We start from the raw sequence: 56,287 nt of genomic DNA on the forward strand, positions 1-56,287 counted from the left end.
CGGCGACGCTGCCCTCACCTCCTCACCGTCGAACACGATCGTGCCGCCGGTGGGTTGCAGCAATCCGGACAAAGCGCGCAGGATCGTGCTCTTGCCGGCGCCGTTCGACCCGATGAGAGCGACGACATCGCCCTGCGGAATAGCGAGATCGACGTTCCAGACCACCTGCACGTCGCCGTAGCCAACCGCGAGATGACGGACCTCGAGCAAGGTCGCGCTCATGGTGTGATCTCCTTCTGCAGCCTGGCAAAGCGCTTACCGAGATAGGCCTCGATCACCCCTTCGTCCTGCATGACCTCGGCCGTCGGGCCATCGGCCACCAACCGGCCCTGATGCAGCACCAGCAGCCGGCTGCAGGACCGTGACACCACCTTCATCAGATGCTCGATCAGCAGAACGGTAATGCCCTTGGCGGCGATATCGGCGATCAGGCGCAAGGCATTGTCGATTTCCGCCGCATTTAGGCCGGCATTGACCTCGTCGAGCAGCAGCAGCTTCGGTTTCGATGCAAGACTCTTCGCCAGTTCCAGCCGCTTGCGGCCGGCAAGCGTCAATGCTGACGCCAGCGTATCGGCCTCACGCGTCAGCCCACAGAAAGCCAGATGCAGGTCGGCATCGCGGCTGGCCTCCTCGCGCGTCGGAACACCCCCGGCAAACAGCGCGGCAGCAGCGACGTTCTCGCGCACAGTCATACGCGGAAACGGCTGCACGATCTGGAAAGTGCGCGCGATGCCCGCGCGGGCCACAAGGTCCGGTCGCAATCCACCTATCTGCCGTCCGGCGAAATCGATTGTCCCCGATGTCGGCTTCAGAACGCCTGTAACGACGTTGACGAAGGTCGTCTTGCCCGCGCCGTTCGGACCGATGAGGCCGATGATCTCGCCTTCCTTCAGTGCCACCGATACATCGTCAAGCGCCAGCAAGCCTCCGAAGCGGCGCGAGAGATGGTCCATCGTGAGAAGTGTGCTCATCGCGGCTTTCTCCGCATGATCGCGGCAATGGATGACAGCATCCCACGGCCGCGCAGCGCTCCAAGGCCGCTTGGTAGGAACAGGACCAGCGCCACCACCAACAGGCCGAGGAAGCCTGCGTGGAATTCGAGACTGTTGCGCCAGATCAGTTCCTCCAGTCCGAGGAAGACGAAGGCCCCGATCACCGGTCCGGCGATGGTACCGACACCACCGAGCAGGGCCATGATGATCGGCTTGACCGAGAGTGAGACATCATAGACGTCGGATGGATCGATATAGCTGACCCATGACGCATAGATCGCGCCGGCGATGCCGATGAACAGGCTGGACAAAGTAAAACCGATGACCTTGGCGCGCCGGGTATCGATGCCGATGACCTGCGCGGCGTCCTCGTTCTGGTCGATACAGCGAAGTGCGACACCCAGCCGTGCCCGATCAATCCAGATCGATGCAACAACCGCTGCCACCGCGACGACGCTCATCGCCACGAGAAACAACTGCGCCTGGCTGTTCGAACTACCGCCGAGCAACGGCACGTTCAGGCCCATGCCGCCACCGGTCAGCGACGTCCAGGAATTGGTTACCTCGCGAAGCACGTCAGCAACGACGAGGCTGCCGATCGCGAAATAGTGCCCGCGCAGATGCAGGATCGCGAACCCGAGCGCGGTCGCGAAGACGGCCGTGAACACACCGGCACCGATCCAGGCGGCAACTGCCGGCACACCCGCCGACGATGCAAGGCCGCCCGCATAGGCGCCAAGCCCGAAGAAGGCTGCTGTCGCGAATGACGGATAGCCGGAGAAACCACCGACGATGTTCCAGGCGACGGCCAGCGTCACATACATCGCGACCGTAGTGGCGAGGCGCAGCACATAGTTGTCGCCAAATGCCAACAACCCAATGAACAGCACCAGCCCGGCGGCGACCAAGAATATCCTCCAGCGCATCAGTTGAACCCCTTGCGGCCCAGCAGCCCGGTGGGCCTGACCACCAGCAACACCAGCAAAAGGAGGAAGGAGATCGTCAGCGCATTCTCAGGCCCGATGAACAGCGCGCCAAAACTCTCGATCACGCCCAGCGCAAAGCCGCCCGCAACGACGCCGGGGATGCTGCCAAGACCGCCGAGCACGCAGATCACGAACGCCTTGCCGAGATATCCGCCGGAGGACACCGGCGAGATCGGAAAGATGGCAGCGAGCAGCGCGCCGGCCGATCCCGCCATGAAGGTTCCGAGCGCGAACGCGATTGCATAGGTACGCTTGACGTCGATGCCCATCAGCGACGCGGCATCACGATCCATGCGCACCGCCACGATGGCGCGGCCGAGCTGGGTGAAACGCAGCAGCAGTCCCAAGGCGACGACGAGCACCAGCCCGACCGCTGTGGCATAGACGCGGTCGATGGGGAGGATGATGTCGCCGAACTCGAAAACACCAAGCGGCGGATTGAGATTGATCTTGCGGTAATCGGCCTTGAACCCGGCCAGCATGGCATTGTCGAGAAACAGGTTGAGTCCGAAGGTCAGCACCAGCGTCATCAGCACCGGTCGTCCCATCACCGGATTGATCGCGATGCGCTGGATGACATAGCCGAGCACGAAAATGATCGCTCCCGCCAGCGGCGCGAACAGGAACGGGCTGATGCCGAACGATTGATGGGCGAAGAAAGCCAGATATCCGCCGAGCACGATCAGCGACCCATGCAGGATGTTGATGATGTTGAGTACGCCCCAGACCAGCGAAAAGCCGGCGGCGATGCAGGCATAGAGCCCACCTAAAGCCAGTCCGTTGACCAGCACCTGTATCCAGAGCATGTCGATGCCTCAATGCAGAGGCCGTGGCAGAACGCACTGCCACGGCCTCGCAAGCGTCAGAAGATCAATTTCCCGGGGTCGCCCGGAAATCGCTGGTGGCGATGTCGGCGGGATAGACCACCTGCACCTTGCCCTGCTGGATCTGATAGACTGGCGGGATGTAGGAGTTGGCGATACCCGTCGGGCCGAACGAGATCAGTGCAAAGAAGGTCTTGAAGCCGCCCTTCGCGAGTTGCTCGCGGACAGCATTGCGATCCTTCGAGCCGGCGCGTTCGACGGCCAGCTGCAGAATGACACCGACCGCCGCGCCTGACGCCTGGGTGAAATCTGGCTCGGCACCATATTTGGTCTTGAATTGCGCAACGAAATTCTGCGTCGAGCCGAACACGTCTTCGCTCTTGTAATTCAGTATCGGATGAAACCAGCTCGCGGTCGTGACATTCTCCGACAGCGGGCCCACAGCATCGATCCACTCCTTGTAGGCCGGGCCATTGATCAGCGTGTAAGCCTGCCCGCCGACCTTCAGTTCTCCGGCCTGCTTGCGGGCCAGAATGAGGTCGTTGATGTAGCCGGTCACCACCACCCAATCGGGCTTGGCGGCACGTAACTGCGTCAACGCAGAAGAATGATCCAGCGTGCCGATCGGATATTTCTCGAAGAACACGACCTCGAAGCCGCGCTTCTTGGCGCTTTTCTCGAATTCATTGGCCAACGACAACGGATAGAGATCGTTGCGCGCCAGAATCGCGATACGCTTCACGTTCGGCAGCTTCGCCTTGATGAGATCCGCGATCGGTTCGCTCAGCGTGCTGTTGTCGGTATAGAGGCCGAACAGGTTCTTGTACCCCTGATCAAACACCTCGGCCGACGACGCACTCGATGCCAGCAGAGGTACGCCCGCTTTCTCGGCCACCGCGCTCACGGCCTTTGCCGCACCGGAGCCGAACGGTGAAAACAGGAAATCGACCTTGTCGTCGGTAATCAGCTTCTCGGCGAGCTGGACCGCCTTGGGCGTCGTCGACTGATAATCGTAATAGACCAGTTCGATCTTCAGCTTCTTCTCGCCCGCCTTGATGCCGCCGGCCGCGTTGACCTTCTCCTGCCAGAGCTCATAGCCCTGCTTCAGTTTTGCGCCTTCCGGAGCCAACGCACCCGTCAGCGGAAGCGGCGCGCCAATGCGCAGGGAATCTTGCGCGCTTGCGATGCCCGCCTGCAACACAATGGCCGCCGCGGCGGCCAGCAGCGAATGTCCCAACTTCATGATCATCTCCTTATGAGTTCCGCGGCATGTCTCCGAGCGCAAATGAGATGTCAATGTGCTGCGCGGAATAAGAAATTCCTACTTTCAACAACGACCGCGCCGCTTTCGATGATCTCACGCGAGATGGAATCTCAATGGATTTCGACTACAGTTGAGTAATCATAGCATGCACGCAATGCGCTCTCACCATTTTCGAATGCCGCCGATCAGGCATCGCGGCACGCCGGTATCCGGGCTTCACCGGCATCAACCGCGCGGCAACAGGCCGAGCCGGCGACCGCTCCAGAGCGTGACCGCCATGCCGGTGAACAGCGACGCGCCGAACACCCAGCCCGACAACGCACCGGCGGTGATGCCGGAGAACAGGGTGCCGACGGTGCAGCCGAGGCCGGTCATCGCGCCACATCCCAGCAAAACGCCACCCGTAAGACCGCGCAGGACGTGGTCGATCCGCGGACGTTGCGGCTTGAACTGCCCGGCCACCAGTGCCGCGGCCAGCGATGCGGCGACCAGTCCCAGCACGAACGCGCCGTTCGGCGACAGCAGCGCGTCGCGGACGACGGCAATACAGCCGCGCAGACTATCGAGGCCTTGCAGGCGCGTGGGTACAAGTTCCAATGCGCCTGCAAGCTGCCGTGCGCGGCTGCCGAGTTCGGCCGTGACCCCGAGTGGCGCGACGCGCAGATACGACATGGTCGCGAGCACACCGATGATGGCGCCGCCAATCCATGCCGGCCAGCGATCAACAAAGATCGCGGTCACCCGGTCGCGTGCGCGCGCATGCTCGGCCGGTTTCTGCGGAGTCGATCGCGTCACGGCATAGGCGATCAGGCCGAGCACTAGGCCCGCGACCAGAAGATGCCCGGCATAGCCAAGCGTCCGCGGCAGCCACACCACCGGCGCATCTGCAACGGCGGCAAGATAGACGGTGTTCCAGCTGACAAAGCCCAGCACGAAGCCGATAATTGTGCCGATGAGTGCGAATGGCGCTGTGGGCGATCCCTCGCTGAGCCGATAGAGATGCGCGCTGACGCAGGAACCGGAAATCGCCATACCCGCGCCGAACGCGATTCCGGCAGCCACGAGCGCGAAGCTGACAGGCCCGATGAACGCATCCGGCGGCAGCCGCCCGGTGCCGGCATCCGGCAACCATGCACCGAACACCAGCGTCGTGCCGATCAGGCCGACGGCGAGCGCCACGATGAGACCCAGCACGCCCTGCGGTGCGCGATCATCGAGCCATTCGCGAAACATGCAGAAGAAGCAGAACCTCGCGCGTTGCAGCACGATGCCGAACGCCGCGCCGAACAGCAGCGAGATGGCGAGTGCCGGACTGCCCTGCCCGTGCAGCACATAGGCGGAGACGCCGATTGCCAGCACGATAGCAAGAGCGACTGTGACGGAGACCTTGCGGTCTGCAAACGCAGCAGGCGCCGGGTCGATACCCGGCGCCTGTTCGTCACGACGTGAAGACCCTGTGAGGGTTTCCACGGATGTGCCGTCGGTCACTTGCCGCTCCAGACCGTACCCGCAAGGTTGACTACGGGGACGCCGACCGAATTGCCATATTCGGTCCACGAGCCGTCATAGTTCTTGACGTCATAGCCAAGGATCTTCGAGAGCAGGAACCAGGTGTGGCTCGATCGCTCGCCGATCCGGCAATAGACGATGATCGGCTTCGATCCGTCGATGCCAGCGGAGGCATACAGCTTTTTCAGCTCATCGGCGGATTTGAAGGTGCCGTCTTCGCTGACCGCGCGGCCCCATGGCACGTTAAGCGCGCCGGGGACGTGGCCGGCCCGCACCGTCAATTCCTGCGAACCGGGCGGCGCAAAGATCTTGCCGGAATACTCATCGGCAGAGCGGATATCGACAATTGCAGCATTCTTGCTGTCGGATGCCGCGCGAATATCGGCCAGGCGCGCACGCAGCTTCTGGTTCGGCTCGGAGACCGTCAGCTTGCCCGGCTGTACCGATGCATTGCGCGTATCCAGCGGACGCTTGTCGGCTTCCCACTTCTTGCGGCCGCCATCGAGCAGCTTGACGTTCTTGACGCCATAGACATCGAACACCCAGGCACCCCAGGCCGCGAACCAGTTGTTGTTGTCACCGTAGAGAACGACGGTGGTGTCCTGATCGACGCCCAGCTTGCGCGTCAGTTCCTGGAACTTCTCCTTTGAGGCGATGTCACGGGTCACCGTATCGACGAGGTCCGTGTGCCACACCACATTCTGGGCGCCGGGGATATGGCCGCGCTCATAGATGCCCGGCTCGACGCTAACTTCGACGACGCGAACCTTCGGATCGTTCAGATTCTTCTCGAGCCATTCACCGTTGACCAGCGGGCTGCTGCCTTGCGCGAATGACGCTGTCGCCAGTGCGACGGCGCCAAGGCCCACGGCCAGCGTGGTTGCGATAATCGATTTCAGTTTCACAATCATTCTCCATCAATGGGCAGAGCACAGGGCTGAATATCAGTTGCCGAACGTCGCCCCCGGCCGACAAATTTCCCGAATGCATCTCCTCACTGCACCAGCAGCGCGTCAATTGACCGTCTGACGCAGCCAAAAATGGCCTTCTCGCAAATGTCGGAATCGCCGAATGGATCGAATGTGCGAGCTCATTCACCCGGAATGTCCTTCCAGTCGTGGCAACCTGTCGCAGGTCGCTGCAAGCGGTGACAGCGCGGACGGTTCTTCGCTACGCTCGCAATCACGCGTACGGCGATGGAACGGTCAGAACTACTTATCGTCGGGGGTCTTATCGACGCCATGCCACACGCGCTGGTGATCGGCATGGGTCTGCAGATAGGCACCGTCCTTGTAGTGCGTATCGTAGAATCCAAGGTCGATATGGTGCGCCTGGGTATAGGCCGCGACGCCGACACTCGGCTGGGTACCGGGGAATTTTCCGTAGGTATCGTAGATGTCCTGCGCCAGCGTTCCGAGATAGCGTACGAAGGCGGGACTATAGGCATCGGTCCGGGACTTGACGCCGCCATTGTCGAGATAGGGACCCGGGCGCTGCGGATTGTGGTTGCCGCGCGGGCCGAATTTACGCTCGGCAAAGCGCTGTGCTGCCACATGCATGTCCGGCACATAAGGCGGGATCAGCGGCTCAAAGAAACCATCGAGGCCGATCGGGTTGGGCTGCACCCAGCCGTCGCGGCGATCGAAACGGAAGCCGTAACCATCGATACCCTTGGGCGCGAAAGCGCCGAGGATCGCTTGCGTGTTGATGCCTGAAAACAACCAGCCGCCGAGTCCCATTGCCTGCATCACGAGGTGGACGTTGTACGCGGCAATGGACAATTCGGCCGTCGTGCTGGTTCTGGAATTGCCCTCGATCACAGACAACGGCACCGAACGGTCGCGCCGCAATATGCCCGCGTCGATCAGGTCGGCGGGGTTACCGAGCACCCGGCCGGATTTCGGATCGGTCACAACCGCACCCTCGCCGGTTCGAATCCAGAGTTGGTTGAACGTGGATTCCACCTGATCGCTGATCGGAATGATCAGCGTGCTGCCGGGCTTGTTGGCAACCCATCGGTTATGTGAGGCGACATACGGATATTCCGGCGGAAACTCGATGCGACGATCGCTGAGCTTGATGATATGCGGCCGCAGCCATTCGGCTAGGCGTGCCAGATCATCGACGCCGGCATATTCTTGGATGGCGGACGCATCGAGGTCGCGAAACCGGGTGATATAGGCGCCGCTGTCGTCGTTGATGAGGATCTCGGAGCCGTGCGTGGCCGCGCCGCTGGGAAAGGTGCGTCCGATCGGCCTCACAGTGTAATTACAGCCTGTATCGGGCTCACCCACCTCGGTATGGGGAATACCCAGATTCCAGCCGCTGATGCCGACGCCTACGGCGATCAGCACGGCGCGCTCGATTTCGCTCAACGGCTGCGGCGGCAGCTTCGATGTATAGGCAAGAGGCCCGTCCGGAATCGACATGCCGACGCCGAAACGGCGGGAGCGTCGTCCGAACAGCGCATCGAGCAGCGGAAAATTCGCCAGACCATTCAAGGCGGCGGAACGGTCTGGCGATGTCATGTGAAACTCAGATCAGGCAGCGATGGCGGATTTCGAGAATGCCGCACGCGTGATGGCGCTGAGCTTCTCGTTGGCTTCGAAATAGGTGATGGAGATGTTGGTTCCACCACCAGCAGCCAGTCGCTCGCGCAGATTGCCCTCGCCCCACGCCTTGGCGCTGTCGAGGTCGTCGAACAGATAGATGCCGCCACGCAGCTTTTCGGTCGTGTTCGAAATCCAGACCTTCCACTGCAGGCCAGCCACGTTTTTGGCAATGTTCTCGGCCGACTCGATGCGCGCGGCGTCGGATTGCTGATCCTGCTGAGCGCTGGGCGTGTAGTTCACCTGAAGAATGATGGCCATGTCGATGATCTCCATGTTGAGAGGCAACGGAGGAATGAGATCACAACCGGCGTAGACAATGCACTCATATTGCTCGCATGCTCGGCAATATTGTTCGATGGATCGCGTATCACTTGAAGTTTTCGCCTCTTCGCCATTTGTGAGATAGAGCGGATTTAGGTGCGAAAAACTCATCCACGAACTTCGCCCGAGCGGCGCACTTATTCTCCGCCGGCCGCTTTGATCTCCGTCAGCGGGTTGCGCGCTACACTTCGTCTCTCACACGCATCAACAAACCAATATCCGTCTCGTTATTTCGGGATAGCGCTCGCCTAGACTTCGAGCGCCATCAACGAGGAGCGAGCAATATGATCAAGCCATTACTACGGATCGCACGAGCAGCGGGTCTTCTGGCTGCCCTGACCGGCGCGGCATCCGCGGATCAGCCACTCAAGATCGCGACGAGCGCCGGACCGGTCGGCCAGTTGGTCTCCTTCGCCGCATCGCTGGCCAAGGATAAGGGCCTTGACGTCAAGGTGGTGGAACTGACCGACTGGATTGTCATCAACGAGTCCGTCCAGAGCGGCGATACCGACGCGAACCTGTTTCAGCACAGCACCTATCTTGCGATTCAGAACAAGCAGCGCGGCTTCACGCTGGCTCAGGTCGATAAGGTCGGCGTCATCGCCCCGGTCGGCCTGTTCTCGAAAAAAGTGAAGAGCCTGAGCGAGATCAAGTCCGGCGACAGCGTTGCCATTCCCAATGAGCCGTTGAACGGCGCGCGTGGCCTGATCCTGCTCGAGCGCGCCGGCCTGCTCAAACTCGCGCCGGGCAAGGGCTTTGCGGTCAGCAAGTTCGATATCGTTGAGAATCCAAAAAATCTGAAAATCGTCGAACTGGACCCGGCACAGACCTACCGGTCATTGGACGATGTCACGCTCGGGCTGGTCAACATCACCTATCTGATCCCTGCTGGCGGCGATCCGAAGTCCGCGCTCATCATCGACAAGACCATCGATGACGGGCTGGTGCTGCGCTTCACGGCGCGAACGGACAAGAAGGACGATCCACGGTTGGCCGCCTTCATCAAAGTCTTCAGGTCGCCGGAGGTCAAGCGCTATATCGAGGAGAAATTGCCAGCCTTTGTTCCGGCCGGTTTCGACAGCTAGTGTTGATCCCGCGAGGCGCAACGTTTAAGTCCGCGCCTCGCTTGCCTCCCAACCAGGAATCCCATGACCACCCGCCGACCGCTTCGCTTCAATGCCTTCAACATGACCGCGCCGAGCCATAACTGGGCCGGGCTCTGGTCTCATCCGCGCGATGCATCCATCGATTACAACAATCTGGATTACTGGATCGACTACGCGCGGATCGCCGAACGCGGGTTGTTCGACGGCATCTTTCTGGCTGACGTGTTCGGTGTCTATGACGTGTTCGGTGATAGTCCAGACACAGCCGTGTCGCACGGCGTGCAATTGCCGAATGCGGACCCCACGCTTCTGGTCTCGGCCATGGCGCTGGTCACCAAGCACCTCGGCTTCGGCATCACGTCCAATATGTCGCTGGAGCATCCCTACCAATTCGCGCGGCGATTTTCGACGCTAGACCACCTGACCCGCGGCCGGATCGGCTGGAATATCGTCACCGGCTATCTCGACAGCGGGGCGCGCGGCATGGGCTTTGCGGCCGGTCGTGCCCATGACGACCGTTATGATGTCGCCGAAGACTTCCTCACGGCGGCCTACAAATTATGGGAGGGCAGCTGGGAGCAGGACGCCGTGCGTCGCGATCGTGCCACCGGCACGTTCACCGATCCAACGAAGGTTCACACCATCCGCCACGACGGTCCGCATTACCGCGTCGATGGCATTCACCTCTCCGAGCCCTCCCCGCAACGCACGCCATTGCTGTATCAGGCTGGCGCCTCGAAGCGCGGGCGCGCCTTCGCCGCCAAGCATGCTGAAGCTATCTTCCTGAACGGCCAGACCAAGCCGATCCTCGCCAAGGCCGTGCGCGACATCCGGACGGCCACAAAAGACTTTGGCCGCGATCCCTACGACATCCGGCTGTTCGCCGGTCTGACCGTGATCGTTGCGCCAACCCGCGCGGAGGCGAACGATCTTCATGCGGAATACAGCCGCTATGTCGACCAGCAAGGGCAGCTCGCGCTGCTCTCGGGCTGGACCGGCATCGATTTCTCGACCTACAGCCCGGATCAGGCGCTGCAATATGTCAAGAGCAACGCGATCCAATCGATGGTCGAGAACCTCACGCTGCGCAGCGAAACGCCGCTGCGCGTCGGCGATCTCGCCAGCCTGAGCGCGATCGGTGCGCGAGCCCCCTTCGTCGTTGGCTCGCCGCAGGACGTCGCGGACGAGCTCGCCGACTGGGCCGAGCAGACCGATATCGATGGCTTCAATCTCGTCCGTCTGGTGGCTCCGGAATCGCTCGAGGCATTCGTCGATCTCGTGATGCCGGAGTTGCAGTCACGCGGGCTGTACAAGACCGAATACGGCGCGGGGACGTTACGCGAGAAGCTGTTTCCGGGTCGAGGCGCCCTGCTTCACGGCACGCACCCCGGCGCGCAGTTTCGCCGCTGAGGGCCAGCAGGCCTGTCGCACCTGAACAAATTGTCGCGAAGCCGCCACGCTGGCGTGGCGGCTCCAGACCTCCATCACCACGACGGCAGATAAGCGCCCTTGAATCGCGTCAGGATGAACTGTTTCACCGGTTCTGAGTGATAGGCATCGACCAGCTTCGCCACCCATGGCTTGCCTTTGTCCTCTTCCCGCACGGCGATAATATTGACCCACGGACTTTCCAGCGGCTCCTTGATCAGGCTGTCGCGCACGGGATCGAGGCCAGCCTGGACGGCATAGTTGTTGTTGATCGCCGCCACATCGACATCTGCCAGCGACCGCGACAGCTGCGCAGCATCGAGCTCGACAAATTTCAGCTTTTTGGGATTCTCCGCGATATCGACGATCCCCGCGGTGACGCTGGTGGGGTCTCGCAACTTGATCACGCCATTCGCTGCCAAAATCTGCAGCGAACGCGCGCCATTGGTCGGGTCGTTGGGAATCGCAACCGTCGCACCATTTGGGACATCGGCAACGCTCTTGTACTTCTTCGCGTAGAAGCCCATCGGAGAAACCGTGGTGTAGGCAACCTTCACGAGCTTCCAGCCGGTCTTGGAGATCTGGTTCTTCAGATAAGGCTCGTGCTGAAACGAATTGGCCTCAAGATCCTTGTTGGCCAGGGCCTGGTTCGGAAACACATAATCCGTGAATTCAACGACCTTGATGTCGAGCCCGCGCTCCGCGGCCACCTTCTTGACGGCGTCGAGCACTTCCGCATGTGGGCCAGCCGTGACACCCACGCGAATGGTCGTTGGCTCTTGTGCATTTGCGACAGGTAGACCTGCTGCAATAGTGGCGAACAGGAATGCGGCCACCCCGCCGGTGCGAGCGACCATGGCCAGCCGCAATACGTGAGCCGATTTCATTGACGAGTCCCTTATGTAAGTGTGCGAGATGACGATGACGGCGGCGGGCAACTTTCGCTGCGCCGCCACGCCAATGATTATGAATTTCTCCCGAGCTGACGGAATTCTTTTGTTAGCCCGGTTTGGAAGAGACTTTGCTGCGATCAAGGGAAGAGGCAGCACAAACACGGTGGCAGGCAACCGCCCAGCGCCAGGATCGCACTAACAGCACCGACGGTGGCGCGCCCGCGCATTCAAGCGAAATGACACGCCGCTACGTGGCTGTCTGCCACGGTGCGAAGGACTGGACTTTCCACAGCACATAACTCTTCTGCGCGCGGACACCTGGTATGGAAGTGGCATCCTTCTGGCGGATTATAGGCACTCGGCAGATCGCCCTGCACCATATGCCGCCGCCGACCGAGACCGCCGGTATCGATGCGCGGGATCGAGTCAAACAGCGCTCGCGTGTAGGGATGCGCGGGGCTTGACCACAATTTCTCCCGGGTCGATGTCTCCACGATACGCCCGAGATACATCACCGCGACGCGATCACTGACATATTCAACCACGGACAGGTCGTGGCTGATGAAGAGATACGCCACGCCGAGTTTGGACTGCAGATCGACCAGCAGGTTCAGGATCTGAGCCTGCACGGACACATCGAGCGCAGACACCGGTTCATCCAGGATGATTAGTCGTGGATCAAGCGCCAGCGCGCGGGCAATGCCGATCCGTTGCCGCTGTCCACCCGAGAACTGATGCGGATAACGGTCGGCGGAATCCGCGGAAAGTCCCACTTTTGAAAGCAGATCGGCGATCCGGTCACGGCGCTGCCGCCGATCGCCGATGCCATGAATCCTGAGCGGTTCACCGATCAGCATTCCGACAGTACAATGCGGATCGAGCGAGGCCAGCGGATCCTGGAATACGACCTGGATATCGCGTCTATAGGGCCGCATGCCGCTCCGTGTCAGGCGCGTCAGATCGACGCCGCCCAGCCGAACGCTGCCGCTTTGCGGCTCGACCAGCCGCGCAATCGCCCGGCCGAGCGTGGATTTCCCACAGCCGGATTCACCGACGAGACCAAGCGTTTCACCGGGCTTGATCGACAACGAGACGCCGTCAACCGCCTGCACGGTTCCGCGCGAAGAAGCAAAGCGCACGACGAGATCGTTCACCGTGAGCAGTGGCTCAATATGCGTCGCAACGAGCGGCTGCGTGTTCTGATGCACGGGCTTCCTCAATTCTCAGACAGGCTACGGCGCCATCTGCGCCAACGGGTATCAGCGGCGGCCGCGCGATCCGGCAGGCGTCGACCACAAACGAGCATCGCGCGGCAAAGCCGCATCCATGCGGCATCTCGGCCAGCGAAGGCACCATGCCCGGGATTTCGCTCAGTCGGGTACGAAGGCCGTTGACGTGATGGCGCCCCGGCCGCGCTGCGATCAATCCGCGCGTATAGGGATGCAGCGGCGACTTCAGAAGATCACGGGTAGTGCGCTCCTCGACCTTGCGGCCCGCATACATCACCAGCACGCGATCGGAATATTCCGAGACAACACCGAGATCGTGCGTGATCAACAGAATGGCGGCGCCGGACTCGCGTTTGATCTGATCCAGCAACTCCAGGATCTGCGATTGAATGGTGACGTCGAGCGCCGTGGTCGGCTCGTCGGCCACCAGCAGCGCCGGATTGCAGGCGAGAGCGATGGCGATCATGACCCGCTGTCGCATGCCGCCGGAGAGATGATGCGGATAATCGTTCACGCGGCGACGTGGATCGGAAATCCGTACCCGATCAAGCAATGAGACTGTGCGACCCCAGGCCTTCTGGTGCGAAATGTCCTCATGTGCCGTGATGGCCTCGATGATCTGCTCGCCGATGGTCAGCACCGGATTGAGCGCCGTCATCGGTTCCTGGAAGATCATCGCGATCCGGTTGCCACGCAGCCGGCGCAGCGCCTCGCCTTCAAGGCCAAGAATGTCGCGCCCCTGCAGCTTCACAGAGCGGCCCTCGATGCGGCCGGGCGCCGCCACGAGGCCGAGCAAGGCAAGAGCGGTGAGCGACTTTCCGCAGCCGGATTCGCCCACGATGGCCAGCGTCTCTCCCGCAGAGATGTCGAAGCTGAGACTGTCCACGGCGGTCAGCGCGCCGCCCTTGCGGTCGAACCTGACATTCAGCCCATCGACCGACAGCACTGGCTCGCCCATCACCGACGCTCCTGTTTCGGGTCGACGGCGTCATTGAGGCCATCCCCCAGCAGATTGAGCGCGAGCACCGCAACGACGATCGCCACCCCCGGCAGTGTTGCGATGTACCAATCCGACCGCAGCACTTCGCGCCCGGCGCCGACCATGCCACCCCAACTCACCACGTTCGGATCGCCGAGACCGAGAAACGCCAGACTGGATTCGGTCAGGATGGCCGTCGCGACCATGACCGATGCCGAGACGATGATCGGCGCCAGCGTGTTGGGCAGCAGATGGCGGAAGATAATGCGCATGTCGGACGCACCGAGCGCGATCTCCGCCTGCACCATGTCGCCGTGACGCAGTTTAAGGAATTCGGCGCGCACCAGCCGTGCCAGGCTCGGCCACGCTGTGACGCCGATCGCTCCGACGATGGTCGCGATGGAGGGCTGCAGGATGGCGACGATGGTCAGCGCGAACAGAAACGGCGGAATCGTCTGGAAGAACTCCGTCAGCCGCATCAGCGACGCATCGATCTTGCCGCCGTAATATCCTGCGAAGGCGCCGACACCGACCCCAATCACCAGTGACATGGCGGTCGCCACCGCGCCGATCAGAAGCGAGATGCGCGCACCGTGAAATATCCCCGACGCCAGATCGCGCCCCAGCATATCGGTGCCGAGCGGAAAGCTGGGATCCTGGCCGGGACGCAGGAATGGCTGACCGGCAAAATCCAGGGGATCGCCAGGGAAAATCTGATGGGCAAGCAGTGCCATGGCCACGACGAACCCAAGCAACAATACGCCCACAACCGCCGACGGCTGTCTTGCCGTCCGGAAGAACGCGTTATCCTGCGCGATGCGCGCCGGCGGGATATGCGCAACGATATCGACGAGGGCCATGGTCAGCTGAGCTCGATGCGCGGGTCGAGCACAGTGTACAGGAAGTCGATCGCCGCATGGCCAAGACCACCACGACCGAACTGCACAGCAGTATGCCGAGAAGCAGGTTGAGGTCGCGCTGAAACAGCGCTTCGAAAGCGAGCCGACCCAGCCCGGGCCACGAAAACACGGTTTCAACCAGCACAGCGCCGCCGAGCACGGCCCCGACCTGCACGCCGAGCATGGTGAGAACAGGCAGCAACGCGTTTCGTACAACATGACGATAGGCGATCCGCCCCGGACGAAGGCCCTTGGCGACGGCAGTCCTGACAAAGTCCTGCCGCTGCACGTCAATCATCGCCGCGCGCATCAACCGCGTATAAACGGCCAGAAAGAACAGCCCAAGCGTGGTTGCAGGAAGTACCAGATGTGCCGCGACATCTTTCAGATAGGCCAGGCCGATATAGCCACGCTCGATGCTGGTCATGCCGCCGACCGGTAGCCAGTCAAGCCACACCGAGAAGACCACGATCAGCATGATCCCGGTCCAGAACACGGGCGTCGCATAGAACAACAGCGCAATGGTGGAGATCACGGTATCGGTCGCCCTGCCCGCGCGGCGCGCGGCGGCGATCCCCAGCGCCGAACCGACCAGCAATGCGAACGTGATCGACGTACCCATCAGCAACAGCGTTGCCGGGAGCCGCTGGGCGATCAGTTCGAGCACAGGCAAGCCCTGACGGAACGAGAAGCCGAGATTGAGCGACAGAAGGTTGCGCAAATATAGGGCGAATTGCACCGGCAGCGGTTGATCGAGCCCGAACTGCTTGCGCAGCGCGGCCAGATATTCCGGCGTTGCCGAGCCAGCCTCACCTGCCAGCACTTGTGCTGCATCACCCGGCGCTAGCCGCAGCAGGAAGAAATTGGTGATGGCAATGCCCAGCACCACGATCACGAGTTGCAGGGCTCGCCGCCCGAGAAATCTGGCCGATACAGGGATCATGCGCGAGCGTTCAATTCTGCGCCGGCGCCTGATCGAACCATGCATTCTTCAGCGAGCCATAGGACTGGTCCGCCTGCAGGACGACGTCCTTCAGGGCGGAAGAGTGCAATGTGAAGAAGCGCAGTTCGAGCAGTGGCAAAGTCGGCAGATCGCGTTGAACAATCTGCTGGAAACGATTGAAATCTTCAGTACGCTTTTTCGGATTGCCTTCGACCGCAGCGGCCTGGATCAGACCATCGACCTCGGCATTGCGGTAGCCCGACCCGTTCGTCCACGGCGTCTTGCTGCCAAGCCAGCCCGACCAGTATTCACGAACGACGCCAATTTGCGGATCGGGGAAAGCGCCGTTGTAGGAGCTCGAAATGTCGAAGTCGCGGTCGGCATAGACGCGTTTAATGAAAGCTGCGGTGTCCTGGGCGCGGATGTTGATCTCGATACCCACACGCTTCAGCGCCTGCTTCAGATATTCGCCGGTTCGCTTATAGTCGTCACCGTAAGGCAGGAAGTCATGATTAAGCGTGAACCGCACCCCATCAGGCCCGCGCTTGAAGCCGGCTTCGTCGAGCAAGGCTTCGGCCTTTTTCAGGTCGAACGGATATTTAGGCACGCTGGCATCGTGGAATGCCGTCAGTGCCGTCGGAATCGGGCTGACAGCAGGCTTGCCGTAGCCATACCAGACGACCTTGCCCAGCGCTTCCTTGTCCAGAGCAAATGCGATGGCCTGACGGACGCGGACATCCTTGAGATACTGGTTCTCGACATTGAAATCGAGATACAGCACGGGCGACAGCCAGTCATAGCCGCGTGTATCGACCTTTAGCGACGGCAGCTTGGCAAGGCGCTCGACCTCGCGGAACGACACCGGATTGAATGTCGCATATTGCACCTCACCCTTCTCGATCGCCGCTGCGCGCGCCGCCGCGTCGGGAATGATCCTGAAGATGACTTTGTCGAGATAGGGTTTTGCGGGCTCCCAGTAATCCGGATTGCGTTCCAGCAGAATGTATTCGCCCTTCTTCCACTCCTTGAAGACGAATGCCCCCGTGCCGACCGGCTTGTTGTTGTACGCATTGTTCAGGATGTCGGTACCTTCATAAAGATGCTTCGGCAGAATCGGCGCACCGACGGCGTTGAGCACGCTCAGAATTGGCAGCGACGGCTTCGACAAATGAAGGATGATCGTATTATCGTCAGGCGTATCGACCGTAGCGACGTTCTCGAATATCGCCTTGTTGCGCGGATGGATGGTCTTCCAGACATTCTCCAGGCTCCATTTCACGTCCGCGGACGAGAACGGTTTGCCATCATGCCACTTGACGCCCTTGCGCAGGTTGAAACTGATGGTGAGGCCATCCTCCGCAACTTTCCACTCCGTCGCGAGCGATGGCTGCGGCTTCAGCGCCGGGTCGTAATAGACCAGGCCATCGAAGATATTTCCCGCAACGATCTGCGTCGGCGTTGCCGTATTGAATGCTGGCGTCAGGGTGACCGGCTCCGGCTGCACGATGGCCGTCAGCGCTCCACCGCGCTTCGGACCGCCGGCTGCGCATGCCGGCGTCGCCGGCATGACCGCCACGGCAGCCAGCAGGACCGATAGTCGTGCGACCAATGATGTTTGGAAAGAGATTGCCCGAAAAAATTTCATGATGATTGCCCCAGCTCAATTCTGCTTCGGAACGTCAAACCAGAAATCGCGGAAGCTGCCATAAACCTGATCGCCGCGAATGGCCGAGGTCTTGAGATTCGCCGCCTGAACGGTGAAGAACTTTAGCTCGACCAGCGGCAGCGTCGGCAGGTCGGTCAGAACGATCTTCTGAAAGTCCTTGAACAGCGCGATGCGTTTCTCGGCGCTGGCCTCGCCCTGGACCTTCGAGATGATGTCATCGACCTCGGCATTCTTGTAGCCGGAGCCATTAGTCCAAGGGATGTTCTTGCCGACGGATGCCGACCAGTAAGCGCGGGTCACGCCGATCTGCGGATCGGAAAACGCTGCAAACCATGCGATCGAAAGATCGAAGTCACGGTCGCCATAGACCCGCTTGGTAAATGCCGCGGTATCCTGCGTCCTGATCGTGACGTCGACGCCGACACGCTTCAACGCCTGTTTGATGTATTCCGCGGTCCGCTTGAAATCGTCGCCATAGGGTATGTAGTCGATGAACAGGGAGAAGCGGGTGCCGTCCGCGTTGCGCTTGAATCCGGCCTCATCCAATAGCGCATCCGCCGATTTGACGTCGAACGCATCCTTGTCGGCGCTCGCGTCGTGAAACGCCGCAAGCGTTGAAGGAACGGGGCTGGTCGCGGGCTTGGCAAAGCCGTACCAGACCACGTTGGAAATCGCCTTGCGATCGGTTGCACGTGCCAACGCATGTCGAACGCGTGCATCCTTCAGCGGTCCACGTTCGACATTGAAATCGAGAAACAGGAACGGCGACAGCCATTCATAGCCGCTGGTTTCAATCTTGAGGCCGGGCAGCTTGCCGAGCCGTTCGGCGTCCTTGAGCGGCACCGGGCTGAGCGAGCCATACTGGATTTCGCCCTTCTCGAAGCCAGCCGATCGGGCCGCCGCATCCGGAACGACCTTGTAGATCACTTTGTCGAGATACGGCTTTCCCTTGGCCCAGTAATTCGGATTCCGTTCCAGCACGATGTACTCACCGCGCTTCCATTCCTTGAACACGAACGGCCCCGTGCCGACCGGCTTGTTGTTGTTCGGATTGTTGAGAATATCGGTGCCATCGTAAAGATGCTTCGGCAGCACTTGGGCGCCGTTGCTGTTCAGTGAACTGAGGATCGCGGGGGAAGGTTCGCTCAGCCTCAAGACGACGGTGTTGTCGTCGGGGGTATCGACCTGCTTCACCTTGGCGAAGGTCGCCTGATTGCGCGGATGGATCGTCTTCCAGACATTTTCCAAGGTCCACTTCACATCCGCCGACGTGAACGGCTTGCCGTCATGCCAGAGCACGCCCTTGCGCAGGCGAAGGGTGAGCGACAATCCATTCGCCGCAGTCTCCCAGCTCTCCGCCAGCGCCGGCTGAGGGTTTAGGCTGGTGTCGTAGTCGACAAGTCCATCAAAAATATTGCCGCTGACCGTTCCGGTCGGCGCGGCGGTGTTGATGGCGGCCGTGAGGATGACCGGCTCGGGTTGAATGATCGCCGTTAGCGTTCCGCCGGGCTGCGGCGTTTGAGCAAAGCTCACTGCTGGCATCGCCGCACCAACTGCGAAAAACAGACCGACTACTGCGCGACATGATCTATCGGCGATCAAGCGAGGGAGAGCCATCCAACGACGATCATTCTGTGGCGTAGCGGCAACCATTCTTCCCCCTGCTTGATATCGATCTGCAATGTATTGCCTGACGAACGGCGTTTTCTTTGACATCGCGATATATCGACGCCACCGCGATCAATCGTCAATTTCGAATTGCACACGATACCAAGGACAATCGCGCCGCCAACACGGCCGATAGCAGAAGCTTTCTCTTTCACAAGCAGGAACGCCTTTTGGCAGGTCAACATGCGCCGCGATCCACGGCCGCCGACGATGTACCAGCCGTCGCCGAAATCTTCGGCTTCGCACCTTGGGAATACCATTGCCCCGCGTTTGAGATTGCTCAGCGCAGGCTTTTCTTCATCGAACTTGCGTCGAGGAGAATGATTGAACTCTCGATCGTCAATCTTTGGACTTCAAAAATCTTGTTCTCTGACCGAGAGTCGATGCTTGTCGTTACACAAAGGAGCGACTGAAGGCGCGGAGAAAAACGACGGCCTGAAAATATTGGGAGCAGCTGCTTGAGCATCGACAATGACAATATTCGAACCCAGCGGCGGCGCGGCCCGACTTCGGCCATCACGTTCAGTATGCGACAAATAGGCTATCGCGAATGGACGGCTGTGGAGAAACACAAGCTAAAGGGATTGGCCGAGCGAGGCTTGTCCGTTCAGAAGATTGCCAGATCGCTCAAGCGGTCCGTTTGCATTACCCAAGCGATGGCATCGAAATTGGGTATCCGCTTCGGGGATGAATTGGAACTGCGATCAAGTTAGGCATATGCGTTCCAGGATTCATCCATATGATTACCATTTCTCCGACAGCCTCAAAGAGGCCATGCGCATCAATGTTGGCCACGATGAAATTGCGCCCGCGATGTGATTGGACGTCAGTCCGGCAACGCAGGTTGCGCAAACAACCATCCCGGGCGTGCAATTCGTGGAAGGCGCGCAGGGCGATCTCGCACCGTGTTGCCAAAGACCCAGTTACATGAATCGGCATTGCCACTGAAGCGCAGCGCTTTTACTTACTTTCCGAAGCGAAACGACAGAGAACAGAACAATGGCTGTCTATCTGGATCATACCGGCCGCCCCCTTCAGCAGAAGCTGACGAAATCGGACGGTATTCGTTTTCATTATATCCGCGGTGGCAAGGGACCTACCGTCGTTTTGATCGCCGGCTTTCCGCAAAGCGTCTACGCATGGCGGCGCGTCATTCCTCTGCTCACCGATGCCTATGACGTGATCGCGCTCGACCTTCCGGGCCAGGGCGATAGCGACAAGCCGCTGGATGGCTACGACACAGCGACAGCGGCGAAACGAATCAACAGCTTCCTCAAGACCATAGGTGTTGGACGCCATTATTTCGTCGGGCACGATATCGGATCCTGGATCGGATATCCTTATGCGCACGAATTTGCGAGCGAACTGGACGGCGTCGTGTATCTCGACGCCAATATTCCCGGCGTCACGTTGAAGCCTTCCATCGATGTCGCTGATCCGGACTACTGGAAGAGCTGGCACTTTCTCTTTAACATGGTCGACGATCTGCCCGAGGCGCTCTTGCGGGACCGCGAGCGTATTCTCATCGAATGGTTCTTCAACAAGAAGACCGCAAACGCGATCGCAACCTTCTCGAAGGATGACATCGACGAATATGTTCGCGTCTATAGCTCGTTGGGTGGCCTGCGCGGAATGCTGGGTTATTATCGCGCCGTCATCCGCGACATGGATTACAATCGCGGCTTGTTTCAAAAGAAAATAGCTGTGCCTGTGCTGGCGCTGGGAGGCGATGCCGGTAGTGCACCGGGAATTTTCGAAGCTATGCGACCCTTGGCTGAAAATATTCGAGGCGGCGTCATCCGGGATAGTGGTCACTATATCCCCGAGGAACAGCCCGCAGCTCTTGTCGCCGAGCTGAGGGCATTTTTCGAAATTACATCCGCTTCATGAGCGTGAGGCTCCAGCCAAGCTGCGCAGATCCCGAACGGTGACATGCCCGGCCAGCTCCGGTATTCGCTCTGATTTCGAGCGTGCTGTTCCTCGGCGACCGTGTAGCCCCCAAATTGATAGTCGGTGGACCGCTTGCGATCTCTGGTGTCGCCATTACACAAACAAGACCGCGCGCTCAATCAATCTAAACCCGTGTTGGTGTTGGCGGCATCGTGCTCGGACACCAAGGAGTTCAGATCTGCGCGCGAAGACGTTCGATATGTTCAGTCGAAGGCCGTCAAAGCTTTTTCTGCCAGGCGGCGTCACGATCCTTCGTCCAGGCCGAGGTGACGCCGTCATCATCAGCGACGCGATCTACCGGCAGACGGGGCAGAACCAGTTCAGAAAATCGGTACGCCTCTTCCAGCAGCGGCATCCCGGAGACGATCAGCACCTCGATGCCAGCGTCGCGATAATCCTGAATGCGTTTGACGACCTGGTCGGCGCTGCCGATCAGCGCGGTGCCCGGCCCGTGCCTGACGAGGCCTATGCCGGCCCAGAGATTAGGTTCGATTTCCAGTTCACGTAGATCCTTTGGCTTACGTCCACCGTGCAGCGCCGACATCCGCTGTTGGCCCACCGAGTCGATATTCGCGACGTAGGCCTGCGCGCCGGCGATCGCGGCATCGTCCATGTGGTCGTACAGATCCTGCGCGGCAGCCCACGCCTCCGCCTCGGTCTCACGCACAATGACGTAGAGCCGGATACCGAAACTGATCTTGTCGGCGCGGCCGTGGCGCGCAGCGAGATGTTTTACTTCGCGGATCTTGGTCTCGGCCTGCGAGGGCGTTTCGCCCCACGACAGATAGGTGTCGATATGTTTGGCCGCGACTTCATGCGCCGCCGGCGACGAGCCGCCGAACCACAGTGGCACGCGGCGCTGATACGGCGGTAGCGGTAGCCCGGCATCGACTACATGGATGTGGCGGCCCTTGAAATTGACGGTCTCGCCGCGCAGCAGCCCGGTCAGCACCGTCAGATATTCGTCGGTGTAGGCATAGCGTTCGTCATGACTGAGGTGCACGCCGTTCTGCGCCATCAGTTTGGCATCGCCATTAACGATGTTGACGCGAAGCCGACCTTTCGAGAACTGATCGAAGGTCGTGATCATTTTGGCTAGCAGTGTCGGCGACAGCAGCGGCGGATGCGCCGCGACCAGATGCTGGAAGTTGTCGGTGAAGGGGATCAGCGAGGCGCCCTGCACCCAGGCGTCGTGCGAGCCTGTCGCCAACAGCGCGCCGGTGAAGCCGAGATGGTCGACCGCGCGCGCCAGTTGCTGGAAATACGGGTAGCTGAGTTTTCGCGCGCCGTCCGCCCGCCAGGGATAGCGACCATCGGGGCCGGTCAAATACCAAAGAACTTCCATGATGAACCTCGTTGTTTGCAGATGGGCCGGTCAGGCAATCGCGAAGTGGCGGGAATCGACGGTATCGGTGACATCAATCGCGCGCGGGATCAGGCCGAAGCGGGTGAATATGTCGGCGTGCTGCTGCTGCTCGTGCAGGAACGCATCGTCCGGCGCCTCGACACCCCAAGGGCGCGACGTCAAAGCCGGCAGCCATTGCGCCGCGGTGTTGCCGTTCAGCCCGTCGAGCAGCGCTGCGGCTTGCTGCGGATCGGCGGCGACGGCGCGGTCGGAGTCGATCAGCGCGTCGAGCAGCCAGCGCACCGGGCCATTGCGATCCTGTACCAGTTCGCTGAGGCCCCAGTAGACAGAGCGGTTGGAAAAGATCGTGCCCGGCGACGCCAGCACGCGCGTCTCGACGCGGCTGGCGATCTGCGAATAAAGCGGATCGGTCGCGACGATGGCGGGAAGCAGGCCATCGATGAAGGCGTCCTTTGCCGTGATCGGCAGGATTTCCGCGGCGCGCACGTCGCGCCAGGCGAGACCGGCGGCGTTGAGTTCGGTGGCGACAAACTGGGTATGCCAGGAGATCGGCATCAACCCGATGCCTTTGCCAATCAGACCGCGCAGATCGCTAATGCCGCTGTCGGCACGCACCAGCAAGCCACCGCGCTCCGGGCGCGAACCGGACATCCCGAATACGGCGGCCGAAAGCCCTTCCGCCTTGGCGAGAATCGGCGGCGTGGCGCCGGTGCCGGCCAGATGCAGCACGCCGGCCTTGATCAGCGGAATGGTTTGCGCCCCCGCGGCATAGACGAAGAATTGCAGCCCCTTCTCGCGCAAGGACGCTACGGCCTGCGGCCGCCGTGCCAGAATCGACAGCGAGAGGTTTTGCGGGTGGGCTCCGACGACATAGGTCATCGCATACTCCTGATGATGAAGGGAAAGCGGGCCGCTACAGCCGCCATACCCGCGCCGCCCGCCCCGATAACCAGGACGTCGGTTTCGCGATGTGTCGGCGCTTCCGCGCTATCGTCTGATTGAGTCATTCCTACTTCACTATTGCCGACGCACGTCGCAGCGCACTCATAGTTGTCAGGCCGGCGTAGCCATGCCGAGATAGGCATCGACGATGGCCGGAGAATTCGACAGTTCCGACGACGGTCCCTCCAGCACGATACGGCCGCCTTCCAGCACGTAGCCGCGCGCGGCCAGCGCCAGCGCCTTGCGGGCGTTCTGCTCGACCAGCAGGATCGCCATGCCCTGCCCGTTGAGATCGCCCAGCAGCGCAAAGATTTCCGACACGATCAGCGGCGCCAGCCCCATCGACGGCTCATCCAGCAGCAGCACGGAGGGTCCCGCCATCATGGCGCGGCCGATCGCCAGCATCTGCTGTTCGCCGCCGGACAGCAGCCCGGCCGGCTGGCGGCGTCGTTCCTTCAGGCGCGGAAAGCGATCGTAGATCGCCGCCAGCGTGTCGGCGGCACTGCCCTTGCGACCGTAGGCGCCAACCTGCAGATTCTCCTCGACGCTGAGCGGCGCGATCACCTGCCGCCCCTCCGGCACCAGCGACAGCCCGGCCCGCACGATGCGCTCCGGCGCCAGTCCGCCGATAGTACTGCCGCTCAGCCGGATCGTGCCAGCGGACGGGCGCAGCAGCCCGGCAATCGTATTGAGCAGCGTCGTCTTGCCGGCGCCGTTGGCGCCGACCACCGCGACGATCTCGTTGGCGTTGACGCGCAGCGACACGTCATGCAGCACATCGGGGCCGCCATAGCCCGCAGCGAGTCCGTTGATCTCAAGCATCATCGACTCCCAGATAGGCTTCGATCACTTTCGGATCGGCGCGTACCGCTGCAGGTTTTCCGGAAGCGATGGGACGGCCGAGATTGAGCACATGGATCTCGTCGCAGACGCCCATGACCAGATCCATGTCGTGTTCGACCAGCACCACGGTGATCCCCTGCCCCGGCAACGATGCAATCAGGTCACGCAACGCGTTGCGCTCCTGATGAGTCATTCCTGCGGCAGGCTCGTCGAGCAACAGCAGCCGTGGCTGGAGCGCCAGCGCGCGCGCGATTTCGATACGACGGCGGTCGCCATAGGACAGGTCGCCGGCCAGAGTCCTGGCATGCCGGCCGGCCCCCACCTGCTCCAGCAGAGCGATTGCGCGGGCGTCGCCTTCGGCCTCGACGCGGCGCAGCCGCGGCAATCGCAGCAGGATATCGAGCGGGCCTGCGGTCGGCGCATGCAGCGCCAGCACGACGTTCTGCAGCCCCGTCAGATCCGGGATCAGGCGGATATGCTGGAAGGTGCGCGCGACGCCGAGCCGCGCCAGCCGGTTCGCCGGCTTGCCCTGCACCGCCGTGCCATCGAGCAGGATGGCGCCCGAGGTCGGCGCATCGACACCGCTGATGACGTTCATCAGCGTGGTCTTGCCGGAGCCGTTGGGGCCGATCAGCCCGACAATGGCGCCGGCCGGCACCGACAGCGAGACGCCGTTCAGCGCCGCGACGCCGCCGAAATGCCGTGTGACGTCTTGCAATTCCAGCAGCGCGCTCATGCCAGCCTCCGCCGCAGGATGGTGGGCAGCGAGGCCACGCCGGTCGGCAGGTACAGCACGGCGATCAGCATTGCCGCCCCCACCAGGATCTCGCGCATCTGCGCCGAGAACCGCAGCACTTCCGGCAGCACCGTGATGATGGTGGCGCCGATCACCGGGCCGAGCACGTTCCAGGCGCCACCGAGCACTGGCGCGATGGCGGTGTCGACGCTGCGCAAGAATCCGAAATCGCCGGGCGCGACGAACATGTTGAGATGCGCCGCCAGTGCGCCGCCCAGCCCCGCAATCGCACCGGACACCGTGAAGATCGCCAGCTTGAATTGCGCCACGTCATAGCCAGCCGTGGTGACGGCCAATTCGTCGGATGCCACCGCGCGCATCCGCTCGCCGATCCGCGACCGCCGGACGGCCCAAGCAAAGTACACCACCACCACCAGCAGCAGCGCGAGCTGCCACGTCTCGGTCAACTTCGGAATGCCGAACACGCCCAGCGCACCGCCGGTGGCCGCATCCCAGTTCAATGCGATGACGCGCACCACCTCGGTGAAAGCCAGCGTCGCCATGGTGAAATAGTCACCGCGCAGCCGCAGCACCAGCGAGCCCAGCGCGAAGGCCGCGATAGACCCGATCACCAACGATGCCACCAGCGCCGGAGCGAACGCCCAGCCCTGCTGCATTGTCAGCCAGATCGACAGATAGGCGCCCAGCGCCATCAGCCCGCCGGTGGCCAGCGAGAACAGGTTGACGCCGAGCAGCAGGAAGCAGCCAAAAGCCAGCGCCGAGTTCAGCAGGCAGAGATCGATGACGTTGTGATAGGCTTCGAAGAGATCGATCATGCCCGCTTGGTTTCCTGTGTGGCGAACAGGCCGGTGGGCCTGCCGATCAGGATCAGCAGCACGAGTCCAAAACCCACCGCGTCGCGATAGCCCGAGCCGACCGCGACGATAGAGCCGACCTCGACGAGGCCGAGCAGCAGGCCGCCGACCAAGGCGCCCGCGACATTGCCGAGCCCGCCGAGGATCAGCACCGTCAGGCCCTTCAGCAGAATACTGTCGCCCATGAACGGCGACACCGACTGGAACAGCAGCGACCACAGCACGCCGGCGCCGCCGGCCAGCGCGCCCGACACGAAGAACGTCGCGATCCGCACGCGGTCGACGGGGATGCCGACCAGCCGCCCGACGGTCTCGCTGAACGCGATGGTGCGAATGGCGCGGCCGAGATTGGTCAGCCGCAGCAGCAGCGCCAGCGCCAGCACCATCGCCAGAGCCGACCCGATCGAGACGATCTGAAGAAGCTGCAATCGCGCGCCAAACAGGTCCAGCGAGGCGCCGACCAGCGCGTTGTCGGGATAGCGCACCACCTGGGTGCCGAACACTTCCTGCGCCAGGCCGATCAGGATGCGCGCCAGCGCCAGGCTGCCGAAAATGCCCATCCAGCGATGCGCGCCGCGCCGCTGCAACGGGCGAAACACGATCAGCTCGCTCAACACGCCGAGCAAGCCTGCCGCGACCGCCGCAGCGAGGATCGCCAGCGGCAACGGCAGTGCGAGCCGCCCGACCACTTCGAGCCCGACATAGGCGCCCCACATGAAGACGGCACCCTGCGCCAGGTTGAGCACGTTCATGACGCCGAACACCAGCGTGAAGCCGATCGCAAATACGGCGTAAACGGCCCCGAGCGAGAGGCCGTTTACCAGTTGTTGTAACAGCATGCCGACCTCAAGCGCCCGGCGCGGCGACGAAGGTCTTGCTGTTGCCGTCGCCGATCAGCACCTTAGGCTGGGCGGTGATGTCGCGATCCGCGGTCCAGCCGAACTTGCCCAGCACGCCGTCGAAACCGGTGATCTCCGCCAGCTTGGCGCGGATCAACTTTCCGTCGGTGACGCTGTCGGCGCGGCGGATCGCTTCGGCGATCAGATAGGCGGCGTCGTAGCCCTGCGCGGCATAGATATCTGGCGTCGAGCCATAGCGCTTCTGGTAGGCTGCTACAAAGGCCTTGCTGCGCGGGCTGTCGTAGCCGGAGAACCAGGTTGCGCCGACAATGATGCCATTGGCGGCGGGGCCTGCCAGTTCGAACAGTTTTGCGGAAATGTTGGCGTTGCAGCCGATGAACACGATCTTGCTGTCGATCCCGAGCTGCCTGGCCTGGCGCAGGATGGCGGCGGCCTCTTCGGCCAGCGTGCCAAGAATGACGGCGTCCGGATTCTGCGCGCGGATTTTGGTGAGCTGCGCCGAGAAATCCACATCGCCGCGCTGGTAGCTTTCGATGCCGACCGGCTCGAGCTTGAGATCGGCCACCGCCTTCTTCTGCACGTCGTGCGCGCCGCGGGTCAGCGCGTCGTCCAGCCCGTAGATCAGCGCGACGCGCTTGATGCCGTGCTTTTTCACGGCATAGCCCAGCACCGTCGGAAACACCTGATCTTCGGGCACGCTGGTGCGGAAGATGAAATCGCCGATCTTGGTCACGCCCGGCGCGGTGTTGGAGCTGGCGATCACGGGAATGCCGGCCTGCTGCGCCAGCGGATCGGCGGCGAAGGCGGAGTTCGACAGCGTCGGCCCGAGAATGGCGACGACCTTGTCCTGCCGGATCAGCCGCTGGAAGATGTTGACGGTCTGGCCGCGATCAGCGCCATCGTCGGAATGCAGCGCATGCAGCCGGATGCCGTTCAGCGTCTTGCTTGCGTTCAATTCGTCAAAGGCCAGTTCAATGGCCTGCTTTTGTTCCGTACCGTAGAGCGCCGCCGATCCGCCGGTGGTCGATTGCACCAGACCAATTTTCGCGACGCGCTCGCTCTGCGCGAAGGCCGATGAACTCGCGAGGGCGGCAGCGCCGCCGAGAGCCAGGATGCGACGACGTGATATCAAACCCAACGACATGTCTTCCCTCAATCAAACGAAACGGTAATCGATGATTTGTTGAAGACGGAGCGCGCGGCGGGTGTCAATGCATCGAAAAACTTTGCGCGATTATTCCAGAGATGACGAAGCGTTGAGAAAATTGGCCTGACGATCGGGTGTTTTGCAAAATCGAACTCGACCGCCGTTTTCGGGAAATGATCTCACTATGCTACTCGTGCCCTGACATGCGAGGCAGACCAATCGTGGATATTCTTTATCTCGGCTAGTCCTGATTCACCGCTATTTATCGGCGCAGCATTGAATGCACCCATTGCCGGTTTTGCCGGTCATCTCGGAAATACTGAAAAGAACAGACGTAAGAGCGAGCCCATTTCGTTTCCCAAGCCGCAGCTTGGCGTTGGCGCCGGGTTAATCTCACTCATGTAAACGGCGAACTCATACTGAGCTAGCTGATTACCCACGGCGTGCAGCGTCCCAATGCCAACGCGTTCGTTTCGGCGATGGCGCAAGTTACCAGACATATGGCTTCGGCATCACCGCCAACCTGACGCTCGATCATCCCTATGATTTCGCTCGCCGGTCCTCGACGCTGGACAGCAGAATTAGGTCACACGTCCACTTCCACCTGCAGCACGTCGTTGAAGCGATTGAACGCGCCGCATAGCGCGATGCGCCAAGTCAGCTCTACGATCTGCGGTTCGCTGAAATGCGCGCGCAGACGCTCGAACATGGCATCGCGGATGCGGCTCCAGTTCGATGTAACCGCGATGGCATATTCCACGACCAGACGATCGACCTCGTCCAGTTCCGGATGCTTCTCCCAGTCGAGCAGATTGGCGGCGCCGTCCGGCGTGATGCCTTCCACTGCCAGCTTGGGCGAATGCTGGGCGACGCAGAACTCGCACTGATTGACCAGCGAGGTCGCGACAATGCCGAGTTCGAGATAGCGCTTCTTCAACACGCCTTCGTCGGACAATTCTGTGAGCAGGCGCCACATGTGCTCAAAAATCGGCAGCCGTTGGGCCATCGCACCGGCCTGTTCTGCGAACGGGCCATAGGTGGTCATACGATCCCACAGCGGCTTGAGATGGTCGGGCAGATCGTCGCGGCGCTTGAGGGTGACGCGGGCCATGGGAAACTCCTGGGATCAGTTGATTTTGTTTGCGAGCGCCGAGCGCGGCTCGCGGCCAAAACCGTCGGGTTTGAAGATCAGTAGAACAACCAGCCCCACGCCGACAAGGAACAGCCGGATCGCGGCAAGTTCCGACGCGCCGAGACCGGGCACGAGATCGATCAGGAAGCGGCTGCCTTCGAGCAGGAAGATCAGCGTGAAGGCGGCGACGAGCACACCGCGATTGCTGCCGCGACCGCCGACCACGACCGCCATGAAAGCGTAGGCCGTGATGATCGGACCGAACTGGGTCGGATCGATATAGGTGTAATAAAACGCATGCAGGCTGCCGGCGATGCCGAGAATGGCGCCGCCCAATGCGAAGACACGAACGCGGACCGACAGCACCGATTTGCCGAGCGCCTCGACAACGCCGGGATCGTCGCGCGTGGCGCGCACAAGGCGGCCGAATGGCGAGCGTGCGAGGCCCTGCAGCACGGCATAGACGACGACCACCGCAAGCTGCGCCAGCACGAGGAAGCCGATATCGCCGAACCCGCGCGGCCACTGGTTCTGGAACGGCCGCTCGATGCCGGCCACGCCGAGCATACCCTTGGTCAACCAGCCTTCATAGCTGATGACGAGGCGCAGACATTCGGCAAAGCCGAGCGTAACGATGGCCAGATAGTCTTCCGACAGCCGCACCGAGATCAGCGCACTCACCGCACTCAGCGCAGCGACGCCGATCATCGCAGCAGCAAGCGCAAGCAGCGGCGGCACGCCTTGAACTGTGAGCAGTCCCGCAATGTAAGCACCTAGCATGTAGAGGCCGAACAGGCCGAAATTCACCAGCCCGCCCATGCCCCATTGCAGATTCAACGCGAGACCGGCCAGCGCAGCGATGGCAACCAGCGTGAGCGTTGCGATGAGATAGACCGTCATTTCGTCACCCACCGCGTTCCGAACAGGCCCCAGGGGCGAAGCAGCAGCAGCGCCACCATCACCAGGAAGGTGACGATCATCCGGTAGTGTACCGGCATCACCAGTGTCGCCAGTTCCTCCGCGATACCGAGCGTGAGCGCGCCGGCAACCGCCGCCATCGGATTGGCGATGCCGCCAAGAATGGCGGCGGTGAACACCGGCAACAGATAAGTCCAGCCCATCTGCGGCTCGACATTGGCATCGAGCCCGACCAGCACGCCGGACAACGACGCCAGCGTGCCCGAAATCAGCCAGACGCAGGCAACCACGCGCCCACGCGAGATGCCGCGCACGGCGGCGAGATCGGGATTGTCGGCGACCGCGCGCATTATGCGCCCGAGCCGCGTGAAGCGGAACACGATCCAGACCACGGCAAGCGCCGTAACGACCGTCATCAATATGGTGAGCTGCTCGTGATTGAGACGGATGTCGCCAAAGCGGATCGGTCGCGCGACGGCTACGTCATAGGCGCGCGGCGAATTGCCGGCGAAGAAGCGGATCACGTTCTCCAGCGCGATGGCGACGCCCATGGAGGCCACGAGCAGCGTCACGCCGGAGCGATTGCGCAGCGGGCGGAAGGCGAGCCAGTCGATGCCGACGGCGATGACCGCGAACAGGATCGCGCCGACGCTTGCCGCGAGCCAAAGCGGCCAGCCGAGCAGCACATTGCCGACATAAACGAGATAGGCGCCGCAAGTGATGTAGGAGCCGATGGCATAGTTGGCGAAGCGCAGCACGCTGAAGGTCAGCGACAGTGCCAGCGCCGGCAAAGCCAGCAACAAGCCGGTGACGAGGCCATTGATGAGAAGCTGACCCATCACGCGCCTCCGAGATAAAGGCTGCGGATTTCGGGATCGGCCAGCACCGTCGCGGCAGGTGCGGCAAGGCGCACATGGCCGCTGACCAGCACGACTCCACGATCGGCAGCGCCGAGACCGAGGCGCGTGTTCTGTTCGACGATCAGCATGGTGACGCCGGAGGCGGCGACACGTCCGATGATCTCGAACAGCAATTCGGCATTGCGCGGCGACAGCCCCGCCGACGGCTCGTCGAGCGCCAGCACCGATGGATTCGGCATCAAGGCCGCGGCCATTGCCACCATCTGCCGCTGGCCGCCGCTGAGATGACCCGCGGCCGTGCGCAGCTTGGCGCGAATTTCGGGAAACAGATCGAGCACAGCGTCGAGCCGCCCGGCAAAGGTTGGCCCCTTGGGCGCCGCAACGAATTCATGCCCGACCTGCAGGTTCTCCAGCACGGTCATGTTGCGAAACACATTGGCTTCCTGCGGCACGTAAGCGAGACCACGCGCGGCTCGCGCGGGGGCGCCGAGCGCGGACACATCGGCATCGCCCAGTTGCACGGTGCCGGACATCGGCTTGATTAGCCCGACGACGGTCTTCATCAGCGTGGATTTGCCGGAGCCGTTCGGGCCGACCACCACCAGCGTCTCGCCTGCCGCCACCTTGAGGCTGACACCATGCAGGATCGGCTGACCGCCATAGCCCGCGACCACGTCGCGCAATTCCAGTCCGGACGCCAGCGATGTCATGGCTGCGTGCCCAGATAGGCGGAGGCAACCTGCGCATCCGCAATAACATGTTCGAAGCTGCCTTCGGTCAGCACGCGCCCTTCGGCGAGGACATAGACATGATCGCACAGAGCGCGGACCATCCCCATATTGTGCTCGACGAGGCCGAAGGTCGTGCCCTCCTGCCGCAGCGCTTTGACGAATTCGACGATCTCGCCGATCCGCGTCGGGTTCACGCCGGCGCTCGGCTCGTCCATCAGCACGATGCGCGGATCGAGCATCAAGGCCCGGCAGATTTCGAGCAGCTTCTTCTGCCCGCCTGACAGCGCGCCGGCCGGCGCATCGGCGAGCTTCCAGAGATCGACACGTTGAAGCAGAGCGCGCGCCTTCTCAAAGGCGGCATCCTCCTCACGGCGTGCAGCACCGCGGGCGAAGACGAGCGACAGTAGTCGCTCGCCGGACATCGCGGGCTTGGCGACGAGAACGTTTTCGAGCACGGAGAGGCTGGCCAGTTCGCGCGACAGCTGGAACGTGCGCGCGAGACCACGGCGCGCACGCCAGACCGGGCCGTGACGGGTCACGGCCTCCCCGGCCAGACGCACCTCGCCCTTCACTGGGCGCACGGCGCCAGCCAGCACGCCGAACAATGTGGACTTTCCGGCACCGTTCGGGCCGATCAGGCCCGTAACGGCGCCTGCGGCAAGCGTCACCGATGCGCCGGCAAGCGCTGTGAAGCCGCCTTCATAGACCACACTGACATCGTTCGCCTCGAGCATTGCCTCAGCGGATCTCGCCGAGCAGCTTGCTCTCGCCGGACTTGATGACGAAGTGGCCATAGCTGAGATTGGTCTGGTCGCCATTCTTCGCGAACTTGAAGTCCGACGCCGCGCCAGCGTAGCGGAACGGCTTGCCTTCACGCAGCGCCTTCAGGGCCTCGGCGGGATCACCGAGCGACGGTGCATCGGCGTTCACCAGCGCTGCAAATTCGGGACCGAACTTGGTGGCATCCGTGCTCTTGGCCTTTTCGATGGCCAGCGCAGTGAGCACGATCTGGTCGAACACCTGCGCACCGAAGGTCATGATGGTGCCTTCCGGCCTGCCGATCTCCTTCAGATAACGGCTATAGGCAGCCGACTTTCCGACTGGCACCTGCTGGGTCCAGACAATGCCCTCGGCGACATTGGCGCCGACATTCTTGACGAATTGCGGACCGGTCGCATTGCCGAATGCATAGACCTTGCTCTCGTAACCCGAGCGGAAGGCTTCCTTCACGATGGCGCCAAGCTCGTTGATGTAAGCCGCGACGAACACCGCCTCGGGCTTCTTCGCAAAAATGCGCTCGACTTCGGTGCGATAGGAGGGCTGGCCGGCGTTGAACGAGACTTCATCCAGCACCTTGCCGCCGGCATCGGTGAACGCCTTGCGGAACGGCGCGATGGTGCTCTGGGTGAACGGCGTCTGCAGCACCAGGATCGAGGCGCTCTTGATGCCGTCCTTGATCATGGCCTTGGCAAAGCCTTCGCCCCAGCTCTTGCCATTAGTCTGGAAACGCCAGACCAGATTCTTGTTATCGCCGTCGGTGATCTCGTCCGCCGAGCCGTTGACGGTGAGCAGCACATTCTTTTCCAACGTAATCGGCTTGATCGCCAGCGCCACGGCGCTGCTCCACACGCCGCCGATGGAGACGACCTTGTCGATATCGATCAGCTTTCGCGTAGCGGCAACTCCTGCGGTCGGCTGGGTTTCGTCGTCGGCCACGAGAAGCTCGAGCTTGCGGCCGAGCACGCCGCCAGCATCATTGATAATTTTTACCGCCGCGCGAGCAGCCTGCTCTTCCTCCTGCCCGTAAGGACCACCTGTGCCGGTCAAGGGAGCTAGCAAGCCAACGCGGACCGGGCCATCCTGTGCTGAAGCTATGGCAGGCACGGCTAAGGTCGCAACCACGGCCACGGCAGCTAGCAGCGAACGGCGCGGGTAAGAATGGATCAGCACAGCTATTCTCCAGGACTTATAGGCAGGCAGGCGAAAAGCATCTGCGTATAGCAGGCGACTGTCCATGCCTCATTTTTGATGGAAGGCTCATCGATGGCGCCCATCTAGAAGCGCGCAGATTTGCGTCCCCCGATCTTAGACCCGTGTCAATATAGCTTTTCCGAAAAGATAATCTGTTGCGTTATTTTCGCTGCAAAGGAATACAATCGGCGTCAGACGCGGTCGAATAGAAATTCCTTGCCGAGCCATGGACGGGTTTCTTGCGCGAGTACGGGTGCGGCAGAGGCAGTCGCTGCGATGCTCAAGCTCGCGACGCCCACGACATCTCTTCGGGTCACCGATGGGCGTGCAAGAAGCCTGTCGTTCGTGGTCATCTGCAATCCTCTGTGAGAGGAAAAGAAACTCCCCGCAAATGCGATCTTTCCCGTTGGAATATCTTCAGCCCGCTCACAGCGCATGACCTGCAGGCTCCGATCAAAAAGCCGCTCGCGAAGCCTGCTACGACGTCGCTCGTCCAGTGAGCCAGCACATAGATCCTCGTCAGCGAAACACCGACCGACGCTGTCCAGGTGAATTCTCGATAAGGTCTATCGAACGACGATGCCGCGCTCGCAAGAGCGCCCATATGCATCGCATGCCCCGAAGGAAACCCATCATTCGCGCGGCCCGAAATCGGGACACCTAGATATGGCCAATTGCCGTGAGCCTGTCCGGACGGCGCTGGTTGAAGACGTGCTTCAGCACATGCGGAAGGACGCCCGTGACGACCGAGATCGACAGAAAATGATTCCGACCGTACGTGCCCGCTGCGAACCACGCCGGGAAAAAACCAATAGGTGGGAGCTGGCCCTCAATGTCCGCAATGCACCAGAAGCTGCCATTCGAACTCAGCCGGCGAACTGTATAAGAAATTCATGTTTCTTTACAGTCGGCGAACTCTTGAAGTTGATGGCTTCGAGCAGCGTCTATTTCCCCGCATTGCTAATATGCGATTATTGATCGATGCGACTACACTAGAGAGGCTTTGCGCGCTGACGTGTAGGACGACTACCCGAAAATGGGAATCGAACACAATCTAAGTCTTTGATTTCATTCTATTTTTTGTAAAATTATGGCGCTCCGTAAGGGAATCGAACCCTTATTTTAGCCTTGAGAGGGCCATGTCCTAACCGTTAGACGAACGGAGCGTGCGCGGGAGGGGATAGCCGGGAATGGCGGCGGCTGCAAGGTGCTGGCAGCCCTGAACCTCATCATCGTTATGGTTTCCGAGCTAGCCAGGGGGTCGCAGGCGAAGCTCAGGGCTCGCTGGCGAATTTCAGCGTACCCGCGGGTTTCAGGCTCTTGGCGTCGAAAGTGCGGATTTCCGTGCTGCCGCCGACGTCCAGTGTCATCACGATACGGTCCCCGGCCACCCCCGTAGAGAGGATTTTTGCGCCTTTCGGCAAGGTCGCGGTCGTCGTGGACGTCACAGTGCTTCCATCCGTGCGGAAAAGGCGGTAGCCGATCACAACGAGCAGCGCGCCGACGCCGAGAGCGGTGGTCAGGCCCGCGATCAGCATCATGCGGCGGACGCGCGCGATCATGGCGGCCTGTTCAAGGGTCGGTTCGGGCGCGCTATCGGCGGCGGGCTGGGTCATGCAAACACTCGTCTCTTAATTCAAGGCTCTCGAAGCAAGGCGCTTCTTGTAGGCAAGCCGCTTCTTTAACAAAAGGCTCTACGGAATGAACGATCAACGGCTGGATGTCACGGTGCAGGGCGATGAAGGCTCCACCCGGCTCGATCGCGTGCTCGCCGTGCGCAGCCCGGCTCTGTCGCGGTCGCGGCTGAAGGCACTGATCCTTGCCGGACAGGTGACGATCACCCGTTCCCCGCAAGAGCCCACCCCCGTGCGCGACCCCGCTTATCATGTCGCTGCCGGCGATACGATCACAATCGACGTGCCGCCGGCCATCGCGCCGGAGCCCGAAGGCGAGGATATCGCCCTCGATATCGTGTTCGAGGACGAGGACATCATCGTCATCAACAAGCCCAAGGGCCTCGTCGTGCATCCCGCGGCCGGCCACGAGACCGGCACGCTGGTGAATGCGCTGATCGCCCATTGCGGCGCGTCTCTGTCGGGGATTGGCGGCGTGAAGCGGCCGGGTATTGTGCACCGGCTGGACAAGGATACCACCGGCCTGATGGTGGTGGCCAAGAACGACGCCGCGCATCAATCCCTGACAGCGCAGTTCGCCGATCACGGCCGCACCAACGAGATGCGGCGCGGCTATATGGCCTTTGCCTGGGGCATTCCGAACCGCCCGCGCGGCACCGTGGAGGCGCCGATCGACCGGCATCCCCATGCCCGCGAGAAGATGGCGGTCCGTGAAGGTGGCCGCGATGCGGTGACCCACTGGGAAGTGCTGCAGGAATTCCCCGATCGCCACGGCAAGCCGATCGCCTCGCTGCTGGCCTGCCAGCTCGAGACGGGGCGGACGCACCAGATTCGCGTGCATCTGGCGCATATCCAGCATCCGCTGATGGGGGATTCGGTCTACGGCTCGCATTTCAAGACCAAGGCGTCGTCGCTGGGCGTAAAGAGCCGCGCGGCGCTGGAAGCGCTCGACCGGCAGGCGCTTCACGCTTATTTGCTGGCGCTGGAGCACCCTCGCACAGGCGAGATTCTGGAGTGGACCAGCGAGCTTCCTCACGATCTGGCAGTTTTGCGCGCCCATATGGCCGTGCCAGAATGACGCAGATGCATATAAAAAACAGAGCTTTTACAAAGGCTTATATTGGCCGCACGGGAACGTGACAGCGAATTCACTTTCAATACGCTTGTAGTAGGGTGTATGTTGCACCTGCGTCAGATGAGACGCGGAACATCGCAGCCAGGGCGGCTTTAACAAAGCGCTCGCTGCCTGACCCGCCGCTATCGGGGGTCTGAACCACTGGAGGGCATCATAATGGCCCGTACAGCTACCCTTCCGGTTCTCAATGGAGAATCCGGCCTCTCGCATTACCTTGCCGAGATCCGCAAGTTTCCGATGCTGGAACCTCAGCAGGAATATATGTTCGCCAAGCGCTGGCGCGAGCACGATGATCGCGACGCGGCACATCACCTTGTGACCAGCCATCTGCGGCTCGTCGCCAAGATCGCCATGGGCTATCGCGGCTACGGTCTGCCGATCTCCGAAGTTGTCTCGGAAGGCAACGTCGGTCTGATGCAGGCCGTAAAGCGCTTCGAGCCGGAAAAAGGCTTCCGCCTGGCCACCTACGCCATGTGGTGGATCAAGGCGTCGATTCAAGAGTACATCCTGCGTTCGTGGTCGCTCGTGAAGATGGGCACCACCGCGAACCAGAAGAAGCTGTTCTTCAACCTGCGCAAGGCGAAGAGCAAGATTTCCGCCCTGGACGAAGGCGATTTGCGTCCCGACCAGGTCAAGATCATCGCCACGCGCCTCGGCGTGACGGAACAGGACGTGATCGACATGAACCGCCGCCTCGGTGGCGACGCGTCGCTCAACGCACCGATCCGTGACGACGGCGAAGCCGGCGAATGGCAGGACTGGCTGGTCGACAACTCGCCCAACCAGGAAACCATCATGGCGGAGCACGAGGAGTTCGATCATCGCCGTCAGGCGCTGAACGGCGCCATCGGTGTACTCAACCCGCGCGAACGGCGCATCTTCGAGGCCCGTCGCCTCGCCGATGAACCGATGACGCTGGAAGATCTCGCCTCCGAGTTCGGCGTCTCGCGCGAACGCGTCCGCCAGATCGAGGTCCGTGCCTTCGAGAAGGTGCAGACCGCGGTCAAGGGCACCATCGCCAAGGCCGAAGCTGCAGCTCTGGAAGCTGCGCACTAACAGGCGCAGCGGATACGACGACTACGAAAGCCGGCGGAAACGCCGGCTTTTTTGTTGGCTGAATGGAAGCTGCACCATGATCCACGACGTGGCACAGTCTCCTCTCACCGTAACCTGGCAAGGGAACCGCTTCGATCCGCCGAGGGGATCAATTACTTGATCGGCTTCGCCAGCGCCTCTGTCCGGTCGCGCTCGGTCATGTCGATCACCGTCTCCACCGGCGCCGTCAGTTCGTAGACATAGGACACATCGGTGAAGTAACGCTTCGCGGTACCACCCAGCGCTTCCGGCGCCACGCGATCGAGCAGCACCAGACCGAAATCGCTGTCCGGCCGCCGCGTTGCCTCGCTGGTGTTGAACTCTTCCCAGCGGAAATTGAACTGCCCGTCCGGCGCCGCGCCCGTAATCTCCCAATGCGCAACGATATGCGGGTGCTTGCCGACCAGCGACAGGCCTTCGTCGGAATGCGAGGCGAGCTCGAAGAACAGCAATGAAAGGCTCTGCGCCGCGCGCGCGCTGACCACGATATCGGGCCCCGTCGCAGCGATACGGTCGGCATGCGGGATTGCGCGCGCCTCGAACAGCCCCTTGAGCTGAACGCCCTGCCACTGGCTCTCGCTCAGCAGCGACACCACATTCGACATCGCGTGAATACGGCCGATCAGGAGATCACGCGCGCTGTCCACGTCGGAGCCATGACGCAGCGTACGCGTCACGATGGACTGGATCACCGCCAGGATGTTCTTCACGCGATGATTGAGCTCGTCAATGACGGCGGTCAGACGGCGTTCGAAGCCGATGCGGATCTCGACCTCGCGCCGCAGCCGTAGATTGGCGTAGGAGACATAGCCGAACAACCCGCAAACGATGGCCGTCAGCGCGAGGCCGACTCCGCCGACGATGATCGCGATGCGCCGCGCGCGCAGCTCGGTATTGATCTTCGGATAATAGCCCAGCGACCAGTCACGCCCGCCGAACGAAACCGTGCGCAGGACTGCCAGCGCCGGACCATTCGCCACCAGCGGGCGCGCTGTCACCCTGCCCTCCTCGTCGGCGACGATTTCGCCATCAGCGACGCGCGGATCTTTCAGCGCCACCGAGAACAAGGACATCTCGTCATTGGCCAGCATCAGCGGCCCGAGTTCATAGGAAAACGACACGAAGCCGGCCGGCGCGGGATCGCCTTCGGGCACGACTGGCGTCACCAGTACCAATCCCAACGGTCCATCGGGCTGCAGCAGCGGCGCAGGGCTGGAGGCGACCGGTTTGCCCTCGTTCACGGCGCGAGCCAGCGTGGGACCTGTGACGGGAGAGAAATTCAGGACGCGACCGGCCAAGCCTTCGGTGACGGAATTGCGCGGTTCCACATCCATCAGTACGTCCAGCGGCTGTTCCAGCGCCCTGGGATCGAGACGATCGTCGTTGTAGTTGCGGATCGTGGGATTGCGGTAGCCGGCACTGGCCAGCTCCGCGCTGGCGGCCGGTAATTCATTCGGCCGCAGGCGGGCGATCCAGCCAGCGATAGCGAAATCGGTCTTGAAGGCGTAGATCGAGGCCCGCAGCGGCTGCAGCATATTGGCCTTCATGACCGTCGGCGCACGAAACAGCCCCGCAGCGACCCGGGCCAGCAATTCGCGCTCGGTCAGACGCTCCTGCACCAGGCTCGCATGGATATCCACGGCACGCCCGAGCGCGATGTTTTCGATCGCCAGCTCCTGGTCATGCACGCGATAGGCCGCGAGGCCGGAGAGCAGAACTCCGACCAGTGCCAATAGTGCGATGATGAAACCAAGCCGGACCACGCGGTTACTCGGAATAGGAGACGTTGCTGCCGGTTCAGCGGCTCGGGAATAGGCCAATCACGCTGGAGGGAATTGGTTCCAGCCTTCTGGAAATAACTTTGGACCGGCCAAACCTAGGCAAACAGGCTTAACGAAATGACTTACGGCGCAATACCCCGTCGGGATGCCGAGCGGTTCGCCGTTATAGCCAACGAGATATGAAAGGCTCAAGTCCAAGACTCAGGTCTCAAACCCGAAAGTCCGGAGCTCATTTCGCCTTGAGCCCACCCTTCGTCTCGATGAATGAGATAATCCGATCCAGACCGTCCTGGGTCTTCATGTTGGTCATCACGAAAGGCCTCACACCGCGCATCCGCTTGGCGTCGATATCCATCTTCTCCAGCGAGGCCCCGACATAGGGTGCCAGATCGATCTTGTTGATCACCAGCAGATCCGATCGCGTGATGCCCGGGCCGCCCTTGGACGGGATCTTGTCGCCGGCCGCAACGTCAATGACATAGATGGTGATATCAGCCAGTTCGGGCGAGAAGGTCGCCGCGAGATTGTCGCCGCCGGATTCGATCAGTACCATGTCGAGATCGGGAAACTTCACGCGCATGTCGGCGACCGCTGCCAGGTTCATCGAGGCGTCCTCGCGGATCGCGGTATGCGGGCAGCCCCCGGTCTCGACGCCAGTAATGCGATCTGCCGTCAGCGAACCCGAACGCACCAGATATTCGGCATCCCACTTGGTATAGATGTCATTGGTGATCGCCGCGATGTCGTAGCGCTCGCGCATGGTCTTGCAGAGCAGGTCCATCAGCGCGGTCTTGCCGGAGCCGACGGGACCGCCAATGCCGACGCGGAGCGGACCGTGAAAACTGGACATGTCAGGGGTACTTTCGGTTGAGGATAAAGCGACGGCCCTCATCCCGAGGAGCGGCGGCTACGCCGCGTCTCGAAGGATGCGCCAAGCAACTCATGGTTCGGGACGCGCGCCAAACGGCACGCTCCTCCAGCCTGAACGCGATTGCGTTCAGGCGACCATGAGGGGTCCGGTGCGAGATCTGGGTTAGAGCCGTCATGACCTGAACAGCCGCGTATATTGCGTCTCGTGACGCATGCTGGCGATATCGGAGCGGAACGCCGCGCCGCCGAGATCGTCGAGCGAGGCCGCCATGGCGCGATGGCCTGTGGTCACGACCACTGGCTCCAGCGCTGCGAGCACGCGCTGGCTGTCGGTCTGGCCGAGCGGCACAAGGCGCGCACCCGCGGAAATCCAGTTCGAGACCACGGCGTGAAAGAAACCATGCATGGTCGCCGAGAGCGGCACACCATGCGCGGCACTCACAAGCCCGACGGCAACAGGATAGACGATCGGACTGTCACACACCGCGATCAACCGCTCCATGCCCTCATGCGACCAGGCATTGCGCGCGATCTCGATGAAGGCCCTGCCCTGCGTGGTCGTTTCGAGCTGACGTTCCTTCGACGGCACGAACGCACTCGCAAGTTCGGCGACATCGCGGAGCACCTTGTCATCGCCATCAGATACTGCCCGATGAACATGCGCGAGAAACACGCCATCGCAAAAGCCCGCGCCATCCGACAGCATCGCCGACAGCCAGTCCTGCAACGTGGCGGCATCGTTGATGTCACCGGCTTCGACGGCCCATTCAATCCCGCTGGAATAGGAGAACGCACCGACCGGAAAGGCCGGTGACAGCCAGGTCATCAGCCGATACAGCGCGGCGCCTTCGTCGGCAGACAAAGCGGGAGGGTCATTCTGCCGGCCATTGTCCGCCGGTCTATTTGTGGTCATGAGCATGAGAGTGACCGTGATGGTCGTGCTTGCTGTCGTGATCATGATGATGATCGTGACCGCAATGCTCGTCATGGACATGCTCGGCATGACCATGCGCTTGATGACCATGGTCATGCTTGCTGTGATCGTGGCCATGGTGATCATGCCCATGATGGTCGTGACCATGATGGACGTGACCATGGCCATGATCGTGATGATCGTGGTCATGGTGTCCATGACCCGCCGGCTCATGCGCAGCGGCATAGGCGCCGCCTTCGGGATCGAACGGCGCCTCGATCTCGATCACCCGCGCGCCGAGGCCCTTCACCATCTCCTCGATGACATGGTCGCTGCGGATGCGCAGACCTTTGGCCATGATCTGCGTCGGCAGGTGGCGGTTGCCGAGATGCCAGGCGAGCCGCACCAGATGGCCGGGATCGGTGCCGCGGATTTCGATCAGCGGCTCCGGTGCTGCGACCACCTCAATGAGACGACCGTCTTCCAGCACCAGGGCGTCGCCGCCCCGCAGGGCGACGGCGTTTTCGAGATCGAGCAGGAATTCCAGTCCGCGCGTCCCCGTCATCGCCATGCGGCGACGATGACGATCGTCGAAGTCGAGGACGACGGTGTCCACCGCCGCCTCTGTCCAGTTGTATTGGCCTTTGACTTCAGTCGCGCGGATCATGGAATCTCTCGTTCAGCTCTTTTGTTTGAGCACGCTCTAACGCACCACGACGTCAGCCGGGGTGATGATTTCGATCTTCGGAGGCGCGCTGAAGCATTTCACCGCGACGCGGCCGAAGGTCTTCATATGCTCCTGCGTCCGGTGCGGCACCAGCGCCTCGGCATTCTCCCACTGTTCGACGAATACCATGCGGGTCGGATCGGTGACACTCTCGTGCAGATCATAGGCAATGTTACCCGGTTCCTTGCGGGTCTCGGCGATACAAGCCTTGGCAGCTTCGATCAGTTCGGCACGGGTTTCGGGTTTCACGGACAAGGTGGCAACGACGTAGATCAAGGGGGAGTCCTCCCGGTTTGTTGTTATGGCTAAGAATGCCGGGACGGACATTAGGGGGGAATGGGAGCAGATAGAAGCGCTCTTTCTTCTCCCTCCCCACTGCGCGCAGCTTCACTGCGCTGGAGGGAGGGAGCTGCCGGTCATCTCAATACATAAAGTACCTCTGCGCCATCGGCAGCACTTCCGCCGGCGCGCAGGTCAGGAGTTCGCCATCCGCGCGCACCTCATAGGTCTCCGGATCGACCTCGATCTTCGGCGTCGCGCCGTTGTGGATCATGCTCTTCTTCGAAATGCCATCACGGACATTCTCAACCGCATAGAGCGACTTCTGGATACCGAGCTTTTTCGCCAACCCGCCGGCAACTGCAGCACCCGATGTGAACACCACCGACGACTGCGTCAGCGCGCGCCCGAAGGCGCCGAACATCGGCTGGTAATGCACGGGCTGCGGCGTCGGAATCGACGCGTTGGGATCGCCCATGGGTGCAGCGACGATGGAGCCGCCCTTGATCACCAGATCCGGCTTGACGCCGAAGAAGGCCGGCGACCACAGCACCAGATCCGCCAGCTTGCCCTTCTCCACCGAGCCGATCAGCTTCGACACGCCATGCGCGATGGCGGGATTGATGGTGTATTTGGCGATGTAGCGCTTGACGCGGAAATTGTCGTTGTTGCCCTTGTCTTCCTTCAGCGAGCCGCGCTGTTTCTTCATCTTGTCGGCGGTCTGCCACGTCCGGATGATGACTTCGCCCAGGCGCCCCATGGCCTGGCTGTCCGACGACATCATCGAGAGCGCGCCGAGATCGTGCAGGATGTCTTCGGCGGCAATCGTCTCCTTGCGGATGCGGCTTTCGGCAAAGGCGAGGTCTTCGGCAATCGACGGATCGAGATGGTGACACACCATCAGCATGTCCAGATGCTCGTCGATGGTGTTGCGCGTGAACGGCCGCGTCGGATTGGTCGACGACGGCAGCACGTTCTTCAGGCCCGCGACCTTGATGATATCAGGCGCGTGACCGCCACCGGCACCTTCGGTGTGGAAGGCATGGATGGTGCGACCCTTGAAAGCCTTGATGGTGTCCTCGACAAAACCCGACTCGTTCAGCGTGTCGGAATGCAGCATCACCTGCACGTCGTAGTCGTCGGCGACGCTGAGGCAGTTGTCGATCGCGGCGGGCGTGGTGCCCCAGTCCTCGTGCAGCTTCAACGCACAGGCGCCGGCATTGATCATTTCCACCAGCGGCGCCGGCTTCGAGGCATTGCCCTTGCCGGAAATGCCGAGATTGACCGGGAACGCATCGAACGACTGGATCATCCGCGCGATGTGCCACGGGCCCGGCGTGCAGGTTGTCGCGAAGGTGCCGTGCGACGGACCGGTGCCGCCACCAAGCATCGAGGTGACGCCTGACATCAGCGCATGCTCGATCTGCTGCGGACAGATGAAATGGATGTGGCTGTCGAAGCCGCCCGCGGTGAGGATCTTGCCCTCGCCTGCGATCACATCAGTACCAGGGCCGACATTGATGGTCACGCCCGGCTGGATATCCGGATTGCCGGCCTTGCCGATGGCGTGGACCATGCCGCCCTTGAGCGCAACGTCGGCCTTGACGATACCCCAGTGGTCGACGATCAGCACATTGGTGATGACCGTGTCGACCGCGCCCTGCGCGCGTGTTGCCTGCGACTGGCCCATGCCGTCGCGGATCACCTTGCCGCCGCCGAACTTCACTTCCTCGCCATAGACGGTGAAGTCCTTCTCCACCTCGATGATCAGATCGGTGTCGGCCAGCCGCACGCGATCGCCGGTGGTCGGCCCGAACATGTCCGCATAGACGGAGCGTTTGATTTTCACGGGCATGTCACAGCTTCCCCATCACGTCACCGCGAAAGCCGTAGACCGTGCGTTTGCCGGCGAGTTCGACCAGCTGCACATCGCGGCTCTGGCCCGGCTCGAAGCGCACCGCCGTGCCAGCGGCGATGTCGAGGCGCATGCCGCGGGCTTTCTTGCGGTCGAATTTCAGCGCGGGGTTGGTTTCAAAGAAATGATAGTGCGAGCCGACCTGGATCGGCCGGTCGCCGGAATTCGCCACCGTGAGAGTCACGGCCTTGCGGCCGGCATTGAGCTCGATCTCGCCGTCCTGGATGAAGAGTTCGCCGGGGATCATGGCTGTTCCTTTACAGATCTTCGTCTTCGCTCAGTTTGAGCTCGTAGGCCACGACGGCTTTTTGGATGGCATCCTCATGGTCGCCGAGCGGGCTGTTCAACTCCCATAACCTGTTGCCGAGCGGACTTGATGGATCCAGCATCGCCTTGAGTGCCAGATCGCGCCAGTCGTCCTGATCGCAAGGAAATTCGGCAATCGCCGCCTCGACGATCGGCGCCGCCTCGGGTGCGCCGACGATCCTGAGCGCCTCGGGGATCAACACGATGTCCGCGCGATTCCAGTTCGCAAACAGCTGCGACAGACCGCCGTTGTACCACTCACCCTGAAACCGCCCGACCAACGCCAGAGCATCCTCGGGCACGCTCAGGTCGAAGTCGGCCAGGTCCTTCCAGCTGCGCTTCGACGGGGCATCGGCCATGACGGCAGTCTCCATCACCGGATCGGCTCATGAACCGTGACGAGCTTCGTCCCGTCGGGAAACGTCGCCTCGACCTGAATGTCGTGGATCATCTCGGCGATGCCGTCCATGCATTGCGCGCGGCTGATGACCTCGGCGCCGGATTTCATCAGCTCGGCGACGGTGCGGCCGTCGCGCGCGCCCTCGACGATGAAATCGGAGATGATGGCAATGGCTTCGGGATGGTTGAGCTTGACGCCGCGCTCCAGCCGGCGTCGCGCCACGATGGCGGCCATCGAGATCAGGAGCTTGTCTTTTTCGCGGGGAGAGAGATTCATCGACAGGTCTCTAGTTAAAGTATTTAGGCATGATCTGATCCGAAAACCGGCCTCCACTTTTCGGGATCATGCCTTAGGTTTAGTTCAACCACATGCGCGGCAGCATCGCGCCCGATCGTCCGAGCACCGCCATCATGTCGGCGCGCAGTCTAGCCGCATCTTGCGCACAGAAGCGGGCCATTGCAAATCCGTTCCAGCAGGAGATCCCGACTTCGCCGCCAGAGCCATCCGTGACTTCGCGTAGCCGCTCGATGAGCGCCGTGTCGCCGGGCACGATCAGCGCCGTGCCGATGGCCACCGCGCCATGTCCGATCGCGGGTCTCGCCAGTTTCGCAGCGATATCGCCATCCAGCCGCACGTTCTCTGCGAACACCAGCCTGCCGCCGCGACGCAGGCGCCAGCGGTCGACGAAAGAGCCGCTTCGCATCACCTCGCCCATGGCAGCGCGGCCGAACACGACGATCTCGCAGGCGAGGAAGGTCGCGCTCTCGGCGAGGTCGATATCGATGTGCCTGATGGTGCGGGCCTGATCGAACAGGATCGTCTCCTGCGGCAGCCATGACAGATGCGCGCCGGCAGCGGCCTTCAACGCAATATTGATCTCGGCGGCGGGACCATGGGAGCGATAGATCTTCTCGGCGGCCGCGGTGGACATCGTGAGCCGCGTGCCTTCGCCGGCCGCGATGTCGATATCGAAACGGTCGCCGCCCGCGGCACCACCGGCGGTGTTGACGAACATCGCGGAAAGCCCGTCGTCCTCGGGGGACGGAAAGCGCACACGCAGCGAGCCGGATTCGTGGAGCTGGCGACGACGGGTCTTGCCCTCCACCAGATGCACGTCGAACGTCACCGCGCCGCGGGCGCGGTTGGCGGCAAAAATCGCCGAGGGCGACAGCGTGGTGTTGTCAGCCTGCATGCATTCTCCGGCGTGACGCCCGCGTTACAGCGCCATCTGGCGGCTGATCTCGGCGGGATCCAGCGTGCTGCGGTCGCAGGTGTATTTCACCGCGCCGCGATCCATCACCGCGAAGTTGTCGCCTAGTTCGCAGGCAAAGTCGAGATACTGCTCCACCAGCACGATGGCGATATTGCCGAGCGAACGCAGATAGGAAATGGCGCGGCCGATATCCTTGATGATGGATGGCTGGATCCCTTCGGTGGGCTCGTCGAGCAACAGGAGCTTCGGCCGCATCACCAGTGCACGCCCAATGGCCAACTGCTGCTGCTGGCCGCCGGACAGATCGCCGCCGCGCCGGCCGAGCATCGAGTTCAGCACGGGAAACAGCGAGAACACGTCGTCGGGAATATTGCGGTCGGCGCGTTTCAGCGGCGCGTATCCTGTCTTGAGGTTCTCTTCCACGGTGAGCAGCGGAAAGATCTCGCGGCCCTGCGGCACGAAGGAAATGCCGCGCCGCGCCCGCTCGAATGGCTTCAGCGTCGAGATGTCCTGGCCGTCAAAGGTGATGGAGCCTGACGAGATCGCCTGCTGGCCGACCATGGCGCGCAGCAGCGACGTCTTGCCGACACCATTGCGGCCGAGGACACAGGTGACCTTGCCGGGCTCCGCCGAAACGGTGACGCCGCGCAGCGCCTGCGCTGCACCGTAATAGAGGCTGATGTTATCCACCTTGAGCATGTGTGTCCTTTCGGGCGCGAGTGGGGACATGGCGAATAGTGAGTAGCGAATAGCGAATGGAAGACATGTTTCCCTGTTCGCTGCGCCCCATTCGCCATTCGCAACTCTTCCCCATTCGCCCCCTATCTTCCCAAATACACTTCGACCACGCGATCATTGGTCGACACATCGTCGATGGTGCCTTCGGCCAGCACCGTGCCTTCATGCAGACACGTCACCTTGACGCCGAGTTCGCGCACGAAGGTCATGTCGTGCTCGACCACCATCACGGTCTTGTTGTCGCGATTGATTGCTTTCAGTAATTCGGCGGTCTGATGGGTCTCGACGTCGGTCATGCCCGCCACGGGCTCGTCGACCAGCAGCAGCTTCGGATCCTGCGCCAGCAGCATGCCGATTTCGAGCCACTGCTTCTGGCCATGCGAGAGATTGCCGGCGAGACGATCGCGCGAGCCGGTCAGGCGAATGGTCTCCAGCACCTTGTCGATGCGCTCGGCCTCGGCCTTGCTACCGCGCCAGAACAGCGTGCCGCGCACGGAGTGATCGACATTCAGCGCCAGCAGCAGATTGTCATAGATGGTCTGGCTCTCGAATACCGTTGGCTTCTGGAATTTGCGGCCGATGCCGAGTTCGGCGATCTTGGTTTCGTCCAGCAGCGTGAGATCGTGCGTACCGTCGAAATAGACATCGCCCTCGTCCGGCTTAGTCTTGCCGGTGATGATGTCCATCATCGTCGTCTTGCCGGCGCCGTTGGGGCCGATGATGGCGCGCATTTCGCCGGGCGCCAGCACCATCGACAGATTGTTGATGGCGTGGAAGCCGTCGAACGAGACATGGACGCCGTCGAGATAGAGCTGCGCCGAGGTGATGCGCTTCTGCCGCGCCTCGGCTTCGCGCGCCGCGACCACGGGATCGATGATGGCGGGTCCGTGTGCGGGCGCCGCCGGGGCTGGCGCTTCAGTTACAGTCATGACGCCTTCTCCGCCAGGTGAGGTTTGGTGACGCCATCTTCCGCTGCGGCGCTATCGGCATTCGCGCTATTGCGGGCTTTGCGGCTTTCCGACCAGGCATTGAAGGTGCCGACGATGCCCTTCGGCAGCAGCAGCGTCACCAGAATGAACAGCGCACCGAGCATGAACAGCCAGTACGGCGCCAGCGCGCCCGACGTGAACACCGTCTTGGCGTAGTTGACGACCACGGCGCCGAGCGCCGCACCGACCAGCGTACCGCGGCCACCGACGGCCACCCAGATCACGGCCTCGATGGAATTGGCCGGAGCGAATTCGCCGGGATTGATGATGCCCACCTGCGGCACATAGAGCGCCCCCGCGACGCCAGCCATGCAGGCCGACAGGGTGAACACAAACAGTTTGTAGGATTCGACGCGATAGCCCAAAAATCTTGTGCGGGACTCCGCATCGCGCACGGCGATCAGCACCTTGCCGAGTTTCGAGGTGACGATAGCGCGGCAGACGAGGAAGCCGATGATCAGCGCCAGACAGCTCAGCGCGAACAAAGCCGCACGGGTGCCGTCGGCCTGTACGTTGAAGCCGAGGATGTCCTTGAAATCGGTCAGGCCGTTATTGCCGCCGAAGCCGAAATCGTTGCGGAAGAACGCCAGCAACAGCGCATAGGTCATCGCCTGGGTGATGATCGACAGATACACGCCCGACACGCGCGAGCGGAAGGTGAGCCAGCCGAACACGAAAGCCAGGATGCCCGGCGCGATCAGCACCATGGCGGCTGCGAACCAGAACATGTCGAAGCCGTACCAGTACCACGGCAGCGCCTTGTAGTTCAGGAACACCATGAAGTCCGGCAGGACCGGATTGCCGTAAACGCCGCGCGAGCCGATCTGGCGCATCAGATACATGCCCATGGCATAGCCGCCGAGCGCGAAGAAGGCGCCGTGGCCGAGCGAGAGAATGCCGCAATAGCCCCAGATCAGATCGATGGAGAGTGCGAGGATGGCGTAGCAGACATATTTGCCGAACAGCGCCATCAGATAGGTCGGCACCTGCAGCGGCGAGTCCGCCGGCAGCAGCAGGTTCGACAGCGGAATGAGAATACCGACGGCGGCGACGATCAGCAGGAAAATCGTCGCGCTGCGGTCCAGCGTGCGGGTGAGGAAATGCGGGGTCATGCGAGCATTCCACTGTTGGCGCGCCACACACAGGCCCCCTCGTGGTGAGGAGGCGCTTCTTCAGCGCCGTCTCGAACCATGAGGGAGTGTGGGGCCATCCTTCGAGACGCGGCCGAAAAGCGGCCGCTCCTCAGGATGAGGGACGGAGTTCTGCAGATACGTAGAAGCATGGAGTTCCGAATCTTCATCATGCTTCGATCGCCCTGCCCTTGAGCGCAAACAGACCGCGCGGCCGTTTCTGGATGAACAGGATGATCAGCACCAGGATGGCGATCTTGCCGAGCACCGCGCCCGCCACCGGTTCAAGAAATTTATTCGCGATGCCGAGCGACAGTGCGCCAACCAGCGTGCCCCACAGATTGCCGACGCCGCCGAACACCACGACCATGAAACTGTCGATGATGTAGCTCTGGCCGAGATTGGGCGACACATTATCGATCTGCGACAGCGCCACGCCGGCGATGCCCGCGATGCCGGAGCCGAGGCCGAAGGTCAGCGCATCGACACGCGAGGTCGCGATGCCCATGGACGCCGCCATGCGGCGGTTCTGGGTCACCGCGCGCATCTCAAGTCCGATCGAGGTGTAGCGCAGCATCGCCAGCAGGATCGCGAATACTGCCAACGTGAAGCACAGGATCCAGAGCCGGTTATAGGTGATGGTGAGCTGGCCGAGTTCGAACGCGCCCGACATCCAGGAAGGATTGCCGACCTCACGATTGGTCGGGCCGAACATGGTGCGCACCGCCTGCTGTAACACCAGCGACAGGCCCCAGGTCGCCAGCAGCGTTTCCAGCGGACGGCCATAGAGGAAGCGGATGATGGTGCGCTCGATGACGATGCCGAGCAGACCCGCGACGATGAAGGCCAGTGGTACGGCCATCAGCAGCGAATAGTCGAACAGGCCGGGATAGCTGGTGCGGATCACATCCTGCACCACGAAGGTGACATAGGCGCCGATCATCACCATCTCGCCATGCGCCATGTTGATCACGCCCATCACGCCGAAGGTGATGGCGAGGCCAATGGCAGCGAGCAAGAGAACCGAGCCGAGCGACAATCCGTACCAGGCGTTCTGGCCGATCGACCACAACGTCTGCCGGCTGTTGATGGCGGTGATCGCGCTGGCAGCGCTGCGCGCAACGCCGACGGTCTGGTCGCCAGGCAGGCTGGTGAGCAGCGCCAGCGCGTCCTGATCGCCGCGCCCCTTGATGACGGCGATGGATTCGATCTTCTCCGCTTCGGTCGCGTCTTCCTTGTGGAGCAGGATCGCGGCGCGGGCCTCAAGGAAGGCTTGCCTGGCCGCCTTGCTGGTTTCCTTTTCCAGCGCGGTCTCGATCACCGGCAGCATCGCGGTCTCGTGGCTCTTGAACACCGATTGTGCCGAGGCGATGCGCTTGGCGGGATCGGGCGACATCAGCGTGAGCCCGCCGAGTGCGGATTCGATGTTGCGGCGAAGACGATTGTTGAGGCGCACGGCGGCGGCGCTGGCTGGCACCTCAGTGACGGCCTCGCCGGTCGCTGCGTCAGTCACCTTGCCGTCGGCGCCGGTGAGATAAACCTTCTTGCTGTCGGGATCGGCCGAGAGCCGGCCTTCCTGCAGCGCGGTGATCACAGCGAAAGCCTGCGGATGGCCAGAGGTGGCGATGATGCCGACGGCTTCGTCCGTATCCGAGAAATCGTCATTGGCGAATTTGGCGACCGCATCCTCGAAAGGACCCGCAAGGGCCGGAATGGCAGTCGCGGCGATCAGCAGAAATGCAACAGCGATCGCGCGGAAACGATAAAGGAGATCAGTCACTGGAAAACCCCGGCCGAAGAAAAAAGAGAAGGCGGCGGCTTCACCGCCCTCTCCAGTTTTGGGAGTCTCATTTCACAAGAGTCTCGGGAGGATCATCATTGCGGGCGGAAAATGCCCGCGATGATGAAGAACACAGAACCTCAGAGCGAGATCAGGACCCCTGACCGCCGCACTTGTTGGTCTTGGTGTTGAAGTTGCCGCACTTCTTGCCGACCCAGTCGCCGATCAGGTCCTTGGAGCCGTCGAGCTCCTTCGACCATGCATCGCCAGCCACCAGCGCCGGGGTCTTCCAGACCACGTCGAACTGGCCATTGGCCTTGATCTCGCCGATGAACACCGGCTTGGTGATGTGGTGGTTCGGCAGCATCTTCGAGGTACCGCCGGTCAGGTTCTTGGCTTCGATGCCCGGCAGAGCGTCGATGACCTTGTCGGCTTCGACCGACTTGGCCTTCTCGACCGCCTTCACCCACATGTTGAAGCCGATCACGGTGGCTTCCATCGGATCGTTGGTCACGCGCTTCGGATTCTTGGTGAAGGCCTGCCATTCCTTGATGAACTTCTCGTTCTCGGGGCTCTTGATCGACTGGAAGTAGTTCCAGGCCGCGAGATGGCCGAGCAGCGGCTTGGTGTCGATGCCGGCGAGTTCTTCTTCACCCACCGAGAACGCAACCACCGGAATGTCGGTCGCCTTGATGCCCTGGTTGCCGAGCTCCTTGTAGAACGGAACATTGGCGTCGCCGTTGATGGTCGAGACCACGGCGGTCTTCTTGCCGGTCGAGCCGAACTTCTTGATGTCGGCGACGATCGTCTGCCAATCGGAATGACCAAACGGCGTGTAGTTGATCATGATGTCTTCCTGCTTGACGCCCTTCGACTTCAAGTAGGCTTCCAGGATCTTGTTGGTGGTGCGCGGATAGACGTAGTCGGTGCCGGCCAGCACCCAGCGCTTCACCTTCTCGTCCTTCATCAGGTAGTCGACGGCCGGGATCGCCTGCTGGTTCGGAGCCGCCCCCGTGTAGAACACGTTGCGCTCGGACTCTTCGCCCTCGTACTGCACGGGGTAGAACAGGATGCTGTTCAGTTCCTTGAACACCGGGAGCACCGACTTGCGCGAGACCGAGGTCCAGCAGCCGAACACGACGGCGACCTTGTCCTTGGTGATCAGCTCGCGCGCCTTTTCGGCAAACAGCGGCCAGTTCGAGGCGGGGTCGACCACGACGGCTTCGAGCTTCTTGCCGTTGATGCCGCCCTTCTTGTTCTGCTGATCGATCATGAACAGCACGGTATCTTTCAGCGTGGTCTCGGAAATCGCCATGGTGCCCGACAGCGAATGCAGAACGCCGACCTTGATGGTGTCGTCTGCCGCTCTGGCCGGCGAAAATGCCGACAGGCCCAGAGCCAGACCCGTAGCCGCGGCCATCAGGCTGCGACGTGAGATCGGCTTGGCTATTGCATGAGTCAAATTGGTAATCATGTGCGGTCTCTCCCTGACGCAGACGAAATCAATGCGGAACGGCCCCACGGCCGGCGCGTTAAGGAGATCGCAAGAAGTGTGCCAGTCCTTGAGCACACGTTAAGTGATTGGGATTGTTCGCATGTTTCCGGTTTTCGGGAAGCGTTGAGGTTTTACTGTTTATTTCTTGTGCAGAAAAATTGGTCATGCACACGGCAAACAGCTCAATAAACAATCAAATATCGCCACATGTCTAAATTTCTTGCAGCGGTATTTCGTCGCTGGCTTCCCTCTCCCGGCGATAGACCTTGAAACCGCCGTCTTCCTGTTCCATATCACTTGAACGACCTAGAGAATCATCAGGTCCTTGCGAGCCGCGTGTTCTGATCCCGTCTTTACTCTGATCTCTTCAGGGCAGTTCGACGGTTTCTGGCTTGCCCCTTCAGCTAACCAGAACTGACGCCCCAAACACGCGGGTGTCCCAGACACCCTCGCGCGCTCCTGGCCCCATGGTCTTTGCATCATGGCCGGGCGCATGCTTTCACTTTGGAAAGATCAATCTTTTGACCACCTTTCAGGAATTCGGCCTCGCCGATCCCATTACCCGTGCGCTTAAAGAAGAAAACTACACCACCCCGACCCCGATCCAGGCCCAGACCATCCCGATTGCCATCACCGGCAAGGACGTGATCGGCATCGCCCAGACCGGCACCGGCAAGACCGCTTCCTTCGCGCTCCCCATCCTCCACCGTCTGCTCGAGAACCGCATCAAGCCGCAGCCCAAGACCTGCCGCGTGCTGGTGCTGAGCCCGACCCGCGAACTCTCCGGTCAGATCCTCGACTCGTTCAACGCCTATGGCCGCCATATGCACCTCGCATCGGCGCTGGCCATTGGCGGCGTGCCGATGGGCCGCCAGGTCCGCTCCCTGATGCAGGGCGTCGACGTCCTCGTCGCCACTCCCGGCCGGCTGCTCGATCTCGTGCAGAGCAATGGCCTGAAGCTCAACATGGTTGAGTTCCTGGTGCTCGACGAAGCCGACCGCATGCTCGACATGGGTTTCATCAACGACATCCGCAAAGTCGTCGCCAAGCTGCCGATCAAGCGCCAGACGCTGTTCTTCTCGGCCACCATGCCCAAGGACATCGCCGATCTTGCCGAAGCAATGCTCAAGGATCCGGCCCGCGTCGCGGTAACCCCGGTCGCCTCCACTGTGGAGCGCATCAGCCAGCGGATCATGCTGGTCGATCATTCCGCCAAGCCGACGATCCTCGCCCAGATCCTCAAGACCGAGACGGTTGACCGCGCGCTGGTATTCACCCGCACCAAGCACGGCGCCGACAAGGTCGTGAAGGGCCTCGAGCGCTCCGGCATCGCCGCCGCGGCGATCCACGGCAACAAGTCGCAGAACCACCGCGAGCGCACGCTCGCCCAGTTCCGCACCGGCGAAATCCGCACCCTGGTGGCCACCGACATCGCCGCCCGCGGCATCGACGTCGACGGTATTACCCATGTGGTGAATTTCGACCTGCCGAATATCCCGGAAACCTATGTCCACCGAATCGGCCGTACCGCACGCGCGGGACGCGAAGGCATTGCAATCTCGCTTTGCGCGGGCGAGGAAATGGCGTATCTGCGCGATATTGAAAAGTTGATCCGCATTTCGCTTCCGAAGGAAGACCGCCGCACCCCAGGCCGCAACGACGTGGGGCCGTCGCCTTCCCAGAACCGTGGCGGTCAGCGCAACGGTCGCTCCGCCCCGCACGCACCACGCAGCAATGACGGAGCGCCCGGCAAGAACGCGCGCAACCGTCGTCGCCCTCATGGCGGCAACGGTGGCGCATCGCAACCGAACCGCGACCATGGTCGGAACGAGAATGCGAGACACGAGAATGCACGGCATGAGCCGATCTCACGTCCGGCCAACCAGGCTGGAACCACGACTAAAGAAGGGATGCAGGGCGTTGCCTTCCTGCATCGCGAAAGCCGACCGAATACAACCCCGAACCGCACCCAGCGGCCACGCTAACAGCCGATCGATCTGGAGCTAACAATGGCCAAAGAAGAGCTGATCCAGTTCGAAGGACTGGTGACCGAAATCCTCCCCGATGCACGCTATCGCGTGCAATTGGATGCAGGACACGAAATCGTCGCCTATACCGCCGGCAAGATGAAGAAGAACCGCATCAAGACGCTGGCCGGTGATCGCGTGACCATCGAGATGTCGCCTTACGATCTCGAAAAGGGGCGCCTGATTTTCCGCCACAAGGACGAGCGTCCCGGCGGTCCTCCGCGTGGTGCACCGCCGCGCGGTCAGTTCCGTCGCCGTTAAGCGCGTCTAAACTGTCGACAGTTGACACGGTAACGACAACCAGTCCGCGCATCCGCTCCCTCGCGATGCGCGGATAGGTAAGCGTTCCTGACCGTTCGTGCGCAATCAAAAAATCGTGCGCGTCAGGATTGTTTTGGGGGGGCGCTTCCCCTAATATGAGTTAATCGATTTTCGGCCGGACGACATTATCTATCCCCCGGTGCAGCCGGTCTAGACTGACGACCCTTCCAAAAATTCGATGTCACCAGCCCACATATGTTTCGTGGGCTACACTATATTCTTGAGAAGGGACTACCCCCATGAGCATGGGAACAGTGAAGTGGTTTAACGCGACCAAGGGCTTCGGCTTCATTCAGCCGGACGATGGTGGCAACGACGTGTTCGTTCACATCTCCGCCGTTGAGCGTGCCGGTCTTGGCACCCTGCGTGAAGGCCAGAAGATCAGCTACGAAATCGTTGCTGACCGTCGTTCCGGCAAGTCGTCGGCCGACAATCTCCGCGCCGCAGGCTAAACGATTGCTCGCGAGCTTCGTGCTTGCGCGTTGATCGACTGAATACGAAAAGGCCGCGCTCCTGAGCGCGGCCTTTTTGCTGAAGCATGATCCGGAAAGTGGATCGACGACCGTTCGCTGTAACTGCAAATACGCAGCGTGTGCTCACCACCCTACGGCGTACAGCTCGTCACCATCACGACGCATGACGATTGCCGCGGTCGCGTGTACATCGTATCCGCCAATGCGAGCCCGCCCTTCGGCACGACCCAGCCGATCGTCGGCACGTATTTATAGTTGGCCTCGCCGAGGATCAGATACTGGTTTGGCAGATAGTTCCCGTTGGCGTCCTTGACGATCAGGTCGGTGGGAACCGATACGATGTCGTTCACTTTCCTGACCACAACATTGCCATTCGCATCTTTCCCGGCGGGATAATCGCCGCGCGTCCACACCACCTTGGCGGTCTTGGTCGCCGGATCGATATACACTTGGCTGATTGACACCTGGAGCTGCGTCTTGTCGTAAGGCGTCAGCATCGCGTCGCCAATGATGAAGAAGTTCGACACATGGGTTTCTGCGAGCGTCGTGTAACGCGACGCCAGGTCGGCCATGCCCTGTGCAATCTGGCTGACCTTGCGATCGATGGCAAAACCGTTGGACACGTCCAGCATGCCGAAGAACATCAGAAACATCAGCGGAATGATCATCGCGAACTCGACCGCGGAGACGCCTCTCGCATCGTCCCGCAACAGCAAAGCCTGCCGCCAGGCGGCCAGTGCTGCCATACGCACGCGCATTGTCCCGATCCTTGCCATCACTGCGGTCCGGTCGCCGCTGTCGCGGCCAGCAAGCGCTTGCTGCTCATCGTTCCACGACCGATATTGGCGATGTTGTAGCCGAGGCCAGTCACATAGAGCGGCCATTGATAGAAGCCGCGTACCACCACCGTCTTGCTGGTCGGACAGGCTGGCGGCTGGTAGACGAGATTCGTCGACACATAGTTGCCGCTGGCGTCGATCGGATCCGAAATCGTGATCGCTGTGCCGGCATCGTACGAGCGCACATCGATGTCGAGCTTGGTGCAATCCATCAGGGCCGATGCGCGCGCGCAGATCGACGTCTTAAAATCGACGGCTGTAGCCGCAGCGGAACACGTATAGACCGACCGCGCAGCATCCTGGACGCCGGTTTCAAGGACCTGTCCCGCCAGAAACACCATTCCGGTTTCCATGATGGCGAAAATCAGCGCGAAGAAGACCGGCGCGATCATCGCGAATTCGACCGCGGCCGAGCCGCTGCTGTTATGGCCGAAGCGGCGCAGCCGCCTGGCGCGTGTTGCCATCGAAATCAACGGTCGCAGCATCTGCAGTGCCTCGGCGGGAGGGAAATAACTACCGCCGAGATGTATCGGAAACAGATTGTTGAAGTGTTTCGCCGGATCGAGACAAGACGGCT

The 56,287-nt window shown here is 61.6% G+C and carries 58 protein-coding genes, 1 tRNA gene and 1 pseudogene (1 of these 60 only partly in view); 10 read left to right on the top strand and 50 right to left on the bottom strand.

From position 1 onward, the window contains the following. The 9 genes from AC1RLZ_RS13950 to AC1RLZ_RS13990 form a co-directional block, all read right to left on the bottom strand. Positions 1–222, bottom strand: the beginning of a protein-coding gene (locus AC1RLZ_RS13950; protein WP_439062467.1) for an ABC transporter ATP-binding protein. It extends 495 nt beyond the left edge of the window; only the first 222 of its 717 coding nucleotides appear in the window; its start codon is at positions 220–222; the stop codon falls past the left edge of the window. Next, positions 219–971, bottom strand: coding sequence for an ABC transporter ATP-binding protein (locus AC1RLZ_RS13955; RefSeq protein WP_439062466.1), 753 nt, complete (start codon positions 969–971; stop codon positions 219–221). The genes AC1RLZ_RS13950 and AC1RLZ_RS13955 overlap by 4 nt, the downstream gene beginning before the upstream one ends. Further along, positions 968–1,900 carry a branched-chain amino acid ABC transporter permease gene (locus tag AC1RLZ_RS13960; protein ID WP_439062465.1) on the bottom strand — a complete coding sequence of 311 codons (933 nt, stop codon included), beginning with the start codon at positions 1,898–1,900 and terminating at the stop codon, positions 968–970. Before AC1RLZ_RS13960 ends, AC1RLZ_RS13955 begins: the two co-directional genes overlap by 4 nt. Before the next feature lie 17 nt (positions 1,901–1,917). After that, entirely contained in the window at positions 1,918–2,784 is an 867-nt protein-coding gene (locus tag AC1RLZ_RS13965) for a branched-chain amino acid ABC transporter permease (protein WP_439057503.1), read from the bottom strand. Positions 2,785–2,848: 64 nt separating this feature from the next. After that, positions 2,849–4,045, bottom strand: a complete 1,197-nt coding sequence (locus AC1RLZ_RS13970) for an amino acid ABC transporter substrate-binding protein (protein ID WP_439086159.1) — start codon at positions 4,043–4,045, stop codon at positions 2,849–2,851. A 246-nt stretch (positions 4,046–4,291) separates the two neighbouring features. After that, the gene (locus AC1RLZ_RS13975; RefSeq protein WP_439086160.1) at positions 4,292–5,554 is read right to left on the bottom strand and encodes a YeeE/YedE family protein; all 1,263 of its coding nucleotides are present in this window, start codon (positions 5,552–5,554) and stop codon (positions 4,292–4,294) included. Then, positions 5,551–6,474 (bottom strand): sulfurtransferase, encoded by a 924-nt coding sequence (locus tag AC1RLZ_RS13980; protein WP_439088509.1) that lies wholly within the window; start codon positions 6,472–6,474, stop codon positions 5,551–5,553. Before AC1RLZ_RS13980 ends, AC1RLZ_RS13975 begins: the two co-directional genes overlap by 4 nt. Positions 6,475–6,786: 312 nt before the next feature. Continuing rightward, on the bottom strand, positions 6,787–8,103 hold the full coding sequence (locus AC1RLZ_RS13985) for a hypothetical protein (RefSeq protein WP_439062461.1): 1,317 nt from the start codon (positions 8,101–8,103) through the stop codon (positions 6,787–6,789). Positions 8,104–8,115: 12 nt separating this feature from the next. Then, the gene (locus AC1RLZ_RS13990) at positions 8,116–8,445 is read right to left on the bottom strand and encodes a YdhR family protein (protein WP_439086161.1); all 330 of its coding nucleotides are present in this window, start codon (positions 8,443–8,445) and stop codon (positions 8,116–8,118) included. A gap of 347 nt (positions 8,446–8,792) precedes the next feature. On the opposite strand from AC1RLZ_RS13990, the gene AC1RLZ_RS13995 reads away from it, so the two are divergent. Then, a complete protein-coding gene (locus tag AC1RLZ_RS13995; protein WP_439062459.1) occupies positions 8,793–9,593 on the top strand; it encodes a MetQ/NlpA family ABC transporter substrate-binding protein in 801 nt (266 codons plus the stop codon). A gap of 63 nt (positions 9,594–9,656) precedes the next feature. Next, a complete protein-coding gene (locus AC1RLZ_RS14000; RefSeq protein ID WP_439062458.1) occupies positions 9,657–11,024 on the top strand; it encodes an LLM class flavin-dependent oxidoreductase in 1,368 nt (455 codons plus the stop codon). Positions 11,025–11,098: 74 nt separating this feature from the next. Here the strand turns inward: AC1RLZ_RS14000 and AC1RLZ_RS14005 are convergent, their stop codons facing one another. The 7 genes and pseudogenes from AC1RLZ_RS14005 to AC1RLZ_RS14035 form a co-directional block, all read right to left on the bottom strand. Beyond that, positions 11,099–11,899: a MetQ/NlpA family ABC transporter substrate-binding protein gene (locus tag AC1RLZ_RS14005; protein WP_441229014.1), complete on the bottom strand. Its 801-nt coding sequence runs from the start codon at positions 11,897–11,899 to the stop codon at positions 11,099–11,101. A gap of 263 nt (positions 11,900–12,162) precedes the next feature. Further along, entirely contained in the window at positions 12,163–13,143 is a 981-nt protein-coding gene (locus AC1RLZ_RS14010; RefSeq protein ID WP_439062457.1) for an ABC transporter ATP-binding protein, read from the bottom strand. Further along, entirely contained in the window at positions 13,103–14,122 is a 1,020-nt protein-coding gene (locus AC1RLZ_RS14015) for an ABC transporter ATP-binding protein (RefSeq protein WP_439062456.1), read from the bottom strand. Before AC1RLZ_RS14015 ends, AC1RLZ_RS14010 begins: the two co-directional genes overlap by 41 nt. Continuing rightward, positions 14,122–15,003, bottom strand: a complete 882-nt coding sequence (locus AC1RLZ_RS14020; RefSeq protein WP_439086162.1) for an ABC transporter permease — start codon at positions 15,001–15,003, stop codon at positions 14,122–14,124. The genes AC1RLZ_RS14015 and AC1RLZ_RS14020 overlap by 1 nt, the downstream gene beginning before the upstream one ends. Before the next feature lie 2 nt (positions 15,004–15,005). Then, a pseudogene (locus tag AC1RLZ_RS14025) lies at positions 15,006–15,985 on the bottom strand (ABC transporter permease). Between the two features lie 10 nt (positions 15,986–15,995). Beyond that, a complete protein-coding gene (locus tag AC1RLZ_RS14030) occupies positions 15,996–17,630 on the bottom strand; it encodes an ABC transporter substrate-binding protein (RefSeq protein ID WP_439062453.1) in 1,635 nt (544 codons plus the stop codon). A gap of 15 nt (positions 17,631–17,645) precedes the next feature. Further along, entirely contained in the window at positions 17,646–19,193 is a 1,548-nt protein-coding gene (locus AC1RLZ_RS14035) for an ABC transporter substrate-binding protein (protein ID WP_439086164.1), read from the bottom strand. Positions 19,194–19,360: 167 nt separating this feature from the next. Between AC1RLZ_RS14035 and AC1RLZ_RS14040 the strand changes: the two genes are divergently transcribed. The 3 genes from AC1RLZ_RS14040 to AC1RLZ_RS14050 all read left to right on the top strand — a co-directional run bounded on the left by AC1RLZ_RS14040 (position 19,361) and on the right by AC1RLZ_RS14050 (position 21,209). Beyond that, on the top strand, positions 19,361–19,732 hold the full coding sequence (locus AC1RLZ_RS14040) for a hypothetical protein (protein WP_439062451.1): 372 nt from the start codon (positions 19,361–19,363) through the stop codon (positions 19,730–19,732). Between the two features lie 45 nt (positions 19,733–19,777). Further along, entirely contained in the window at positions 19,778–20,032 is a 255-nt protein-coding gene (locus tag AC1RLZ_RS14045; protein WP_439062450.1) for a hypothetical protein, read from the top strand. Between the two features lie 286 nt (positions 20,033–20,318). Further along, positions 20,319–21,209, top strand: coding sequence for an alpha/beta fold hydrolase (locus AC1RLZ_RS14050; RefSeq protein WP_439086165.1), 891 nt, complete (start codon positions 20,319–20,321; stop codon positions 21,207–21,209). 277 nt (positions 21,210–21,486) lie between these two features. Here AC1RLZ_RS14050 and AC1RLZ_RS14055 read toward each other — a convergent pair whose 3' ends face one another. From AC1RLZ_RS14055 to AC1RLZ_RS14135, 17 genes are all read right to left on the bottom strand, one after another. Beyond that, on the bottom strand, positions 21,487–22,614 hold the full coding sequence (locus AC1RLZ_RS14055) for an LLM class flavin-dependent oxidoreductase (RefSeq protein WP_493189088.1): 1,128 nt from the start codon (positions 22,612–22,614) through the stop codon (positions 21,487–21,489). Positions 22,615–22,644: 30 nt separating this feature from the next. Continuing rightward, positions 22,645–23,514, bottom strand: coding sequence for an ABC transporter substrate-binding protein (locus AC1RLZ_RS14060; RefSeq protein ID WP_439062447.1), 870 nt, complete (start codon positions 23,512–23,514; stop codon positions 22,645–22,647). A gap of 174 nt (positions 23,515–23,688) precedes the next feature. Next, entirely contained in the window at positions 23,689–24,399 is a 711-nt protein-coding gene (locus AC1RLZ_RS14065; RefSeq protein WP_439062446.1) for an ABC transporter ATP-binding protein, read from the bottom strand. Next, positions 24,392–25,156, bottom strand: coding sequence for an ABC transporter ATP-binding protein (locus AC1RLZ_RS14070; protein WP_439062445.1), 765 nt, complete (start codon positions 25,154–25,156; stop codon positions 24,392–24,394). Before AC1RLZ_RS14070 ends, AC1RLZ_RS14065 begins: the two co-directional genes overlap by 8 nt. Further along, on the bottom strand, positions 25,153–25,992 hold the full coding sequence (locus AC1RLZ_RS14075; RefSeq protein ID WP_439086167.1) for a branched-chain amino acid ABC transporter permease: 840 nt from the start codon (positions 25,990–25,992) through the stop codon (positions 25,153–25,155). Before AC1RLZ_RS14075 ends, AC1RLZ_RS14070 begins: the two co-directional genes overlap by 4 nt. Continuing rightward, positions 25,989–26,870, bottom strand: coding sequence for a branched-chain amino acid ABC transporter permease (locus tag AC1RLZ_RS14080; RefSeq protein WP_493189089.1), 882 nt, complete (start codon positions 26,868–26,870; stop codon positions 25,989–25,991). Before AC1RLZ_RS14080 ends, AC1RLZ_RS14075 begins: the two co-directional genes overlap by 4 nt. A 7-nt stretch (positions 26,871–26,877) precedes the next feature. Beyond that, complete coding sequence (locus AC1RLZ_RS14085; RefSeq protein WP_439062442.1) at positions 26,878–28,035, bottom strand: ABC transporter substrate-binding protein; 1,158 nt, start codon at positions 28,033–28,035, stop codon at positions 26,878–26,880. Between the two features lie 589 nt (positions 28,036–28,624). Further along, on the bottom strand, positions 28,625–29,149 hold the full coding sequence (locus tag AC1RLZ_RS14090) for a carboxymuconolactone decarboxylase family protein (protein WP_439086169.1): 525 nt from the start codon (positions 29,147–29,149) through the stop codon (positions 28,625–28,627). Between the two features lie 15 nt (positions 29,150–29,164). Then, the gene (locus AC1RLZ_RS14095; protein WP_493189090.1) at positions 29,165–30,070 is read right to left on the bottom strand and encodes a branched-chain amino acid ABC transporter permease; all 906 of its coding nucleotides are present in this window, start codon (positions 30,068–30,070) and stop codon (positions 29,165–29,167) included. Continuing rightward, the gene (locus AC1RLZ_RS14100; RefSeq protein ID WP_439062439.1) at positions 30,067–30,927 is read right to left on the bottom strand and encodes a branched-chain amino acid ABC transporter permease; all 861 of its coding nucleotides are present in this window, start codon (positions 30,925–30,927) and stop codon (positions 30,067–30,069) included. Before AC1RLZ_RS14100 ends, AC1RLZ_RS14095 begins: the two co-directional genes overlap by 4 nt. Next, positions 30,927–31,658 (bottom strand): ABC transporter ATP-binding protein, encoded by a 732-nt coding sequence (locus tag AC1RLZ_RS14105; protein WP_439062438.1) that lies wholly within the window; start codon positions 31,656–31,658, stop codon positions 30,927–30,929. Before AC1RLZ_RS14105 ends, AC1RLZ_RS14100 begins: the two co-directional genes overlap by 1 nt. Beyond that, positions 31,655–32,413, bottom strand: coding sequence for an ABC transporter ATP-binding protein (locus AC1RLZ_RS14110; protein WP_439062437.1), 759 nt, complete (start codon positions 32,411–32,413; stop codon positions 31,655–31,657). Before AC1RLZ_RS14110 ends, AC1RLZ_RS14105 begins: the two co-directional genes overlap by 4 nt. A 4-nt stretch (positions 32,414–32,417) precedes the next feature. Beyond that, positions 32,418–33,629 carry an ABC transporter substrate-binding protein gene (locus AC1RLZ_RS14115; RefSeq protein WP_439062436.1) on the bottom strand — a complete coding sequence of 404 codons (1,212 nt, stop codon included), beginning with the start codon at positions 33,627–33,629 and terminating at the stop codon, positions 32,418–32,420. 212 nt (positions 33,630–33,841) lie between these two features. Continuing rightward, positions 33,842–34,003, bottom strand: coding sequence for a hypothetical protein (locus tag AC1RLZ_RS14120; RefSeq protein ID WP_439086170.1), 162 nt, complete (start codon positions 34,001–34,003; stop codon positions 33,842–33,844). Beyond that, positions 34,000–34,446 (bottom strand): phosphatase PAP2 family protein, encoded by a 447-nt coding sequence (locus AC1RLZ_RS14125; RefSeq protein ID WP_439086171.1) that lies wholly within the window; start codon positions 34,444–34,446, stop codon positions 34,000–34,002. The genes AC1RLZ_RS14120 and AC1RLZ_RS14125 overlap by 4 nt, the downstream gene beginning before the upstream one ends. Before the next feature lie 295 nt (positions 34,447–34,741). Then, positions 34,742–34,816 (bottom strand) — tRNA-Glu (locus tag AC1RLZ_RS14130). A 108-nt stretch (positions 34,817–34,924) separates the two neighbouring features. Continuing rightward, positions 34,925–35,266 carry a hypothetical protein gene (locus AC1RLZ_RS14135; protein ID WP_371422293.1) on the bottom strand — a complete coding sequence of 114 codons (342 nt, stop codon included), beginning with the start codon at positions 35,264–35,266 and terminating at the stop codon, positions 34,925–34,927. 85 nt (positions 35,267–35,351) lie between these two features. Here AC1RLZ_RS14135 and AC1RLZ_RS14140 point away from each other — a divergent pair, with 85 nt between their 5' ends. Further along, complete coding sequence (locus AC1RLZ_RS14140; protein ID WP_493189091.1) at positions 35,352–36,362, top strand: RluA family pseudouridine synthase; 1,011 nt, start codon at positions 35,352–35,354, stop codon at positions 36,360–36,362. A gap of 213 nt (positions 36,363–36,575) precedes the next feature. Next, the gene (gene rpoH, locus AC1RLZ_RS14145) at positions 36,576–37,475 is read left to right on the top strand and encodes an RNA polymerase sigma factor RpoH (protein ID WP_068733951.1); all 900 of its coding nucleotides are present in this window, start codon (positions 36,576–36,578) and stop codon (positions 37,473–37,475) included. 152 nt (positions 37,476–37,627) lie between these two features. On the opposite strand, the gene AC1RLZ_RS14150 is transcribed toward rpoH, so the two are convergent. The 15 genes from AC1RLZ_RS14150 to urtA all read right to left on the bottom strand — a co-directional run bounded on the left by AC1RLZ_RS14150 (position 37,628) and on the right by urtA (position 52,029). Continuing rightward, the gene (locus AC1RLZ_RS14150; RefSeq protein ID WP_493189092.1) at positions 37,628–39,277 is read right to left on the bottom strand and encodes a CHASE domain-containing protein; all 1,650 of its coding nucleotides are present in this window, start codon (positions 39,275–39,277) and stop codon (positions 37,628–37,630) included. 247 nt (positions 39,278–39,524) lie between these two features. Beyond that, complete coding sequence (gene ureG, locus AC1RLZ_RS14155; protein WP_493189093.1) at positions 39,525–40,145, bottom strand: urease accessory protein UreG; 621 nt, start codon at positions 40,143–40,145, stop codon at positions 39,525–39,527. A gap of 192 nt (positions 40,146–40,337) precedes the next feature. Then, positions 40,338–41,084: an urease accessory protein UreF gene (locus tag AC1RLZ_RS14160; RefSeq protein WP_493189138.1), complete on the bottom strand. Its 747-nt coding sequence runs from the start codon at positions 41,082–41,084 to the stop codon at positions 40,338–40,340. Then, a complete protein-coding gene (locus tag AC1RLZ_RS14165) occupies positions 41,065–41,745 on the bottom strand; it encodes an urease accessory protein UreE (RefSeq protein WP_493189094.1) in 681 nt (226 codons plus the stop codon). Before AC1RLZ_RS14165 ends, AC1RLZ_RS14160 begins: the two co-directional genes overlap by 20 nt. 36 nt (positions 41,746–41,781) lie before the next feature. Next, the gene (locus AC1RLZ_RS14170; RefSeq protein WP_493189095.1) at positions 41,782–42,081 is read right to left on the bottom strand and encodes a putative quinol monooxygenase; all 300 of its coding nucleotides are present in this window, start codon (positions 42,079–42,081) and stop codon (positions 41,782–41,784) included. Positions 42,082–42,226: 145 nt separating this feature from the next. Then, the gene (gene ureC, locus AC1RLZ_RS14175) at positions 42,227–43,939 is read right to left on the bottom strand and encodes an urease subunit alpha (RefSeq protein ID WP_493189096.1); all 1,713 of its coding nucleotides are present in this window, start codon (positions 43,937–43,939) and stop codon (positions 42,227–42,229) included. Position 43,940: 1 nt separating this feature from the next. Then, complete coding sequence (locus AC1RLZ_RS14180; protein WP_371424207.1) at positions 43,941–44,246, bottom strand: urease subunit beta; 306 nt, start codon at positions 44,244–44,246, stop codon at positions 43,941–43,943. Positions 44,247–44,256: 10 nt separating this feature from the next. Beyond that, positions 44,257–44,664, bottom strand: coding sequence for a DMP19 family protein (locus AC1RLZ_RS14185; RefSeq protein ID WP_493189097.1), 408 nt, complete (start codon positions 44,662–44,664; stop codon positions 44,257–44,259). 14 nt (positions 44,665–44,678) lie between these two features. Next, positions 44,679–44,981: an urease subunit gamma gene (locus AC1RLZ_RS14190; RefSeq protein WP_493189098.1), complete on the bottom strand. Its 303-nt coding sequence runs from the start codon at positions 44,979–44,981 to the stop codon at positions 44,679–44,681. 79 nt (positions 44,982–45,060) lie between these two features. After that, entirely contained in the window at positions 45,061–45,897 is an 837-nt protein-coding gene (locus AC1RLZ_RS14195; protein WP_493189099.1) for an urease accessory protein UreD, read from the bottom strand. A 24-nt stretch (positions 45,898–45,921) separates the two neighbouring features. After that, complete coding sequence (urtE, locus tag AC1RLZ_RS14200; protein WP_068733931.1) at positions 45,922–46,617, bottom strand: urea ABC transporter ATP-binding subunit UrtE; 696 nt, start codon at positions 46,615–46,617, stop codon at positions 45,922–45,924. Between the two features lie 122 nt (positions 46,618–46,739). Further along, positions 46,740–47,585 (bottom strand): urea ABC transporter ATP-binding protein UrtD, encoded by an 846-nt coding sequence (gene urtD / locus AC1RLZ_RS14205; protein ID WP_493189100.1) that lies wholly within the window; start codon positions 47,583–47,585, stop codon positions 46,740–46,742. Then, positions 47,582–48,757: an urea ABC transporter permease subunit UrtC gene (gene urtC, locus AC1RLZ_RS14210; RefSeq protein WP_493189101.1), complete on the bottom strand. Its 1,176-nt coding sequence runs from the start codon at positions 48,755–48,757 to the stop codon at positions 47,582–47,584. The genes urtD and urtC overlap by 4 nt, the downstream gene beginning before the upstream one ends. 187 nt (positions 48,758–48,944) lie before the next feature. Further along, the gene (urtB, locus tag AC1RLZ_RS14215) at positions 48,945–50,555 is read right to left on the bottom strand and encodes an urea ABC transporter permease subunit UrtB (protein ID WP_493189102.1); all 1,611 of its coding nucleotides are present in this window, start codon (positions 50,553–50,555) and stop codon (positions 48,945–48,947) included. Between the two features lie 151 nt (positions 50,556–50,706). Beyond that, positions 50,707–52,029, bottom strand: a complete 1,323-nt coding sequence (gene urtA / locus AC1RLZ_RS14220) for an urea ABC transporter substrate-binding protein (RefSeq protein ID WP_493189103.1) — start codon at positions 52,027–52,029, stop codon at positions 50,707–50,709. 488 nt (positions 52,030–52,517) lie between these two features. Between urtA and AC1RLZ_RS14225 the strand changes: the two genes are divergently transcribed. The 3 genes from AC1RLZ_RS14225 to AC1RLZ_RS14235 all read left to right on the top strand — a co-directional run bounded on the left by AC1RLZ_RS14225 (position 52,518) and on the right by AC1RLZ_RS14235 (position 54,850). Beyond that, positions 52,518–54,035 carry a DEAD/DEAH box helicase gene (locus tag AC1RLZ_RS14225; protein WP_493189104.1) on the top strand — a complete coding sequence of 506 codons (1,518 nt, stop codon included), beginning with the start codon at positions 52,518–52,520 and terminating at the stop codon, positions 54,033–54,035. A 24-nt stretch (positions 54,036–54,059) separates the two neighbouring features. After that, on the top strand, positions 54,060–54,338 hold the full coding sequence (gene infA / locus AC1RLZ_RS14230) for a translation initiation factor IF-1 (RefSeq protein ID WP_068733922.1): 279 nt from the start codon (positions 54,060–54,062) through the stop codon (positions 54,336–54,338). A gap of 299 nt (positions 54,339–54,637) precedes the next feature. After that, the gene (locus AC1RLZ_RS14235; protein WP_011474122.1) at positions 54,638–54,850 is read left to right on the top strand and encodes a cold-shock protein; all 213 of its coding nucleotides are present in this window, start codon (positions 54,638–54,640) and stop codon (positions 54,848–54,850) included. Positions 54,851–55,002: 152 nt separating this feature from the next. On the opposite strand, the gene AC1RLZ_RS14240 is transcribed toward AC1RLZ_RS14235, so the two are convergent. Further along, positions 55,003–55,629 (bottom strand): TadE/TadG family type IV pilus assembly protein, encoded by a 627-nt coding sequence (locus tag AC1RLZ_RS14240; RefSeq protein WP_493189105.1) that lies wholly within the window; start codon positions 55,627–55,629, stop codon positions 55,003–55,005. 17 nt (positions 55,630–55,646) lie between these two features. Further along, positions 55,647–56,195, bottom strand: a complete 549-nt coding sequence (locus AC1RLZ_RS14245) for a TadE/TadG family type IV pilus assembly protein (RefSeq protein ID WP_493189106.1) — start codon at positions 56,193–56,195, stop codon at positions 55,647–55,649. Between the last annotated feature and the right edge of the window lie 92 nt (positions 56,196–56,287).

The sequence above is a fragment of the Tardiphaga sp. GW822-FHT04G09 genome (genome assembly GCF_058800725.1).

Bases quoted from the DNA above. Each gene is read 5' to 3' on its own strand.
- AC1RLZ_RS14035 (WP_439086164.1), bottom strand. From the start codon at position 19,193: ATGCCAGCAGTGAGCTTTGCTCAAACGCCGCAGCCCGGCGGAACGCTA.
- AC1RLZ_RS14000 (WP_439062458.1), top strand. From the start codon at position 9,657: ATGACCACCCGCCGACCGCTTCGCTTCAATGCCTTCAACATGACCGCG.
- ureC (WP_493189096.1), bottom strand. From the start codon at position 43,939: ATGCCCGTGAAAATCAAACGCTCCGTCTATGCGGACATGTTCGGGCCG.
- AC1RLZ_RS14080 (WP_493189089.1), bottom strand. From the start codon at position 26,870: ATGCTGTTACAACAACTGGTAAACGGCCTCTCGCTCGGGGCCGTTTAC.
- AC1RLZ_RS14165 (WP_493189094.1), bottom strand. From the start codon at position 41,745: ATGATCCGCGCGACTGAAGTCAAAGGCCAATACAACTGGACAGAGGCG.
- AC1RLZ_RS14055 (WP_493189088.1), bottom strand. From the start codon at position 22,614: ATGGAAGTTCTTTGGTATTTGACCGGCCCCGATGGTCGCTATCCCTGG.
- AC1RLZ_RS14240 (WP_493189105.1), bottom strand. From the start codon at position 55,629: ATGCGCGTGCGTATGGCAGCACTGGCCGCCTGGCGGCAGGCTTTGCTG.
- AC1RLZ_RS13970 (WP_439086159.1), bottom strand. From the start codon at position 4,045: ATGAAGTTGGGACATTCGCTGCTGGCCGCCGCGGCGGCCATTGTGTTG.
- AC1RLZ_RS13995 (WP_439062459.1), top strand. From the start codon at position 8,793: ATGATCAAGCCATTACTACGGATCGCACGAGCAGCGGGTCTTCTGGCT.
- AC1RLZ_RS14085 (WP_439062442.1), bottom strand. From the start codon at position 28,035: ATGTCGTTGGGTTTGATATCACGTCGTCGCATCCTGGCTCTCGGCGGC.
- AC1RLZ_RS14235 (WP_011474122.1), top strand. From the start codon at position 54,638: ATGAGCATGGGAACAGTGAAGTGGTTTAACGCGACCAAGGGCTTCGGC.
- ureG (WP_493189093.1), bottom strand. From the start codon at position 40,145: ATGTCCAGTTTTCACGGTCCGCTCCGCGTCGGCATTGGCGGTCCCGTC.
- AC1RLZ_RS14005 (WP_441229014.1), bottom strand. From the start codon at position 11,899: ATGGTCGCTCGCACCGGCGGGGTGGCCGCATTCCTGTTCGCCACTATT.
- AC1RLZ_RS14060 (WP_439062447.1), bottom strand. From the start codon at position 23,514: ATGACCTATGTCGTCGGAGCCCACCCGCAAAACCTCTCGCTGTCGATT.
- AC1RLZ_RS14030 (WP_439062453.1), bottom strand. From the start codon at position 17,630: ATGAAATTTTTTCGGGCAATCTCTTTCCAAACATCATTGGTCGCACGA.
- rpoH (WP_068733951.1), top strand. From the start codon at position 36,576: ATGGCCCGTACAGCTACCCTTCCGGTTCTCAATGGAGAATCCGGCCTC.
- AC1RLZ_RS14245 (WP_493189106.1), bottom strand. From the start codon at position 56,195: ATGCTGCGACCGTTGATTTCGATGGCAACACGCGCCAGGCGGCTGCGC.
- AC1RLZ_RS14140 (WP_493189091.1), top strand. From the start codon at position 35,352: ATGAACGATCAACGGCTGGATGTCACGGTGCAGGGCGATGAAGGCTCC.
- AC1RLZ_RS14180 (WP_371424207.1), bottom strand. From the start codon at position 44,246: ATGATCCCCGGCGAACTCTTCATCCAGGACGGCGAGATCGAGCTCAAT.
- AC1RLZ_RS14225 (WP_493189104.1), top strand. From the start codon at position 52,518: ATGGTCTTTGCATCATGGCCGGGCGCATGCTTTCACTTTGGAAAGATC.
- AC1RLZ_RS14185 (WP_493189097.1), bottom strand. From the start codon at position 44,664: ATGGCCGATGCCCCGTCGAAGCGCAGCTGGAAGGACCTGGCCGACTTC.
- AC1RLZ_RS14050 (WP_439086165.1), top strand. From the start codon at position 20,319: ATGGCTGTCTATCTGGATCATACCGGCCGCCCCCTTCAGCAGAAGCTG.
- AC1RLZ_RS14075 (WP_439086167.1), bottom strand. From the start codon at position 25,992: ATGATCGATCTCTTCGAAGCCTATCACAACGTCATCGATCTCTGCCTG.
- AC1RLZ_RS14120 (WP_439086170.1), bottom strand. From the start codon at position 34,003: ATGACCACGAACGACAGGCTTCTTGCACGCCCATCGGTGACCCGAAGA.
- infA (WP_068733922.1), top strand. From the start codon at position 54,060: ATGGCCAAAGAAGAGCTGATCCAGTTCGAAGGACTGGTGACCGAAATC.
- AC1RLZ_RS14190 (WP_493189098.1), bottom strand. From the start codon at position 44,981: ATGAATCTCTCTCCCCGCGAAAAAGACAAGCTCCTGATCTCGATGGCC.
- AC1RLZ_RS13985 (WP_439062461.1), bottom strand. From the start codon at position 8,103: ATGACATCGCCAGACCGTTCCGCCGCCTTGAATGGTCTGGCGAATTTT.
- AC1RLZ_RS13965 (WP_439057503.1), bottom strand. From the start codon at position 2,784: ATGCTCTGGATACAGGTGCTGGTCAACGGACTGGCTTTAGGTGGGCTC.
- AC1RLZ_RS14195 (WP_493189099.1), bottom strand. From the start codon at position 45,897: ATGCAGGCTGACAACACCACGCTGTCGCCCTCGGCGATTTTTGCCGCC.
- urtE (WP_068733931.1), bottom strand. From the start codon at position 46,617: ATGCTCAAGGTGGATAACATCAGCCTCTATTACGGTGCAGCGCAGGCG.
- AC1RLZ_RS14160 (WP_493189138.1), bottom strand. From the start codon at position 41,084: ATGCTCATGACCACAAATAGACCGGCGGACAATGGCCGGCAGAATGAC.
- urtD (WP_493189100.1), bottom strand. From the start codon at position 47,585: ATGACTGTAACTGAAGCGCCAGCCCCGGCGGCGCCCGCACACGGACCC.
- AC1RLZ_RS14015 (WP_439062456.1), bottom strand. From the start codon at position 14,122: ATGGGCGAGCCAGTGCTGTCGGTCGATGGGCTGAATGTCAGGTTCGAC.
- AC1RLZ_RS14065 (WP_439062446.1), bottom strand. From the start codon at position 24,399: ATGCTTGAGATCAACGGACTCGCTGCGGGCTATGGCGGCCCCGATGTG.
- AC1RLZ_RS14095 (WP_493189090.1), bottom strand. From the start codon at position 30,070: ATGACGGTCTATCTCATCGCAACGCTCACGCTGGTTGCCATCGCTGCG.
- AC1RLZ_RS14090 (WP_439086169.1), bottom strand. From the start codon at position 29,149: ATGGCCCGCGTCACCCTCAAGCGCCGCGACGATCTGCCCGACCATCTC.
- AC1RLZ_RS13990 (WP_439086161.1), bottom strand. From the start codon at position 8,445: ATGGCCATCATTCTTCAGGTGAACTACACGCCCAGCGCTCAGCAGGAT.
- urtC (WP_493189101.1), bottom strand. From the start codon at position 48,757: ATGACCCCGCATTTCCTCACCCGCACGCTGGACCGCAGCGCGACGATT.
- AC1RLZ_RS14020 (WP_439086162.1), bottom strand. From the start codon at position 15,003: ATGGCCCTCGTCGATATCGTTGCGCATATCCCGCCGGCGCGCATCGCG.
- AC1RLZ_RS14070 (WP_439062445.1), bottom strand. From the start codon at position 25,156: ATGAGCGCGCTGCTGGAATTGCAAGACGTCACACGGCATTTCGGCGGC.
- AC1RLZ_RS14100 (WP_439062439.1), bottom strand. From the start codon at position 30,927: ATGGGTCAGCTTCTCATCAATGGCCTCGTCACCGGCTTGTTGCTGGCT.
- AC1RLZ_RS14135 (WP_371422293.1), bottom strand. From the start codon at position 35,266: ATGACCCAGCCCGCCGCCGATAGCGCGCCCGAACCGACCCTTGAACAG.
- AC1RLZ_RS14105 (WP_439062438.1), bottom strand. From the start codon at position 31,658: ATGACATCGCTGGCGTCCGGACTGGAATTGCGCGACGTGGTCGCGGGC.
- urtA (WP_493189103.1), bottom strand. From the start codon at position 52,029: ATGATTACCAATTTGACTCATGCAATAGCCAAGCCGATCTCACGTCGC.
- AC1RLZ_RS13955 (WP_439062466.1), bottom strand. From the start codon at position 971: ATGAGCACACTTCTCACGATGGACCATCTCTCGCGCCGCTTCGGAGGC.
- AC1RLZ_RS14110 (WP_439062437.1), bottom strand. From the start codon at position 32,413: ATGCTCGAGGCGAACGATGTCAGTGTGGTCTATGAAGGCGGCTTCACA.